The organism is Janibacter anophelis NBRC 107843 (assembly GCF_001570945.1).
Lineage (GTDB): Bacteria > Actinomycetota > Actinomycetes > Actinomycetales > Dermatophilaceae > Janibacter > Janibacter anophelis.
Genome location: NZ_BCSQ01000011.1, coordinates 1 through 54,411 on the forward strand (window position 1 = coordinate 1; position 54,411 = coordinate 54,411).

60 protein-coding genes and 2 pseudogenes (1 of these 62 only partly in view) are annotated in these 54,411 nt (G+C 71.0%); 26 read left to right on the forward strand and 36 right to left on the reverse strand.

All coding sequences use genetic code 11. The features are described from left to right. Positions 1-503, forward strand: a 503-nt coding sequence (locus JAN01S_RS17065; protein WP_169797163.1) for a hypothetical protein, incomplete at its 5' end; no start/stop codon positions are given. 343 nt (positions 504-846) lie between these two features. On the opposite strand, the gene JAN01S_RS04250 is transcribed toward JAN01S_RS17065, so the two are convergent. Beyond that, entirely contained in the window at positions 847-1,428 is a 582-nt protein-coding gene (locus tag JAN01S_RS04250; protein ID WP_068314199.1) for a hypothetical protein, read from the reverse strand. 420 nt (positions 1,429-1,848) lie between these two features. On the opposite strand from JAN01S_RS04250, the pseudogene ligD reads away from it, so the two are divergent. Then, positions 1,849-2,109 (forward strand): annotated as a pseudogene (ligD, locus tag JAN01S_RS04260) (non-homologous end-joining DNA ligase LigD); the annotation flags it as partial. On the opposite strand, the gene JAN01S_RS17355 reads toward ligD, so the two are convergent. Further along, complete coding sequence (locus JAN01S_RS17355) at positions 2,106-2,789, reverse strand: TfoX/Sxy family protein (RefSeq protein WP_217999999.1); 684 nt, start codon at positions 2,787-2,789, stop codon at positions 2,106-2,108. The pseudogene ligD and the gene JAN01S_RS17355 overlap by 4 nt on opposite strands. Further along, on the reverse strand, positions 2,786-3,181 hold the full coding sequence (locus tag JAN01S_RS17360) for an NAD(P)H-binding protein (RefSeq protein WP_218000000.1): 396 nt from the start codon (positions 3,179-3,181) through the stop codon (positions 2,786-2,788). The genes JAN01S_RS17355 and JAN01S_RS17360 overlap by 4 nt, the downstream gene beginning before the upstream one ends. Positions 3,182-3,266: 85 nt before the next feature. Between JAN01S_RS17360 and JAN01S_RS04270 the strand changes: the two genes are divergently transcribed. From JAN01S_RS04270 to JAN01S_RS04285, 4 genes are all read left to right on the forward strand, one after another. Beyond that, positions 3,267-3,935 carry a TetR/AcrR family transcriptional regulator gene (locus JAN01S_RS04270; RefSeq protein ID WP_068314207.1) on the forward strand — a complete coding sequence of 223 codons (669 nt, stop codon included), beginning with the start codon at positions 3,267-3,269 and terminating at the stop codon, positions 3,933-3,935. Continuing rightward, a complete protein-coding gene (locus tag JAN01S_RS04275) occupies positions 3,932-4,756 on the forward strand; it encodes a uracil-DNA glycosylase (RefSeq protein WP_068314210.1) in 825 nt (274 codons plus the stop codon). Before JAN01S_RS04270 ends, JAN01S_RS04275 begins: the two co-directional genes overlap by 4 nt. Positions 4,757-4,795: 39 nt before the next feature. Then, complete coding sequence (locus tag JAN01S_RS04280; RefSeq protein ID WP_068314213.1) at positions 4,796-5,785, forward strand: quinone oxidoreductase family protein; 990 nt, start codon at positions 4,796-4,798, stop codon at positions 5,783-5,785. Between the two features lie 149 nt (positions 5,786-5,934). Then, positions 5,935-6,807 carry a DUF559 domain-containing protein gene (locus tag JAN01S_RS04285; protein ID WP_157075593.1) on the forward strand — a complete coding sequence of 291 codons (873 nt, stop codon included), beginning with the start codon at positions 5,935-5,937 and terminating at the stop codon, positions 6,805-6,807. A 103-nt stretch (positions 6,808-6,910) separates the two neighbouring features. Here the strand turns inward: JAN01S_RS04285 and JAN01S_RS04290 are convergent, their stop codons facing one another. From JAN01S_RS04290 to JAN01S_RS04300, 3 genes are read right to left on the reverse strand one after another with little or no spacing between them, the layout of a single operon-like run. Further along, positions 6,911-7,246 (reverse strand): hypothetical protein, encoded by a 336-nt coding sequence (locus JAN01S_RS04290; protein ID WP_068314219.1) that lies wholly within the window; start codon positions 7,244-7,246, stop codon positions 6,911-6,913. A gap of 34 nt (positions 7,247-7,280) precedes the next feature. After that, positions 7,281-7,949, reverse strand: coding sequence for an NUDIX hydrolase (locus JAN01S_RS04295; RefSeq protein ID WP_068314222.1), 669 nt, complete (start codon positions 7,947-7,949; stop codon positions 7,281-7,283). Beyond that, complete coding sequence (locus JAN01S_RS04300) at positions 7,946-9,025, reverse strand: glycosyltransferase family 4 protein (protein WP_068314225.1); 1,080 nt, start codon at positions 9,023-9,025, stop codon at positions 7,946-7,948. Before JAN01S_RS04300 ends, JAN01S_RS04295 begins: the two co-directional genes overlap by 4 nt. Positions 9,026-9,068: 43 nt before the next feature. On the opposite strand from JAN01S_RS04300, the gene JAN01S_RS04305 reads away from it, so the two are divergent. Beyond that, positions 9,069-9,914: a PIG-L deacetylase family protein gene (locus tag JAN01S_RS04305; RefSeq protein WP_068314228.1), complete on the forward strand. Its 846-nt coding sequence runs from the start codon at positions 9,069-9,071 to the stop codon at positions 9,912-9,914. Next, a complete protein-coding gene (locus JAN01S_RS04310) occupies positions 9,911-10,987 on the forward strand; it encodes a lysylphosphatidylglycerol synthase transmembrane domain-containing protein (protein WP_084360025.1) in 1,077 nt (358 codons plus the stop codon). The genes JAN01S_RS04305 and JAN01S_RS04310 overlap by 4 nt, the downstream gene beginning before the upstream one ends. An 18-nt stretch (positions 10,988-11,005) precedes the next feature. Here JAN01S_RS04310 and JAN01S_RS04315 read toward each other — a convergent pair whose 3' ends face one another. The 3 genes from JAN01S_RS04315 to JAN01S_RS04325 are packed head-to-tail and all read right to left on the reverse strand — an operon-like array spanning position 11,006 to position 13,852. Further along, the gene (locus tag JAN01S_RS04315) at positions 11,006-11,806 is read right to left on the reverse strand and encodes a type 1 glutamine amidotransferase (RefSeq protein ID WP_084360026.1); all 801 of its coding nucleotides are present in this window, start codon (positions 11,804-11,806) and stop codon (positions 11,006-11,008) included. Next, positions 11,806-13,137 carry a Mur ligase family protein gene (locus tag JAN01S_RS04320; protein ID WP_068314231.1) on the reverse strand — a complete coding sequence of 444 codons (1,332 nt, stop codon included), beginning with the start codon at positions 13,135-13,137 and terminating at the stop codon, positions 11,806-11,808. Before JAN01S_RS04320 ends, JAN01S_RS04315 begins: the two co-directional genes overlap by 1 nt. Positions 13,138-13,141: 4 nt before the next feature. Then, complete coding sequence (locus JAN01S_RS04325) at positions 13,142-13,852, reverse strand: lysophospholipid acyltransferase family protein (protein WP_084360031.1); 711 nt, start codon at positions 13,850-13,852, stop codon at positions 13,142-13,144. 68 nt (positions 13,853-13,920) lie between these two features. Between JAN01S_RS04325 and JAN01S_RS04330 the strand changes: the two genes are divergently transcribed. Then, positions 13,921-14,424, forward strand: a complete 504-nt coding sequence (locus JAN01S_RS04330) for a hypothetical protein (RefSeq protein WP_157075594.1) — start codon at positions 13,921-13,923, stop codon at positions 14,422-14,424. Between the two features lie 19 nt (positions 14,425-14,443). Next, on the forward strand, positions 14,444-14,569 hold the full coding sequence (locus JAN01S_RS17635; protein WP_280513172.1) for a hypothetical protein: 126 nt from the start codon (positions 14,444-14,446) through the stop codon (positions 14,567-14,569). Between the two features lie 232 nt (positions 14,570-14,801). On the opposite strand, the gene JAN01S_RS04335 is transcribed toward JAN01S_RS17635, so the two are convergent. Further along, the gene (locus JAN01S_RS04335) at positions 14,802-15,311 is read right to left on the reverse strand and encodes a hypothetical protein (RefSeq protein ID WP_068314238.1); all 510 of its coding nucleotides are present in this window, start codon (positions 15,309-15,311) and stop codon (positions 14,802-14,804) included. Positions 15,312-15,391: 80 nt separating this feature from the next. Here JAN01S_RS04335 and JAN01S_RS04340 point away from each other — a divergent pair, with 80 nt between their 5' ends. Beyond that, entirely contained in the window at positions 15,392-15,799 is a 408-nt protein-coding gene (locus JAN01S_RS04340) for an SRPBCC family protein (RefSeq protein ID WP_157075595.1), read from the forward strand. Positions 15,800-15,813: 14 nt separating this feature from the next. Here JAN01S_RS04340 and guaA read toward each other — a convergent pair whose 3' ends face one another. The 6 genes from guaA to JAN01S_RS04370 all read right to left on the reverse strand — a co-directional run bounded on the left by guaA (position 15,814) and on the right by JAN01S_RS04370 (position 23,336). Then, the gene (gene guaA, locus JAN01S_RS04345; protein ID WP_068314245.1) at positions 15,814-17,418 is read right to left on the reverse strand and encodes a glutamine-hydrolyzing GMP synthase; all 1,605 of its coding nucleotides are present in this window, start codon (positions 17,416-17,418) and stop codon (positions 15,814-15,816) included. Positions 17,419-17,543: 125 nt separating this feature from the next. After that, positions 17,544-17,882 carry a DUF3817 domain-containing protein gene (locus tag JAN01S_RS04350; RefSeq protein ID WP_068314248.1) on the reverse strand — a complete coding sequence of 113 codons (339 nt, stop codon included), beginning with the start codon at positions 17,880-17,882 and terminating at the stop codon, positions 17,544-17,546. Then, positions 17,879-18,631 carry an SURF1 family protein gene (locus JAN01S_RS04355; protein WP_084360027.1) on the reverse strand — a complete coding sequence of 251 codons (753 nt, stop codon included), beginning with the start codon at positions 18,629-18,631 and terminating at the stop codon, positions 17,879-17,881. The genes JAN01S_RS04350 and JAN01S_RS04355 overlap by 4 nt, the downstream gene beginning before the upstream one ends. 30 nt (positions 18,632-18,661) lie before the next feature. Then, positions 18,662-20,470 (reverse strand): FAD-dependent oxidoreductase, encoded by a 1,809-nt coding sequence (locus JAN01S_RS04360; protein ID WP_068314255.1) that lies wholly within the window; start codon positions 20,468-20,470, stop codon positions 18,662-18,664. Continuing rightward, the gene (locus JAN01S_RS04365) at positions 20,467-22,059 is read right to left on the reverse strand and encodes a succinic semialdehyde dehydrogenase (RefSeq protein ID WP_068314258.1); all 1,593 of its coding nucleotides are present in this window, start codon (positions 22,057-22,059) and stop codon (positions 20,467-20,469) included. Before JAN01S_RS04365 ends, JAN01S_RS04360 begins: the two co-directional genes overlap by 4 nt. Before the next feature lie 155 nt (positions 22,060-22,214). Further along, positions 22,215-23,336 carry a GuaB3 family IMP dehydrogenase-related protein gene (locus JAN01S_RS04370; protein WP_068314261.1) on the reverse strand — a complete coding sequence of 374 codons (1,122 nt, stop codon included), beginning with the start codon at positions 23,334-23,336 and terminating at the stop codon, positions 22,215-22,217. 136 nt (positions 23,337-23,472) lie between these two features. On the opposite strand from JAN01S_RS04370, the gene JAN01S_RS04375 reads away from it, so the two are divergent. Continuing rightward, complete coding sequence (locus JAN01S_RS04375) at positions 23,473-25,137, forward strand: DHA2 family efflux MFS transporter permease subunit (RefSeq protein ID WP_068314264.1); 1,665 nt, start codon at positions 23,473-23,475, stop codon at positions 25,135-25,137. A 93-nt stretch (positions 25,138-25,230) separates the two neighbouring features. Then, positions 25,231-25,512, forward strand: a complete 282-nt coding sequence (locus JAN01S_RS04380) for an antitoxin (protein ID WP_068314267.1) — start codon at positions 25,231-25,233, stop codon at positions 25,510-25,512. 1 nt (position 25,513) lies between these two features. Here JAN01S_RS04380 and JAN01S_RS04385 read toward each other — a convergent pair whose 3' ends face one another. Next, positions 25,514-26,533, reverse strand: coding sequence for a dipeptidase (locus tag JAN01S_RS04385; RefSeq protein ID WP_068314270.1), 1,020 nt, complete (start codon positions 26,531-26,533; stop codon positions 25,514-25,516). On the opposite strand from JAN01S_RS04385, the gene JAN01S_RS04390 reads away from it, so the two are divergent. Further along, a complete protein-coding gene (locus tag JAN01S_RS04390) occupies positions 26,514-27,014 on the forward strand; it encodes a hypothetical protein (protein ID WP_157075596.1) in 501 nt (166 codons plus the stop codon). The two genes, JAN01S_RS04385 and JAN01S_RS04390, sit on opposite strands and share 20 nt — an antisense overlap. A gap of 20 nt (positions 27,015-27,034) precedes the next feature. Here the strand turns inward: JAN01S_RS04390 and JAN01S_RS04395 are convergent, their stop codons facing one another. Genes JAN01S_RS04395 through JAN01S_RS04405 form a run of 3 tightly spaced genes read right to left on the reverse strand, consistent with a single transcriptional unit; the run spans position 27,035 to position 29,592 of the window. Beyond that, the gene (locus JAN01S_RS04395; protein WP_068314276.1) at positions 27,035-27,418 is read right to left on the reverse strand and encodes a hypothetical protein; all 384 of its coding nucleotides are present in this window, start codon (positions 27,416-27,418) and stop codon (positions 27,035-27,037) included. A gap of 3 nt (positions 27,419-27,421) precedes the next feature. Next, positions 27,422-28,912 carry a WXG100 family type VII secretion target gene (locus JAN01S_RS04400; RefSeq protein ID WP_157075597.1) on the reverse strand — a complete coding sequence of 497 codons (1,491 nt, stop codon included), beginning with the start codon at positions 28,910-28,912 and terminating at the stop codon, positions 27,422-27,424. Further along, on the reverse strand, positions 28,912-29,592 hold the full coding sequence (locus tag JAN01S_RS04405) for a hypothetical protein (protein ID WP_157075598.1): 681 nt from the start codon (positions 29,590-29,592) through the stop codon (positions 28,912-28,914). Before JAN01S_RS04405 ends, JAN01S_RS04400 begins: the two co-directional genes overlap by 1 nt. A gap of 468 nt (positions 29,593-30,060) precedes the next feature. On the opposite strand from JAN01S_RS04405, the gene JAN01S_RS04410 reads away from it, so the two are divergent. The 4 genes from JAN01S_RS04410 to JAN01S_RS04425 are packed head-to-tail and all read left to right on the forward strand — an operon-like array spanning position 30,061 to position 33,495. After that, entirely contained in the window at positions 30,061-30,684 is a 624-nt protein-coding gene (locus JAN01S_RS04410; protein WP_068314286.1) for a hypothetical protein, read from the forward strand. Beyond that, positions 30,681-31,580 (forward strand): hypothetical protein, encoded by a 900-nt coding sequence (locus tag JAN01S_RS04415; protein WP_157075599.1) that lies wholly within the window; start codon positions 30,681-30,683, stop codon positions 31,578-31,580. The genes JAN01S_RS04410 and JAN01S_RS04415 overlap by 4 nt, the downstream gene beginning before the upstream one ends. Before the next feature lie 17 nt (positions 31,581-31,597). Continuing rightward, the gene (locus JAN01S_RS04420) at positions 31,598-32,989 is read left to right on the forward strand and encodes a DNA/RNA non-specific endonuclease (protein WP_068314293.1); all 1,392 of its coding nucleotides are present in this window, start codon (positions 31,598-31,600) and stop codon (positions 32,987-32,989) included. Between the two features lie 8 nt (positions 32,990-32,997). Next, complete coding sequence (locus JAN01S_RS04425) at positions 32,998-33,495, forward strand: hypothetical protein (RefSeq protein WP_068314296.1); 498 nt, start codon at positions 32,998-33,000, stop codon at positions 33,493-33,495. 177 nt (positions 33,496-33,672) lie between these two features. On the opposite strand, the gene JAN01S_RS04430 is transcribed toward JAN01S_RS04425, so the two are convergent. Next, positions 33,673-34,149, reverse strand: coding sequence for a hypothetical protein (locus tag JAN01S_RS04430; protein ID WP_068314299.1), 477 nt, complete (start codon positions 34,147-34,149; stop codon positions 33,673-33,675). Between the two features lie 335 nt (positions 34,150-34,484). Between JAN01S_RS04430 and JAN01S_RS17750 the strand changes: the two are divergent. The 3 genes and pseudogenes from JAN01S_RS17750 to JAN01S_RS04445 form a co-directional block, all read left to right on the forward strand. Further along, positions 34,485-34,778: pseudogene (locus tag JAN01S_RS17750) on the forward strand (CE1 family esterase); the annotation flags it as partial. A 13-nt stretch (positions 34,779-34,791) separates the two neighbouring features. Beyond that, positions 34,792-35,520 carry an alpha/beta hydrolase family protein gene (locus tag JAN01S_RS17370; RefSeq protein WP_068314305.1) on the forward strand — a complete coding sequence of 243 codons (729 nt, stop codon included), beginning with the start codon at positions 34,792-34,794 and terminating at the stop codon, positions 35,518-35,520. 27 nt (positions 35,521-35,547) lie between these two features. Next, on the forward strand, positions 35,548-36,615 hold the full coding sequence (locus tag JAN01S_RS04445) for a P1 family peptidase (protein ID WP_068314307.1): 1,068 nt from the start codon (positions 35,548-35,550) through the stop codon (positions 36,613-36,615). Here JAN01S_RS04445 and JAN01S_RS04450 read toward each other — a convergent pair. After that, entirely contained in the window at positions 36,599-37,597 is a 999-nt protein-coding gene (locus JAN01S_RS04450; protein WP_068314309.1) for a hypothetical protein, read from the reverse strand. The two genes, JAN01S_RS04445 and JAN01S_RS04450, sit on opposite strands and share 17 nt — an antisense overlap. A gap of 11 nt (positions 37,598-37,608) precedes the next feature. Beyond that, positions 37,609-39,150 carry an IMP dehydrogenase gene (gene guaB / locus JAN01S_RS04455; protein ID WP_068314312.1) on the reverse strand — a complete coding sequence of 514 codons (1,542 nt, stop codon included), beginning with the start codon at positions 39,148-39,150 and terminating at the stop codon, positions 37,609-37,611. Positions 39,151-39,327: 177 nt separating this feature from the next. Here guaB and JAN01S_RS04460 point away from each other — a divergent pair, with 177 nt between their 5' ends. Together JAN01S_RS04460 and JAN01S_RS04465 are read left to right on the forward strand one after the other, a co-directional pair. Beyond that, the gene (locus JAN01S_RS04460) at positions 39,328-39,630 is read left to right on the forward strand and encodes a WhiB family transcriptional regulator (RefSeq protein WP_068314313.1); all 303 of its coding nucleotides are present in this window, start codon (positions 39,328-39,330) and stop codon (positions 39,628-39,630) included. Positions 39,631-39,660: 30 nt separating this feature from the next. Continuing rightward, complete coding sequence (locus JAN01S_RS04465; RefSeq protein ID WP_068314315.1) at positions 39,661-39,906, forward strand: RNA-binding S4 domain-containing protein; 246 nt, start codon at positions 39,661-39,663, stop codon at positions 39,904-39,906. A gap of 1 nt (position 39,907) precedes the next feature. On the opposite strand, the gene JAN01S_RS04470 is transcribed toward JAN01S_RS04465, so the two are convergent. Next, positions 39,908-40,603, reverse strand: a complete 696-nt coding sequence (locus tag JAN01S_RS04470; RefSeq protein WP_068314316.1) for an aspartate/glutamate racemase family protein — start codon at positions 40,601-40,603, stop codon at positions 39,908-39,910. A gap of 119 nt (positions 40,604-40,722) precedes the next feature. On the opposite strand from JAN01S_RS04470, the gene serA reads away from it, so the two are divergent. Continuing rightward, positions 40,723-41,925 (forward strand): phosphoglycerate dehydrogenase, encoded by a 1,203-nt coding sequence (gene serA / locus JAN01S_RS04475; protein ID WP_068314319.1) that lies wholly within the window; start codon positions 40,723-40,725, stop codon positions 41,923-41,925. A gap of 72 nt (positions 41,926-41,997) precedes the next feature. Here serA and JAN01S_RS04480 read toward each other — a convergent pair whose 3' ends face one another. The 6 genes from JAN01S_RS04480 to groES all read right to left on the reverse strand — a co-directional run bounded on the left by JAN01S_RS04480 (position 41,998) and on the right by groES (position 47,610). Continuing rightward, positions 41,998-42,639: a DUF937 domain-containing protein gene (locus JAN01S_RS04480; protein WP_068314322.1), complete on the reverse strand. Its 642-nt coding sequence runs from the start codon at positions 42,637-42,639 to the stop codon at positions 41,998-42,000. An 80-nt stretch (positions 42,640-42,719) separates the two neighbouring features. Then, the gene (locus JAN01S_RS04485; protein WP_068314325.1) at positions 42,720-44,216 is read right to left on the reverse strand and encodes an FtsX-like permease family protein; all 1,497 of its coding nucleotides are present in this window, start codon (positions 44,214-44,216) and stop codon (positions 42,720-42,722) included. Continuing rightward, positions 44,213-44,917, reverse strand: a complete 705-nt coding sequence (locus JAN01S_RS04490; protein WP_068314328.1) for an ABC transporter ATP-binding protein — start codon at positions 44,915-44,917, stop codon at positions 44,213-44,215. The genes JAN01S_RS04485 and JAN01S_RS04490 overlap by 4 nt, the downstream gene beginning before the upstream one ends. Beyond that, entirely contained in the window at positions 44,914-45,450 is a 537-nt protein-coding gene (locus JAN01S_RS04495) for a helix-turn-helix transcriptional regulator (RefSeq protein ID WP_068314330.1), read from the reverse strand. The genes JAN01S_RS04490 and JAN01S_RS04495 overlap by 4 nt, the downstream gene beginning before the upstream one ends. 154 nt (positions 45,451-45,604) lie before the next feature. Continuing rightward, positions 45,605-47,209, reverse strand: coding sequence for a chaperonin GroEL (gene groL, locus JAN01S_RS04500; RefSeq protein ID WP_068314333.1), 1,605 nt, complete (start codon positions 47,207-47,209; stop codon positions 45,605-45,607). A 104-nt stretch (positions 47,210-47,313) separates the two neighbouring features. Then, the gene (gene groES / locus JAN01S_RS04505; RefSeq protein ID WP_068314336.1) at positions 47,314-47,610 is read right to left on the reverse strand and encodes a co-chaperone GroES; all 297 of its coding nucleotides are present in this window, start codon (positions 47,608-47,610) and stop codon (positions 47,314-47,316) included. A gap of 188 nt (positions 47,611-47,798) precedes the next feature. Here groES and JAN01S_RS04510 point away from each other — a divergent pair, with 188 nt between their 5' ends. After that, positions 47,799-49,052 (forward strand): class I SAM-dependent methyltransferase, encoded by a 1,254-nt coding sequence (locus JAN01S_RS04510; RefSeq protein WP_084360033.1) that lies wholly within the window; start codon positions 47,799-47,801, stop codon positions 49,050-49,052. A 126-nt stretch (positions 49,053-49,178) separates the two neighbouring features. Here JAN01S_RS04510 and JAN01S_RS04515 read toward each other — a convergent pair whose 3' ends face one another. Together JAN01S_RS04515 and JAN01S_RS04520 are read right to left on the reverse strand one after the other, a co-directional pair. Further along, positions 49,179-50,702 (reverse strand): DUF11 domain-containing protein, encoded by a 1,524-nt coding sequence (locus tag JAN01S_RS04515; protein WP_084360028.1) that lies wholly within the window; start codon positions 50,700-50,702, stop codon positions 49,179-49,181. Between the two features lie 145 nt (positions 50,703-50,847). After that, positions 50,848-51,102 carry a hypothetical protein gene (locus JAN01S_RS04520; RefSeq protein ID WP_068314345.1) on the reverse strand — a complete coding sequence of 85 codons (255 nt, stop codon included), beginning with the start codon at positions 51,100-51,102 and terminating at the stop codon, positions 50,848-50,850. Between JAN01S_RS04520 and JAN01S_RS04525 the strand changes: the two genes are divergently transcribed. Continuing rightward, entirely contained in the window at positions 51,101-52,114 is a 1,014-nt protein-coding gene (locus JAN01S_RS04525; protein WP_068314347.1) for a glycoside hydrolase family 3 N-terminal domain-containing protein, read from the forward strand. The genes JAN01S_RS04520 and JAN01S_RS04525 overlap by 2 nt on opposite strands. A 3-nt stretch (positions 52,115-52,117) precedes the next feature. On the opposite strand, the gene tsaD is transcribed toward JAN01S_RS04525, so the two are convergent. The 4 genes in view from tsaD to tsaE are tightly spaced (at most 11 nt apart) and all read right to left on the reverse strand, a layout consistent with a single transcriptional unit that may run on beyond the window. After that, positions 52,118-53,197 carry a tRNA (adenosine(37)-N6)-threonylcarbamoyltransferase complex transferase subunit TsaD gene (gene tsaD / locus JAN01S_RS04530; protein WP_068314348.1) on the reverse strand — a complete coding sequence of 360 codons (1,080 nt, stop codon included), beginning with the start codon at positions 53,195-53,197 and terminating at the stop codon, positions 52,118-52,120. After that, on the reverse strand, positions 53,194-53,673 hold the full coding sequence (locus JAN01S_RS04535; RefSeq protein WP_068314350.1) for a GNAT family N-acetyltransferase: 480 nt from the start codon (positions 53,671-53,673) through the stop codon (positions 53,194-53,196). Before JAN01S_RS04535 ends, tsaD begins: the two co-directional genes overlap by 4 nt. Next, positions 53,670-54,332, reverse strand: a complete 663-nt coding sequence (gene tsaB, locus JAN01S_RS04540; protein WP_244884747.1) for a tRNA (adenosine(37)-N6)-threonylcarbamoyltransferase complex dimerization subunit type 1 TsaB — start codon at positions 54,330-54,332, stop codon at positions 53,670-53,672. The genes JAN01S_RS04535 and tsaB overlap by 4 nt, the downstream gene beginning before the upstream one ends. An 11-nt stretch (positions 54,333-54,343) precedes the next feature. Beyond that, positions 54,344-54,411, reverse strand: partial view of a tRNA (adenosine(37)-N6)-threonylcarbamoyltransferase complex ATPase subunit type 1 TsaE gene (gene tsaE / locus JAN01S_RS04545; protein ID WP_068314354.1) — the final stretch only. It continues 415 nt past the right edge of the window; only the last 68 of its 483 coding nucleotides appear in the window; its start codon lies off the right edge, out of view — the gene reads right to left on this strand; the stop codon is at positions 54,344-54,346.

Here is a 54,411-nt window from a genome sequence, read left to right on the forward strand (position 1 = left end):
AGACCTGCCGGGTCGAGGACATCGTCTGCGTCGCGGTACCCGTCTGGTCCCCGCTCCAGGCGATCTCCCACACGTACGACGCGGTCAACGTGTACGTCCCCGGCTACTTCCACCCGTCCTCGAACCCGCAATGGGGCGTGTCCCAGCCATGGACGTCCGGGTCGTACACCGTCCCCGTCCCCTGGCACACCGTGGACTGCCCATCACCGAGCGACCACTTCACCTGCGACACCTTCGCCGTCGCAGAGATCGTGTACGGGCCGGCAGTGGCCGACGCCGACTTCGACGGCAAGCCCTCGTCACCGACCCACAACCACACCGGCACCCCCACCGTGCCCGTGCACCGGCCGGTCGCGGCCAGGCACGGTGAAGCCTCGATGTCCGGCTTCGTCAGCGTGATCTTGTCCACCGCCCGTTCCCGCACCTGCGTGACCGTCACCCGCGGCGCGACCGGACCACCCTCCGGTGCACCCGCAGCAGGAACTGACACGGTCGTCCCCTGACAACCAGCCGTCGCCGAACCGCCGGCGAGACGAACCCCAGCGCAGGCCGTTGCACTCGCCCCGGCCTGCGCCGACTGCCCCGCCGTCAACGGCTCCGAGGCCGACGCGCCAGAGCCAGCCTGCCGCGGAGGCGGCTGGGCCGGTGTCCGGGTCGGGGTCGACGTTGGGGTCGGAGGCGTCTTGCCGGGGCGAGGTGGAGGCTCGGGGCTGGGGTTGTCCAGCGCTGTCACGTCCCACGCCGCGCCGTTGCGCTGTTTCTCGATCCCGGCCCCAGAAGGCTCGCCCGTCGCATCGGCTGCCGGGGCCGCCACGAAGATGAGCATGAGGGAACCCGTGGTGGCGGCTATTCGTCGCACGGTGCTTCCTCCGCGCGATCGCCGTAGAGGTACTGGGACTCGTCGAGCTGCCACGTCTTGCCGTCGTCAGGAGAGGTGAAGCTCAGAAGGTGAACGTTGTCGTGTGGGCCCTTCGGCAGGGGCTCGCTCGGATCCTCCTGTCGCACGGTCACGTCGACGCCGTCCTTGAAGTACCGGATCGTCGAGACACTGCACTGGTACATCGTCAGGTCCCACCCACCGGGGGCATCCGGGCGAGACTCCGCCGGGTGTGTCCCGGTGATCGTGACCTTCCCCTTCTCGACGACCCCCGCGTCGTTCTGGGCCTGAACTTCTTCGTTGTAGCCCTTGATGAAGCTGTCCGTGGCCCACTCGGTGTCCGTGGGCAAGGGCTTGCTGCCGTCATGTGCCTGGAACTTGGCGTCGACCTTCTTCGCCTCCGCGTACGCGTACTCGTCGTCGTACGTCGTGCTCGACGAGGCGCTCGTGGTGGTGTCGGTGCCTTCACTCTCGCCGCCGCAGCCGGCCAATACCATCAGCACAGCAGCGAGGCTCGCGGTCGCGACGGCGGGGCGGGTGTGCAGACGCATGAGTGTGTCCCTCTCGGTCAAAGCGATGGATCGGTCTTCCCCTGGACCAGTGCCAAACTCTCACGGGCAGGCGTGCCTCGCATCTTGACCCGCCCGGTGGTGGTTGTGGATGAGTACTCCCCACCAAGGGTGTGACTGTCAATCGGCCAAGCACACCACCCACCCTCAACGTCCGTGAACGCGGGTGATGTGCTCCTTCAGCCCCAACACGGCGACGAAGCCGTGCTCGCATTCACGGCACCAATGCAGTTCGCGTGCGTTCTCCCAACGGTCGATCGTGGCTTCCCACCACCAGGCGCGGCTGCCCTCGAGGCCGTCGGCTGCCGGCAGCGTGCCCTTGCGTCGGTAGAGGGAGATCGCCGAGGAGCCCGTCGCGGACGACGACCTCGAGGTGCCGGCCGGCGGAGGTGTCATTTGGCTGCGCGCGACCACACGATCGCCGCCGCGTACTCCGTGCGGGGCAATGCAGCCGGCACCGTGTCGACGCCGATCACCTGGGACGAGGTCGAGGACGTCGAGCCGCGCGACTGCACCATCGCGACCGTGCCGGAGCGCTTCGAGCGGCTGGGCGACCTGCACGCCGAGATCGACGACGTGGCCCACGACGTGACGCCGCTGCTCGAGTGGGCCGAGCGCGACGAGGCCGAGGGGGCCGAGCCGCCCGTGGACCCGGAGGGCTAGCGGCGCAGCGCGGCGTCGAGCCAGTGGTCCAACCCGGGCCGGTCCTCGACGGCATCCGGCGAGACGTCGAGCCAGCTGGGTCCCATGTCCTTGTCCCCCATGAGCGCGACTTGGGCGTACCAAGGTCCGGCGTCGCGGAGGAGCTCCTCGCTCTCGTCGGGGTCGACGCGCACGAGCAGCCCGCCGCCGTTGCGCACCCCCACGAGGATCTCGCCGCCGACGAGGAGGATGAGCGAGCCGAACATCCGTCGCTCGGTCCACTCGATGCCCCGGTCGGCGAGCGCGTCCCGGACCCGGTCGGCCAGCACCTCGTCGATCGCCATGGGACCAGCCTGCCAGTCCGCGCATCTGCCCGGGCGGCTGCGCGCTGACGGGTCAGGACGCGACCGGCGCGGGGTGGCCAGCGCGCTCGGGGTGCGGCAGCCGACGATCGCCGGAGCCTGCTGCACCAGGGTGTCGTCCTCGAGGGCGGCGACCATGAAGAGGGCGAAGTCGACCCGGCGGGTCAGGTTGCTCTCCAGCACCGGGTCACCGACGTGCTCGCTCCACCGCGGCAACCCCTGGCTCTCGCCCTCCTCGAGGTCACTGCCGCGCACGAGGGTCCACGCGCGGTCACTGGCGAAGATCCGCCGCGCCGCCTCGTACTGGTCCTCCATCTCGACGAGACGGGTGACCTTCATGAGTCGGCCGAAGGCCACCGCCGCCCGGATCCGCCACGAGTAGCGGTCCAGGCCGTCACGGGTGATGTGCCAGCCGCACGAGAAGACCAGCCGCGCCCCCGGCGCCGCGTGGTCGAGCACGGCCTGGCGGTCCCCGAGGAGTACTGCTGCACGCCCCACGGCGCGAGGACGGTGAGGACGCCGTCGCAGCCGGCGACCGCGCGACGGGCCACCTCCCGGTCGTTGGTCGCACCGGGCACGATCGTCATGCGGTCGGCCAGGTCGTCGAGCTTGTGGACGCTCCGCTCGCGACAGACCCCGACGACCTCGTACCCCCGCCGCAGTGACTCCTCGACCATGTACCGGCCGAGCTTGCCCGACGCCCCGATGATGCACACCCGCTGGATCGACATGACCGCCTCCATTGCTGTCTTACGCTGTAAGTACGAGGCTAGGCTTACGGTGTAAGCACGTCAAGAGGCGAAGGGAGGCACTCCTGTGCCCCGCAAGCGCACCGCGTCCGCGCGGACCCCGTTGTCACGCGACCGCGTCGTCGACGCCGCGGTCGGGCTCGCCGATGCCGACGGGCTACCAGCGGTCTCGATGCGCGCGGTCGCCGCGCGCCTCGGCGTCGAGGCCATGTCCCTGTACAACCACGTCGCAGGGCGGGAGGGCCTGCTCGACGGCATGGTCGACCGGGTGTTCTCGGAGATCGAGCTCCCCGACCCGGCCACGCCGTGGCGCGAGGCGATGCAGGCCCGGGCGCACTCGGCGCGAGCGGTGCTGCGCCGCCACCCGTGGGCGGTCACCCTCATGGACACCCGCAGCCACCCGGGCCGGGCGACCCTGCGACACCACGACGCGGTCCTGGGGTCATTGCGCTGCAACGGCTTTTCGGTCCGGATGGCCGCCCGGGCGATGTCGCTCATCGACAGCTACGTCTACGGATTCGTACTGCAGGACATCGGACTGCCCTTCAGCGACGCAGACGAGCTGGAGGGCGTCGCCGCGGGCATGATGCAGGACATGGACCTCGCCTCACTGCCGTACCTCGTCGAGGTCATGACCGAGCACGCCCTGCAGCCGGGATACGACTACGCCGCCGAGTTCGACCACGGCCTGGACCTGGTGCTGGGAGCCCTCTCCCCCGACGAGGTGACCTCGTGAGCGAGCTGCTGCCGCACCCGGTGACGGGCGCCCCCTTCGCCTCGCCGGTCGTGCCCGGCACCGGGTGGCCCGATGACCTCGCGACCACCGAGACGCCCGTCGCCCGCACGCCCGCGCAGGTGCCGCGGCTGGCGGCCGGCGCCGTCGGGCAGGACGAGCTCGACGCCCGCATCTCCGTCTGCCGCGCCTGCCCGCGCCTCGTCGCGTGGCGCGAGGAGGTCGCGGTGACCAAGCGCGCCGCCTTCGCCGACCAGCCGTACTGGGGTCGGCCGGTGCCCACGCTCGGACCGCCCGACGCCCCGGTGCTCGTCGTGGGCCTGGCACCGGCCGCCCACGGCGCCAACCGGACCGGACGCAACTTCACCGGCGACCGCTCCGGTGACTGGCTCTACGCGGCGCTGCACCGAGCCGGCTACGCCACGCAGCCGCAGTCGTGGGCCGCCGGCGACGGGCTCGAGCTGCGGGGCGTGCGCATCGTCGCCCCCGTGCGGTGCGCACCGCCGCAGAACAAGCCGACGACCGACGAGAGGCGTTGCTGCGCACCGTGGCTCGATGCCGACCTGGCGAGGAGTGCTCCCTTCGTCCGGTCGATCATGTGCCTGGGCTCGATCGGGTGGGACGCGACGATCGCCGGGGTCCGGCACGCGGGGTGGGAGGTGCCGCGCCCCAAACCGAAGTTCGGGCACGCGGCCCGGGCCACCCTGCGCACCCCGGACGGCCGCGAGGTCGCACTCGTCGGTTGCTACCACGTCAGCCAGCAGAACACCTTCACCGGCAAGCTGACCGAGGAGATGCTCGACGCGGTCATCGCCTCCCTGTGACCCTGCCGCAGGGGTGGCCGACCTCCTATGGTGAGGACCATGACCACCACGACAGCGCTCGTCGTCACCCGCACCGGAGGGCCCGAGGTCCTCGCCCTCGAGGAGCGGGAGGTCCCGCCGCCGGGACCGGGTGAGGCGCTCGTCGAGGTCGCCGCGGGTGGGGTCAACTTCATCGACGCCTACAAGCGCGAGGGCATCTACGCCATGGACCCGCCGTACGTGCAGGGCTTCGAGGCGGCAGGGACGGTGCGCGAGGTCGGCGAGGGCGCTGCGGTGTCCGTGGGCGACCGGGTCGCATGGTCGATGGTCGACGGACTGCACGCCGGACTGGTCCTCGCCGACTCCACGCGACTGCTGCCCGTGCCGGACGAGGTCGACCTCGAGACCGCCTGCGCGGCAACCCTGCAGGGCATGACCGCGCAGTTCCTCGTCACCGACTGCTACCGCGTCGAGGAGGGCACCGTCGCCCTCGTCCACGCCGCCGCCGGTGGGGTCGGGCAGCTGCTGACGCAGATGATCACCAGCCGCGGCGGCACGGTCATCGCGACCGCCGGGTCTGAGGGCAAGCTCGAGATCGCTCGCTCGCGTGGAGCCGCCGAGCTCATCGACTACTCGCAGAGCGAGGACCTCGCCGCCGACATCCGCGCCGCAGCCGACCGGCTCGGTGCCCACGAGGGTGTCGACGTGGTCTACGACGGGGTCGGCAAGTCGACCTTCGACGCCTCGCTCTCGTCGTTGCGACGCCGGGGCATGCTCGTGCTCTTCGGCGGCGCGTCCGGCCAGGTGCCCCCCTTCGACCTGCAGCGACTCAACGCCGGCGGATCGCTCTTCGTCACCCGGCCCAGCCTCGCCCACTACATCGTCGAGACCGAGGAGCTGCAGGCCCGGGGTCGTGAGGTCTTCGGGGACATCGCGGCCGGACGGCTCGACATCGCGATCGGCGGGCGCTACTCCTTCGCGGACGCGGCGCAGGCCTACCGGGCACTCGAGGGGCGCGCGACGACGGGCAAGCTGATCCTCATCCCCTGACGGCGTGTCGTGCTGCAGTTGATGTCGCCGAGCGCGGTGGCGTCGCCATCTGCCGGGGTGCGCTCGGACGCACTGACGCGAACTGCAGTACGACAGACCCCTGTGGACAACTTTGACGGACGGATCGACGGACGCGCCACGCTGTGGTGATGTGCATCGTCCCCCTCATCGTGGCCCAGCACGGCGGCGCGGCCACCCGCGCCCAGGTGCTCGAGGTGACGACAGCGGCGACGCTCGCGAGCGCGCTGCGGTCCGGGGCCGTCGCCCGACACCGGCGCGGGGTCTACGGCCTGCCGGAGGACGGTGCACGATCCACGGCCGCACGACTCGGGGTCCACCTGAGCCACCGGACCGCGGCACTGCAGCACGGGTGGGGCGTACTCCACTCGCCGGACCAACCAGAGGCCATCTCCTCACGCACCCGCCACATCCCGCAGCCGGCCGAGCTCGACCTGCGGTTCCGCACCGTCACCGCGGACGAGCTGGGCCTGCGCACGACCCGGCCGCTGCGTACCGTCATCGACTGTGCGCGCGACCTGCCTCTGCCCGAAGCCCTCGCCGTGGCCGACTCGGCCCTGCGGTCGGGCCTGGTGACCGTTGACGAACTCCTCCGGACGGCACTGCCCCGTACCGGGCGGTCGGCAGCGCGGCGGGTGCTGGACCTGGCCTCGGCAGAGTCCGCCAACCCCTTCGAGTCGGGGCTGCGCGCCCTGGCCATCGAAGCCACGGACGTCGGGTGGGTGGCCCAGCAGACGATCACGGTCCGGGACGGCACGGTGCTGCACGCCGACGTCGGGTGCGCCGGGGTGCGCGTGGCACTCGAGGCCGACAGCCACGAGTTCCACAGGACCCGCAAGGACGTGCGCGAGGACTGCTGGCGACTGAACGAGATGACGATCGCCGGGTGGGTCGTGCTCCGCTTCGCGTGGGAGCACGTGATGTTCAACCCCGACTGGGTCCGGGAGGTCATCGCCTGGGTGGTGCGGCAGCGCGTGTCGTACTGCAGTTCACTCAGCGCGTGACGAGGACTCGGGCCGCGAAGTGGCTCGAGGGGACGAACTGCAGTACGACACGCGGTGGCCCGAGGCCGTGGCTCAGGCGCGGGGGGTCAGGGGCGGCCGGGCGTCACCAGAGGAAGGCGATGGCCGCGTTGACGACCGCGAGGCCGGCGGCGGCCCAGGCGAGGGTCGTGCCGTTTTCCCCACGCTTGGCCTTGGCGTTGCCGATCTCGGCGCAGGCGAGGACGGCGATCATCACGACGAGCTTGGTGCCGATCTTGGCGTGGTTGACCGGGTCGTCACCCGCCTCGGCGATGCCCGTGAGCCCCAGGCCCAGCAGCAGCTGGATGCGCGCGCCCCACACCTGGACCAGGTGCCCGCGGCCGGCGATGACGGGACCGACGACGATCGCCAGCATCGCGATCATGTGCAGGATGTAGAGGACGAGGCGCAGGGCTTCCATGCCGCCCAGCGTAGGCGACCGCGACGGGCGTCTCCTACACCGGGTAGGACTCGCCGCCGGGCACGTGGGGCCAGGCCAGTCGGACCATGTCGACGATCGGCAGGCGACCCACCTCGGCGAGCGGGACCCACGCCGCTGCGGCGGTCGAGCCATCGATCTCGACGACCCGCGCGGGGGTCGGATCGGGGCAGGTGGCGAGGTGGATCAGCCGCACGGCGTGGAAGTCCTCGTGCCGCTGCCCCGCCGACACGTCGCCGATCCAGTGCGCGGCCTGGACCTGGACGAGGGCGTCGACGAGCACGTCCTGGCCGGCCTCCTCCTGCACCTCGCGCACCACCCCGTGGAGCGGGGTCTCGCCGGGGTCGACTCCGCCACCGGGCAGGCTCCATCGGCCGCCGGCGCCACCGACCCAGGGCGCGAGCTGCGACATGAGCAGCCGCCCCTCGTCGACGACGACCGCATAGGCCGCCAGCCGCTGCAGCCTGCGCGCGCCCGACGGTCCGGTGGGGACCTCGGCGGGCGCCGCCGGCTCGACCGGGCGCACCGCGTAGCGCACCTCGACCAGGCCGTCGACGAGCCCACTGCCCACCGGGTCACCGGCCCATCCCCGCTCGGCCAGCACGTCCACGGGGTCGTGCCCGTGCGGCAGGGGCCACCGACCGACCACGGTCCCGTCGTGCACCCCCACGACCACGACCGTCATGCGCCCGCTCGCTCGTACTCGGCGACGGCCAGCTCGACGACCCGGTCCCACGTCTGCGCCGGTGGGGTGCTTCGGTTGTGCCGGGCGATCCGCGAGCGCAGGGTCTCGTCGGCGACGAGCCGCACGAGGGCGTCGGCGAGCCCGGCGTCATCGGCGGCGAGCAGCCCCGAGACCCCGTCGGTCACGACCTCGCGCACCCCGGAGTCGCCGCGCGCGATGACCGGCAACCCGGCCGTGCGTGCCTCGAGTGCCGCGATGCCGAAGGCCTCCAGCCGGGTCGGCGACAGGTAGGCATCGGCACTCGCCCACGCCTGCGCGAGCTCGGCTCGGCTCACCCGCCCGGGCAGCCGCACGACGCCAGCCAGGCCGAGGGCAGCGATCCGTGCCTCGAGCCATGGGCGCAGCGGCCCCTCGCCGTAGACGTCGATCGCCATCGCACCGGGGCCGAGCCGCTCGTGCGCCCGGGCCACGACGGACAGGAGCGCACCGACGCGCTTGCGAGGCGCCAACCGGGAGGCCGTCACGACGTGCACGGGTCGACCGGACCCCACCGGGCCCGAGGGCCACGCCGCCGGGTCGATGCCGTTGGGGAGCACGGCGACGAGCTCCCCCTTCGCCGCCCGTCGCACCCCCTCGCCGGCGAACCCGGAGACCGCCGAGAGCACCGCGCCCCGCTCCACCCACCGCCGCACCGCCGGGCCCATCGGGCGCGCGGCCCGGTCGAGCACGCAGTGCCACGTGAGGGCGGTCGGCAGCCCAAGGCCGGTCGCGACCTCCGCCATGTCCCAGGCGAAGGGAGAGACCACCCCCAGGTGCACGTGCGCCACGTCGAAGCCGCCGTCGGCCAGCAGCCGGCGCGCCTCGGGCACCGCCAAGGGGTTGACCGGCAGACCGAGGGCGAGTGGCGTCGACAGCCGGTGGACCCGGACGTCGTCGGCGCCGTCCCCACCAGCGGTCGCGGTGAGCACCTCGACCTCGTGGCCGGCCCGCACGAGCTGCGCCGCGAGGTCACCGACCTGCGACTCGATCCCGCCGGTGCGCGGCGGGTAGCAGTCGGAGAGCAGCGCGACCTTCACGGCTCCAAGGGTGCCACGGGCCGGTGTGGCAGGGTTTCACCCGATGGACTCCGCAGCCCGCACCCTCGTGGTCTTCCACGCCCATCCCGACGACGAGGCACTGCTCACGGCCGGGACGATGGCCCGTGCCGCCGCGGAGGGCCACCGGGTCGTGCTCGTCGTGGCCACCGACGGCGCCCTGGGGCTGACCGACGAGACCGAGTTCGGCGCCGCCGGCGACGCCCTCGCCGCCACCCGCAGTCGCGAGCTCGCCGCCAGCGCAAGGGCGCTCGGCGTCGCGCGCACCGTCGAGCTCGGCCACGCCGACAGCGGCAGCGGGCCCGAGGTGTGGCCCGACCCTCCGGGTGGGCGACGGTTCGTGCGAGTACCGGTCGACGAGGCGGCGAGCGCCCTCGCCGACGTGCTCGTCGAGGAGGGCGCCGACGTCCTGACGACCTATGACCCGAGCGGCGGCTACGGCCACCGCGACCACGTGCGCGTGCACGAGGTCGGCGCCCGAGCCGCCGAGTTGGCCCGCGAGCGCGGGCTGCCCGTGCGCGTGCTGTGGGCCACCGTCCCGCGCGACCTCATCTGCCGCGCGATCGACCTCGTGGCCAGGGTCTACCGCTTCCCGCCGGAGTTCGACCGCAGCAGCTTCGACCGCGCCTTCTCCGCCAAAGCCGACATCACCCACCGCATCCCGGTGCGCCGCTACGCGGGTGCCAAGAGGGCCGCGATGCGCGCCCACGCCAGCCAGGCCTCCGACGGCGGGGGCGGCGACCGCACGCTCGGCATGCTCGTGCGCATCCCCCGCCCGATCTACGACCTCGTCTTCGGCCGCGAGTGGTTCGTCGACCCGGACGCCCCGGCGGGCACCGCCCGCACCGACGTCTTCGAGGGGCTGTCGTGACGGCGGCGCCGACCGAGCCGACCAAGCCGGCCACCCCGACGAGCCGGCGGTCCTCCCCCTTCGTCCGGGGGCTGCAGATCTGCCTCGGCCTCGGGCTCGCGATCGCCATGCTCGGCTGGGGACTGCCGTACTTCGCCAAGACCTCGTGGGCGGAGGTCTTCGACGTGCTCGGCACCGTGCCGGTGTGGAAGGCCGCGCTCTTCATGGCCCTCGTCGTCGCCGGGCTGTACTGCTACACCTTCGTGATGACGGGCGCGATGCAGGGCCTGAGCCATCTGCGCGCCCTCATCCTCAACGTCTGCGGGTCGTCCGTGTCCAACCTGCTGCCCGGCGGCGGCGCCGTGGGGCTCGCGGCGACCTACTCGATCGCCAAGTCCTGGGGCTTCTCCGCCGCCTCCGTCACGACGATGGCCGTGGTGACCGGCGTGTGGAATGTCCTCGCCCGGGTCGCCCTCCCCATCATCGCCGTGCTCGGGCTCGCCTGGGGTGCCACGGACTTGCCGACGGCCATGCGCGAGGCCGCCTGGGCCGCGGTCCTGTCGGGCACGGCGATCGTCGTGGTCTTCGCGCTGGCCGTCGGGACCGACGCGGGAGCCCGCCAGCTCGGCCGCGGCATCGACCGGCTGGTCCGGCTCGTCCGACGCGGCCACGGCGACACCGTCGAGGCGGGCCTGATCGGGCTGCGGTCCCGCACCGCCGAGACCGTGCGCACCGGCTGGCTGTCGATGACCCTGGGGATGGTCGGCTTCTTCGGTCTCTACTACGTGCTCTTCCTGCTGTGCGCGCAGACCACCGGCATCGAGCTGCCCTTCGGCCAGCTCTTCGCGGCCTATGCGATCGGCCGGCTGCTCACCGCCGTCGGCGTCACCCCCGGCGGCCTGGGCGTCACCGAGACGGGCACGGCCGCGGCGCTCGTCGCCTGGGGTGCCGACCCGGCGTCGGCGATGGCCGGGGTGGTGCTCTTCTCGATCTTCACGCACTTCATGGAGATCCCGCTGGGCGCGCTCGGCTGGATCGCCTGGAGCCTCATGCCCCGGGCCAGCGCCCGGGAGCGGGCCGCGACGGAGGCCTGATCGCCCCGCTCACCGGGCTCAGCCGACGAGTCGCCGCACCTGCCGGCTCTGGGCCTGCCGCGCCACCTCGTCGTCGAGCTGCTCCGGCGCAAAGTCCCGCCCGGTCGCCAGCTCGGCCGCCCACCCGATGAGGGTGTCGGCGAGTCGCGGGTTGGCCGGGAGGATCGGGCCGTGCAGGTAGGAGCCGATGACGTGGCCGGTGACGGCGCCCTCGGTGCCGTCGGCGCCGTTGTTGCCCATGCCGTGCCGCACCCGACCGAAGGGGGCCTGGCCCGCCCCGAGCGTCGTCGAGCCCGAGTGGTTTTCGTACCCCACGACGTCACCGTGGTCGGTGGTGAGGACGACCGGCCCGATCATCCTCTTCTCGTTGCCCTGGGTGGTCACGTCGAGGATCCCCAGGCCCGGCAGGCGCTGCCCCTCGACGGTGACGAAGGCATTGCCGAAGAGCTGGTACATGCCGCAGATCATGAGCATCGGGGTCCCGTCGGCGGCCAGCGAGCGCAGCCGCTCGGCGATCCGCTCGAGGTCCTCCTCGACCTTGGCCTGGCCGGAGTCCTGCCCACCGCCGCCCACGACGAGGTGGGCCTGCTCGGGGAAGGGCTGGCCGGGGTGGTGCTGGTGGACCACGGGCACGTAGCCGTGCCGGCGAATGCGTGCGGCCAGGCAGCGGGTGTTGCCCAGGTCGCCGTAGATGCTCATCTCGCGCGGGTACAGGTGCACGAGGTGGATCTCGCCCTTGCCCTCGTGGCCGGGGTCGGCGGGCAGTGCGGACCCGGTCGGCTCACCGAGGATCGGGATGTCGAGGCTGGCGTCACTCATCACTGGGCTCCCTCGGGCGCGTCGACGCCCATCTCCGGCAGGTCGTAGCGCTCACCGAGCATGCGGCGCAGCGCGAGCATCGCCGTGTAGGTGCAGAAGATCCGCTTGGGCTCGTCGCGGTGGTCGGCGAGGAAGCGGTCGAGGGCGGCCGCGAGGTCGACCTCGGTATCGGCGACGGGCACGTCGTCGTACTGCAGCCGCAGGGCCATGTCCCAGCCACGCACGCCGCTGGTGATGGCAACTCCCTTGTCGCGCAAGGACTCGAAGCTCACGTCGTAGAGCCACGAGACGTCGCGACCGTCGGCGTAGTCGTCGTTGATCGCGACCATCGTGGCGACCGGCGTCGAGCCGTAGGTGCCGAGCGCGACGGTGAAGCCGGCGGGGTTCTTGACCAAGACCAGCTCGAGCGGGGTCCCGTCGGCGTCGACGACCTCACCGCGGCCGAAGGGGGGCGCGACCGTCCGCAGCGCCTGCTCGGCGGCGTCGGTGCGGAAGCCGTCGCCGAGGAGGGCGCGGGCGGTGGCCGTCGCGGCCGTGGCGTTGATCATCGCGGCGAGGCCGCGCTGGCGCAGGGAGACGGGGCCGACGCGGCCCCCTTCGCCCTGCTCGCCGAAGAGCACGCTCAGCTCGTGCTCGTCGACCGGCTGCAGGAGTGCGTCGTGCGGGCCGACCGGCGGCGGGGTGTAGGTGTCGTGGCCGCGGGCGTCGTGCTCCTGCAGCTCGCCGAGCCGGTCGGCGATCGTGGCGTCGAGGCCGAACCACGCGATGTCGAGGCCGCTCACCGTCGTCGCGATGCGGTTGACGAAGGGGTCGTCGCGGTTGAGCACGACGCCCTGCGTCGTCATGCCGGCCAGCTGCGTGAGCAGGCCTGCGGTGTGGTCGATCTCGGCGAAGCGGTCGAGCTGGTCGCGCGCGACGTTGAGCAGCAGGGCGTGGGTCGGTGCGACGGCCCGGGCGAAGTGCAGGGCGTGCGCCTCGTCGAGCTCGAGGACGGCGATGTCGGCCTGGAGTCGGCCGCGGTGGAGTCGCTCGGCGAGCAGGGCGGAGATGACGCCACGCGTGAAGTTGCTGCCGGTGGGGTTGGTGAAGACGGTGCGGCCGTGGGCCCGCAGCAGCGCGACGAGCATCTTGGTCGTCGTCGTCTTGCCGTTGGTGCCGGAGACGACGACGATCCCGCCCGGGACGTCGCCGAGGGCGTGGGCGAGGAATCCGGGGTCGATCTTCTCCGCCACGAGGCCCGGCAGCGCCGAGCCGCCGGAGCCTCCTCCGCGGAGGCGGGCGGCGCGACGGGCGGTCTTGCCGGCGAAGGCGGCGACTGCGGTCTTGAGCACCGACTCACCCTAACGGCGCGGAGGCTCCCGGCCGTGCAGCGAAGTCGGCGCTGCGCGTCTGACCGGAGCGCTCGGCGATGGCGTCCATCACCTCGTCGGTGATCGCGCGCAGCAGCTTGCCCTTGACGTGCTGGGCCTCGAGGGCGGCGACGTCGACCGGCGGGGCGAAGCGAACCGTCACGCGGTGCGGGCGGATACCCCGCGCGTCGACGGGCTGTGCCCGGTCGGTGCCGATGAGGGCGCAGGGGACGACCGGTGCGCCGGAGGCCAACGCCAGCCGGCCGACGCCGGTGCGGCCCTTGTGCAGCAGTCCGTCGCGGCTGCGGGTGCCCTCCGGGTAGATGCCGAAGGCCCCGCCGGTCGCGAGGTGCTCCTCGGCGAGCTCGAGCGAGCGCGCTGCGGCGCGGGCGTCGGAGCGGTCGACGGGGATCATCCCGCCGAACTCGCCGAACCACAGCCGGCCGAGCCAGCCCGTGACCCCCGTGCCGGTGACGTACTCGGCCTTGCCGAGGAAGCCGACCTTGCGGCCGGCGGCGAGCGGGATGACCAGCGAGTCGATGAAGCTCAGGTGGTTGCTCGCGATGATCACCGGGCCGGTGGTCGGGACGTGCTCGGCACCCTCGACCCGCAGGCGCACCCACGCCCGCAGCGGTGGCCCCACGACGACCCGCCGCAGGAGCCACTCCAGGACGCGCATCGCCGGGTTGCTGCTCACCCGGCCAGCGTAGGCCAGCGTCACTTCGCCGATTGGCGCGCGTCCGGCCGATGGGCGAGCATGCGCCCATGACGACGCCGCCTCCCCCGCACCCGCCGCAGCAGCCGCACGGCCACCAACCCCAAGGCCAGCCGCCGCACGGTCAGCAAGTGATGCCGGTGTCCGGTCCGCAGGCGAGCACGATGCAGCCCCCGCCGGGGCACGGAGCGCTGCTGCTCACCCTGCAGGGCAATGCCTTCACCACCGGCCTGACGCCGACGGTGCACATCGACGGCTACCCGGTGCCGGCCGCCTTCGGGCCGAACTTCTTCCCCCTTCGTCCCGGGAGGCACCACGTCCACGTGCACGCGCAGTGGATGCGGCAGTACGGCCAGGCCGACCTGGCCCTCGAGGTCCACGCGGGGCAGACGGTGCCGGGCTTCTACGCGGTGCCGTGGCACCAGTTCACGACCGGGTCGATCGGCCACGAGCGGCAGTCGCGCAAGGGCGTGGGCGTGCTGATCGCGGTCATCCTCGCGACCGTGGCGATCATCTGCCTCTGCGGCCTCGGCAGCGTGCTGGCCTCCGCCTGACGAAGGGGGGTCAGCTCGCGTGGTCGTCGGGCTGGGCCACGACCAGTGCTCGGCCCAGCACGTCGGGTCCACCTCGGACGTCGTCACGAAGGCCGGGTCCGCGGCCCACGTCTCCCGCAGCGCGGCCACCGTGGCACCCCGGTAGCGGACCACCGCACCATCGATCTCCCCGGTGACGATGCGGCAGGGCATCGCGCCAGTCCTGTGTGAAGCCCTCCAGGTCATCGCCCGACCGGGTGTCTGCCAAGGTCGCCAGTTGCGCCTGCCCACTCGATCGCACGTCGTCGACGCGCTGCCCGAGCCCCATCATCGTGCGCGCGAACTCGTAGACGCGGACGGGGTCCATCCCCTCTGTCACGCACTCCCCTTCCGGGGGATCAGCTCGCGTCGTCGCCGGCCACGACCGGGGTGGTGAGGAGCTCGGGGTGTGCGTTCAGCCCGTTGTCGGCGTCCGTCGACACCCTGCCGGACTGCGCCTGCCGCCACGCGTCCCAGCGCTCCCTCAAGGTCGCTGGCGTGATGCCGCGGTAGTGGACGCGGCCCGCTGCGAGGTCGCCGACGACGATCCGGGCATCGGAGAGCACGTGGACCATCGACGTCTCGATGGTGCCGTCGGCTGCCGTCGTCGCCAGGTTGCCGATGTAGGCGGTGTCGTCGAGGAAGCGCAGCTGCTGGGTGATCTCGATGCTTGCGGCCTCCAGCTGGGTCTCGGTCAGCGTGATGTCGAGGTCCAACGGCTCGACCGACTCTGCTCTCTCGGGGAGTTGGAATCGCTCGAGGAAGAGGTCACGCTCGGCATCGTCGAGGCGCACCAGGCTCAGTGCGTGGTAGCCCTGCGGCGAGATCCCCTCGCGAAGGTAGAGCGCCCCCCGCACGTGCCGCAGCACGTACCAGGTCTCGCCGAGTAGGCTACGAGTCGGATACCCCGGCAACCATGGGGAGCAATCCCCGACTAACGTGGTCGCCCATGCAACCACCGCCGGGGCCCCAGGGGTACCTTGCTGTCGTCCTCACCCCGACGACGATCCCGCAACCGGTGCGGTGCTGGATCAACGGTCACGAGGTCTTCAGCCACGAGATCCGCGGGGCGACCGTCCCAGTCCCCGCGGGTCGGTACGAGATCACCTGCGAGGCACAGGGCAGAGGCGGCTTCGGCAAGGCCTCGATCACTGCAGACATCGTCCCCGGCCAGACGGTGACCGTCCACTACGCGGCACCACACTCACACATCTCGCGCGGGGCGATCGGCTTTGCCCCGCAGACGCGTCACTGGGGGCTCGACCTGCGTCAGATCGCTGTCAGCCTCGGCGGGGCCGTGGCCCTGATCTGCCTGTGCGGTGGCATCGGCGTGCTCTGGGAGCGCCTCGCCAGCTGACGCAGGGCGCGCCGTCACTCCCACTCGATGGTGCCCGGCGGCTTGCTCGTCACGTCGAGCACGACCCGGTTGACCTCTGCGACCTCGTTGGTGATGCGCGTGGAGATCTGCGCCAGCACGTCACCCGGCACGCGGGTCCAGTCGGCGGTCATCGCGTCCTCCGACGAGACGGGGCGCAGCACGATCGGGTGGCCGTAGGTGCGGCCGTCGCCCTGGACACCCACCGAGCGGACGTCGGCGAGCAGGACGACAGGGCACTGCCAGATCTCCTTGTCGAGGCCGGCGGCGGTCAGCTCCTCGCGGGCGATCGCGTCGGCGCGGCGCAGGATGTCGAGGTTGTGCTCGGTGACCTCGCCGATGATGCGGATGCCCAGCCCCGGCCCGGGGAAGGGCTGGCGGTCGACGATCGGGTCGGGCACACCGAGCTCGCGACCGACCTGACGCACCTCGTCCTTGAAGAGGGCGCGCAGCGGCTCGATGAGCTTGAACTGCAGGTCGTCGGGCAGACCGCCCACGTTGTGGTGCGACTTGATGTTGGCCGCACCCGTGCCGCCGCCGGACTCGACGACGTCGGGATAGAGCGTGCCTTGGACGAGCCACTTGACCGGGTGACCCGACTCGTCGCCCTCGCCGACGACGTCGCGGGCGGCCTGCTCGAAGACGCGGATGAACTCGCGGCCGATGATCTTGCGCTTGTCCTCGGGGTCGGTGACCCCGGCGAGCGCGCCGAGGAAGCGCTCCTTGGCGTCGACGACGACGAGCTTCACCCCGGTCGCGGCGACGAACTCCTCCTCGACCTGCTCGGCCTCGCCCTGCCGCAGCAGGCCGTGGTCGACGAAGACGCAGGTCAGCTGCTCGCCGACGGCGCGCTGCACGAGCGCCGCCGCGACAGAGGAGTCGACCCCGCCGGAGAGGGCGCAGAGCACGCGGTCCTCGCCGACGGTCTCGCGGATGAGCTCGACCTGCTCGTCGATGACATTGTCGGCGGTCCAGTTTGGGCTCAGCCCGGCGCCACGGAGGAGGAAGTTCTCGAGGACGGGCTGGCCGAAGGTCGAGTGCAGCACCTCGGGGTGCCACTGCACCCCGTAGAGGCGCCGCTCGTCGTCCTCGAAGGCCGCGACCGGCGCTCCGGAGGTGCTCGCGGTGACCCGCATGCCCTCGGGCGCCTCGGTGACCGAGTCGCCGTGGCTCATCCACACCGACTGCTCGGCGGGCTGGCCGTTGAAGAGCGTGGACTCGCGGTCGCTCACCTGCGCGCGGGTCGAGCCGTACTCGCGCAGACCGGTCCGCTCGACGGTGCCGCCGAGCGCCTGGACCATCGCCTGGAAGCCGTAGCACATGCCGAAGACCGGGACCCCGGCCTCGAGCAGCGTCACGTCGAGCGAGGGGGCGTCCTCGGCGTAGACCGACGAGGGGCCGCCGGAGAGGATCACCGCGGCCGGCTCCTTGGCGAGGATCTCGGCCACGGGCATCGTGTGCGGCACGACCTCGCTGTAGATCTTCGCCTCACGCACGCGGCGGGCGATGAGCTGGGCGTACTGGGCGCCGTAGTCGACGACGAGGACCGGCGAGGTCTTCAGCGAGTCGACCGGGGAGGTCTGCGAGAGGGATTCCGTCACCCGCACAGGTTACCGGGGCGCAGCCCCTCCCCCTTCGCCCGTCCCGGACCGCGCATCTCCCCGGGGAAATGCAAAGTCTTGACGTCGAGAGGTTGCATTGCCGTAGGGCAATGCAGACACAGGGGTCAGGAGATGAGCGGGGTGACCTCGCGGACGACGCGGCGCTCCTCGACGAAGGCGAGGAAGGGGATGCAGGCGAGCAGGAGGATGAGGATCATCCGGCCGACCGACCAGCCGACCTTGAAGCCGAGGTTGGCCGTGGCGACGGCGAAGACCATGAAGATCAGACCGTGCACCGGCGACCACCAGGCGAGCACGTCGTTGTCCATGCCGTACTTGAGGACCATCTCGACGATGAGGACGAACATCGCCAGACCGGCGATGACGGCGGTGACCCGGAAGAAGGACAACGCGGTCGCGATCGCCCTCGGGTCGGCCGTCCCGGCCCTGGTCTCGTTGCTCACGTGCTCTCCTCCGTGCTCACGGCGGACTCGTCCGCCTCGTCCTTGCGCGCCGCCTGGCGCACCATCTTGGTCCACATCCACAGTGCGAAGGCCGAGAACAGCCACCACTGGAAGGCGTACATCACGTTGCGCCACTGCAGCGAGGTGTCGGGCAGCGGCGGGGGGACCCGCTGGACCCCCTTTGCCCCGGCCTCGCCGTCCTCGGTGACGGCGAAGACGAACCCGTTGTAGATGTCACCGTCCCAGACGTTGACCAGCTGGGCGATGTCGACCGAGGTCAGCTCGCCGTCGGCGCTGCCGCCGGACTCGTCCGGTGCCTCCGGTGGTGCCAACGAGCCGACGAGGTCGATGGTTCCGGACGGAGGCGAAGGGGGGTCCTCCCCCGGCGCGATCCAGCCCCGGACCACGGCCAGGTTGGCCCCGGACTCCGCGACGACGAAGCGGTCGAGGACCCAGGCGACGCGTTGGTCGTCGAAGCGGCGGTTGACCACCAGCAGCGACTCGCCGGTGTACTCACCGCGCGTCGAGACCCGTTGTCCCGAGCCGTCGTCGGGGAAGGACTCGTGCGGTCCGACGACGTCCGCCAGCGGCCGCACCGGCCGCTCCTGGACCTCGCGGACCGCGTCGGCCCGGGCGACGTCGTGCGCCACGGACCACTGCCAGCGGCCGGCGACGATGCCGAGAGCGGCGAGGACGAGTGCCACGACGAGCAGCCCCAGCCAGCGGGGTCGAAGGGCGGTCCTGAGCACCCGCTCAGGCTACGCGAGCCGTCTCGGGCCTCAGGCCACGCCGTGGCGCACGGCCGGCATCGGCAGGGACACCCGCGAGCTGACGTGGGTGAACTCACGCACCGCCGGGCGACGAGCGGGCACGGGCTCCAGACGGCGGTACGCCTCGCCCTGCCCCGGACGCTCGTCGTGCTCACCCGCGTTGGGCCACAACGAGAACGTGCGCTCGGACTGCGCCGTGATCGTCAGCGACGGGTTGACGCCGAGGTTGGCCGAGACGGCCGACCCGTCGACGACGCTGACGCCCGGGTGGCCCCACAACCGCTGGTACGGGTCGATGACACCGGAGGCCGGGGAGTCGCTGATCGGGGCGCCTCCGAGGAAGTGCGCGGTGAGCGGGATGTCGAACGCTTCGCTCCACGTGCCGCCGGGGTGGAAGGGGACGCCGATCCGCTCGGCGAGCTTGCGGGCGAGGACGCGGATCCCGTCGTGACCGGACTCGATGTAGGTGGGGTTCTCCTCGCCGTGGCCCTGCTTCGAGGTGAGTCGACGGCGCCCACCGGGACCCTCGGTCAGGTAGGTCGTCAGCGAGTTGTCGAGACTCTGCATGACCAGCCCGATGACCGTGCTGTCGGCGAAGTGGGTGCCCGGGGGGAACCAGGCGATCAGGGCCGGGATGTTGAGCGGCAGCTGGCCCAGCAGCTTGACGAAGCGCGGCACCGGCCCGGTGCGCGGCGGCGCCAGCAGGGTGGTGAGCATCCCCATCGCGTCCGAGCCCTTGCCGTACCGCACGTTCTCGATGTGGGTCGCGGAGTCGGGGTGGAAGGAGGAGGTGATGGCCACCCCCTTCGTCAGGTCGTACTCACCCTCCGGCGGCGTCGAGGCCAGGGCGCCGACGAGCGCCTCGGAGTTGGTGCGGGTCAGCTCGCCGAGCCGGTCGCTGATGCCCGGCAGCTCGCCGTCGGCCTTCATCGCGTGGAGCAGCTGCTGCGTACCCCACGTGCCGGCCGCGACGACGACCTTGCGCGCAGTGGTGATGCGAGCGCTCTTGTCCCCCAACGCATCCGTGGCCTCGTGCCGCACGCGGTAGACCTCGTCCGGGCCCTCGGTCCCGGGCACGACACCCACGCGGGTCACGGTGCGCATGGGCACGACCTGCGCGCCGAGGCCTTCGGCGAGCGCGAGGTAGTTCTTCATCAGGGTGTTCTTGGCGCCCACCCGGCAGCCGACCATGCAGTTGCCGCACTCGGTGCACGTCGTGCGGCTCGGCCCCACCCCGCCGAAGTACGGGTCCGCCACCTGCTTGCCCTGCTCCTGCGGCGAGTCGTCGTCACCGAAGAGCACGCCGACCGGCGTCTTGCGGAAGGTCTCGGGGACTCCCATCTCCTCGGCTGCGGCCCGCATCGCGTCCTCGACGACTCCCTCGCAGGGGTTGGTCACGACACCGAGCATCGAGCTGGCCATGTCGTAGTGCGGCAGCAGCTCGTCCTGCCAGTCGGTGATGTGGCCCCACTGCCGGTCCTTGAAGAAGACCTCCGGCGGGACGTAGAGCGTGTTGGCGTAGTTGAGCGACCCGCCGCCGACGCCCGCTCCCGCGAGGATCATCACGTCCTTGAGCATGTGGATGCGCTGGATGCCGTAGCAGCCGAGCTTCGGCGCCCACAGGAAGTTCTTCAGGTCCCAACTCGTCTCGGCGAAGTCGGTGTCGGCGAAGCGACGGCCGGCCTCGAGGACGGTGACGCGATACCCCTTCTCCGACAGGCGAAGGGCGGCAACCGAGCCTCCGAATCCGGAGCCGATGACCAGGACGTCGGTGTCGACGCCGACGGTGGAGGCGGTGCTGGTGTCGCGGTCGGTCACTTCATACCCATCATCTTCATGGCCCGCAGGCCGAGCGTCATCACCTTGGAGTGGGTGCGGTCGCTCATGCCGAAGGCCGGCGCGATCGGCACGAGGTACTGGGCGGCGACGGTCTGCGCCTCGGTGTACTTGAGGATGCCCTCGGCGCCGTGACGGCGACCCATACCGGAGTCCTTCATGCCGCCCATGGGTGCGCCCATCGAGCCCCACGCCGCGGCGTAGGCCTCGTTGATGTTTACGGTGCCGGTCTGGATGCGGGCGGCGACCTGTCGGCCGCGTCGCACGTCGCGGGTCCAGACCGAGGAGTTCAGGCCGTACTCGGTGTCGTTGACCAGGGCGATCGCGGCCGCGTCGTCCGGGACGCGGTAGATCGACACGAGCGGACCGAAGGTCTCCTCGTCGCGGCACGTCATCGCGGAGGTGACGCCCTCGAGCACGGTGGGCTCGTAGACGTAGGGGCCGAGGTCGGGCCGGTGCCGACCGCCCGTGAGGATCTTCGCCCCCTTCGCCGTGGCGTCCTGGACGTGGGCGGTGACGGTGTCGAGCTGGTCCTGGCTGACCAAGGAGCCCATGTCGTAGCCGTACTCGAGCGCCGTGCCGATCGTCATCGCGTCGACGGCGGCGACGAAGCGCGGGATGAACTCGTCGGCGATCGCCTCGTGCACGACGACCCGCTCGGTCGAGATGCACAGCTGGCCCGCGCTGGAGAAGCACGCACGCACGGCGCCCTCGACGGCCCGGTCGAGGTCGGCGTCGTCGGCGATGTAGACGGAGTTCTTGCCGCCGAGCTCCATGCTGAAGGAGACGAGGCGGGCGGCCGCGGACTGCGCGACGCGGCGCCCGGTCGGGGTCGAGCCGGTGTAGCAGACGTAGTCGGTGAGATCGACGACCGCCTGTCCGGCCTCGGAGCCGCGACCGAGCACGACCTGGAAGACCCCCTCGGGCAGCCCGGCCTCGCGCAGCAGCTCGATCCCGGCGAGCGCGGTGACCGAGCCCTGCTGATCCGGACGCAGGACGACGGCGTTGCCGGCCATGAGAGCGGGCAGGGCGTCGGTGATCGCCAGGCTCAGCGGGTAGTTCCACGGCGAGACGATGCCGACGACACCCTTGGGGTGGTGGAGCACCTGCGTCTGGGTGAGGACGGGGAAGGCGCCGGCGACCCGCTGCGGCTTGAGGTGCGCCTCGGCGGTGCGACCGTAGTAGCGCGCGGCCAGCGCGGTGTCGAGGACCTCCTCGAAGGCCTGCTTGCGCACCTTGCCCGACTCGATCTGGATGAGGTCGAGCAGCTCGACCTGCTTGGCGAGGACGAGGTCGTGGAAGCGCAGCATGATGCGGCGACGCTCGTCGAAGGAGGTGGCCGCCCACCGGGTCTGCGCGGCGCGGGCCGCGGCGACGGCGCGCCGGACGTCCTCGGTGGTCGACAGCGGCAGGGCCGCGATGGGACCCCCGGTCAGGGGCGAGGTCCGGGTGAAGGTCTGCGCGGTCGGCGACGCGACGACCCGGGCGGCATACCGCCGGGCGCGCCCGGGGTCGACGGCGTAGGTGGCCGTGGGGTCCAGCTCAGGGTCAGCGATGATCTCCGAGGTCATTACCCAAAAGTAACCTTGAGCGCATCCGTTGGCCATGGGTCAACCCGCCAATGAGACGAGCAGCACCCGGCGCGCATGTCCCCGGGCGGATGCAAAGTCTCGAGGTCAAGAGGTTGCATTTCCCCGGGCGGATGCGCGGGAGGGCGAAGGGAGGGTCAGCTCGGCTGGTGCGGCGCGACGACGACCTCGATGCGCTGCAGCTCCTTGACCTCGGTGTAGCCCGTGGTCGCCATGGCCCGGCGCAGCGCGCCGACGAGGTTGGTCGTGCCGTCGGCGACCTTGCTCGGGCCGAAGAGCACCTCCTGCAGCGGGGCGACCGAGCCGACCTCGACGCGCGCGCCGCGCGGCAGCTCGGGGTGGTGCGCCTCGGCGCCCCAGTGGTAGCCGCGCCCGGGGGCGTCGGCGGCGCGGGCGAGCGCTGCGCCGAGCATGACGGCGTCGGCGCCGCACGCGATCGCCTTGACGATGTCACCGCTCGTCCCCAGGCCACCGTCGGCGATGACGTGGACGTATCGGCCGCCCGACTCGTCGAGGTAGTCGCGGCGGGCCGCGGCGACATCGGCGACGGCGCTGGCCATCGGGGCGTGGATGCCCAGGGCCTGCCGGGTCGTGTGCGCCGCTCCTCCGCCGAATCCGACGAGGACACCGGCGGCACCGGTGCGCATGAGGTGCAGGGCGGCGGTGTAACTCGCGGCACCACCGACGATCACGGGCACGTCGAGCTCGTAGATGAAGCGCTTGAGGTTGAGCGGCTCCGTGCGGCTGCTCACGTGCTCGGCGGAGACGGTCGTGCCGCGGATGACGAAGAGGTCGACCCCCGCGTCGACGACGGCCTTCCAGTGCTGCTGGGTGTTCTGCGGGCTCAGTGCGCCCGCGACGGTCACCCCGGCGGCACGCAGCTCGCGCAGCCGCTCGGTGATCAGCTCCGGCTGGATCGGTGCCGCGTAGATCTCCTGCATGCGCGCCGTGGCCAGCACCGGGTCGAGCGAGGCGATCTCGGCGAGCAGCGGCTCGGGGTCGGAGTAGCGGGTCCACAGGCCCTCGAGGTCGAGCACGGGCAGACCGCCCGCCTCGCCGAAGGCGATCGCCGTCGCCGGCGACATCACCGAGTCCATCGGCGCCGCGATGACCGGCATCTCGAAGTGGTAGGCGTCGATCTGCCAGTCGAGGGAGACCTCCTCGGGGTCGCGCGTGCGCCGACTCGGCAGCACCGCGATGTCGTCGAAGGAGTAGGCCCTGCGGCCGCGCTTGCCTCGGCCGATCTCGATCTCGTTCACCCGCCCAGCCTAAAGGGCTTGGCCCTCGGGGCCGGAGGGAGCATACTTGCTTGGCCGATGCATGCATCTATCTCGTCGGCCCGGGTGGCGACGAGGCCGCCGCCATCCCCCCTTCGCTCTACCTCAGGAGACCCCTGTGTCCGCACCCGCGCACGACCCCTCCTTGCCACAGGAGTACCCGGACAAGATCGACGCAGCCGTCCTCAAGGTCGCCGCCGTCGTCGTCCTCGGCGCGATCATGTCGATCCTCGACATCACGGTCGTCAACGTCGCCCTCCCCCACTTCCAGACCGACCTGGCCACCGGTCCCGAGCCGCTGCAGTACTCCACGGTCGCGTGGACGGTCACGGCCTACACGCTCGCCCTCGCGACGGTCATCCCGCTCACCGGCTGGGCCGCGGACCGCTTCGGCACCAAGCGCCTCTACCTGGCGGCGATCGCCTTCTTCGTCGCCGGCTCGATCCTGTGCGCCTTCGCGCCGACGATCGAGATGCTCATCGGCGCCCGCGTCGTCCAGGGCCTCGGCGGCGGCATGCTCATGCCGCTCGGCATGACGATCATGACGCGCGCGGCCGGCCCGGACCGCATCGGCCGACTCATGGCCATCCTCGGCATCCCGATGCTCCTCGGCCCCATCGGCGGCCCGATCCTCGGCGGCTGGCTCATCGACAACGCGCACTGGCTCGGCCGCCCGAGCTGGACGTGGATCTTCCTCATCAACCTGCCGATCGGCATCATCGCCCTGGTCTACGCCGCGGTCGTCCTGCCCAAGGACCACACCGAGCCCACCGAGTCGCTCGACATCGTCGGCCTGCTGCTCATGTCGCCCGGCCTCGCGCTCTTCCTCTACGGCGTCTCCTCGATCCCGGAGGAGGGAACCGTCAACTCGCCCAAGGTCTACCTGACGGCGCTCGCCGGGCTCGCGCTCATCCTCGCCTTCGGCTGGTGGTCGATGCGCCCAAAGCACCCGTTGCTCGACCTGCGTCTGCTCGCCAACCGTCAGTTCTCCATCGCTGCCCTGACGATGTTCCTCTTCGCCGCGGCCTTCTTCGGCGGCCTGCTGCTCATGCCCACCTACTTCCAGCAGGTGCGCGGTGAGACGACGACCATGGCCGGCATCCTGATGATCCCCCAGGGCCTGGGCGCCCTCGTCACCATGCCGATCGCCGGCGCGCTCGTCGACAAGTACCCGGTCGGCCGGATCGTGCCCGTCGGCATCGCCCTGATCACCGGTGGCATGTTCGCCTTCACCCAGCTGTCCGCGGACTCGAGCTACTGGGGCTTCGTCATCCCGGCGCTCTTCGTCATGGGCCTGGGCATGGGCGCGACGATGATGCCGCTCATGACGAGCTCGCTCAAGGCGCTCACCGCCCACCAGGTGGCCCGCGGCTCGACGCTGCTCAACATCACCCAGCAGGTCGCCAGCTCCTTCGGCGTCGCGATCGCCTCGGTCGTACTGACCCGCGGCTTCGAGAACCGGCCGCTCATCGGGCAGGCGCAGCAGTTCGCCGAGCAGAGCGAGGGCACCACGGACCCGAACGCGATCCAGCAGCTGCTCGCGAAGTTCCCCGAGGTCGCCCAGATCCTCGGCCAGTACGCGACCGACCCGGCGGCCGGTGCCCAGGCCCTCATGCAGGCGGTACGCGTCGACATGGCCGAGGCCTTCGCCGCGACCTACTGGGTCTCCGCCTTCATGTGCCTCGCGACCCTCGTCGTCGCGGCCTTCCTCCCGCGCAAGCGTGAGGAGAGCCACCTGCTCGACGAGGAGCCCGGCGAGAGCGCCCCGGTGCTCGTGCACTGACCCGACGACGGGCGAAGGGGGAGCGCGCAGGAATCCTGCGCGCTCCCTCTTCGTTGACACTGGCAGTACGGATCCCCACCGCTAGGAGACCCCATGGCCAAGTTCACCAAGGCCGCGGCGATGTTCACCGCCGCCGAGACCGCCCGCCAGTGGGCGCGCAAGAACCCGCAGCAGGCGTCGGACTACATCGACAAGGCCACCGGCTTCGTCGACAAGCGCACCCACGGCAAGTACCACGACCGGATCGCCGGGCTGTCGCGGAGCGTGAAGAAGAACCTCACCGGGCACGACACCGTCGACGGCGCCCCGCTCTCGGGTCAGGCCCCGCCCCCGCCGAGCGGCCCGAAGAAGCCCTTCCCCGACCTGCGCGCCTGAGTCACACCTGCGTCGCCTCGAGGACCCGCAGCACGTTGCCGTGCGCGAGGGCCTCGAGGTCGGCGCGGGACCAGCCGCGCTCCCCCAGCGCGGCCAGCAGCCGCGGGTAGCTCGCGACGTCCTCGAGCCCGACCGGGGTCTCGTCGACGCCGTCGTAGTCGGCGCCGATGCCGACGTGCTCGATGCCGACGACCTCGCGCAGGTGCTCGAAGTGCGCGACGACGTGCTCGATCGTCGCGACCGGGTCGGGCACGACGTCGGTGCGGCCGAGCACAGCGTCGGCGCGGGCCTGGTTGACGAACTTCGGCACGACATTGGCCATGACGATCCCGCCGTTGCCGGGGACGCGCTCGAGGACGTCGTCCGGCACGTTGCGCGGGTGGTCGCAGACGGCGCGCGCACCCGAGTGGCTGAACATCACCGGCACCCGCGTCGCGTCGAGCGCGTCGTGCATCGTCTCGGCGCTCACGTGCGAGAGGTCCACGACGACGCCGAGGGCGTTCATCCGCGCCACGACCTGACGACCGAAGTCGGTCAACCCACCGTGGACCCGCTCGTCGGTCGCGGAGTCTGCCCACCCGGTGTTGTCGTTGTGCGTCAGGGTCATGTACCGCGCGCCACGGTCGGCGAACTCGGCCAGGTGATCGAGCGAGTCGTTGATCGAGTGCCCGCCCTCCATCCCGATGAGGGCCGCGTGCCGCCCGTCGGCCCACGCCGCGTGCACGTCCGCTGCGGTGCGCGCCGGGACCATCTCCTCGTAGCGGCGGCACAGGCTCTCGACGAAGTCGATCTGCTCGTGCGTCGCGGCCACCGCCGCCTCGCCCTGCATCGAGCAGGGCACCCACACCGACCACAGCTGGGCCGCGAGACCCCCTTCGCGCATGCGGGGCAGGTCGGTGTGCAGGTGGGGCTGCGGCTGCGCGATGTCGCACGCGTCGAGGTCGTAGCCGGCCACGTCCCGGTGGCGCCAGGGCAGGTCGTTGTGGCCGTCGAGGACGCGGATGCGATCAGTCGTCGTCATCGCTCCAGTCAACCACCGGGTGTCGCCGGACCACACGTGCACCGCGGCCGTGGTGGCGCTGGCGCTGGACGGGTGGGTGGATCCGGGCGCTGCGTCTGGTCCCGATGCCGGTGCGGTGGTGGAGGCGCACCGGCGCTGGCGGGCTGGTGCGCGCGTGCGCGAGATCGCGCAGATTCTGGGGGTCACGCCCTCGTCCTTGCGTGACCAGTTGCGCACGGGCGAGATGGTGCTCTTACCCGAGCGTGTAGGTTCCGCCGGTCTGTGCGTGCAGTTCGGGTGGACGCGCTCCGCGCAGTCGTTGTACCGGCGCAAGGGTGTCCTCCCACCGCCAGATGGCCAGGACGGGCGCGCCTTGTGGTGGTGGCAGGAGACGATCGACTCGTGGGTGGAGGCGACCGAGTTGTACTGGTGCCCGGACTGTCACCACGCCTTCGTCGCCGCCGCTGGTGCGAGGGAGCACTGGACACGGGTGCACGGATAGCCGGTCGGGCCGTCAGGTCGTCAGCTGAAGTGTTCCTTCAGACCGTTGGTGTCGGAGGGCAGGCCGAGGGCTTCCGGGCCGATCGCGCCGGACGAGCTCACTCCGGTCACGTACACGTGGACATTGGCCCCCGAACGCACATCGACGCCGGCGATGGCCTGCAGGCAGTTGCGGAAAGTGCTCATTGCCTGGGCCTCGTCGTCCGGCAGACCGACCTCGCCGCGGATGGCCCAGCCGGTGAGGCCGCCGCCCTCCTCCATCTTCAGATCTGCGTGAGTCACACCGTCGACCTGGGTGACCGCGCGGTTGAGCTCGTCAGCGTCCATGGGGGCGCGGCTGCAGGCCGTCAGGGCCACCAGGACGGTCGGTGCGATCAGCAGGACTGCCCGCCGGCTGGTGCTCATTCGCTACTTCCTTCGAATCTCGACATCGACGCCCGTCACCTTAGAGCCGTCGTGTGGCTGCACGATGAATTCATCGAGGTCGTTCTCGAACGAGGTGATCTTCGGCTGTTTCGAGGCGGCGACGGAGTCAGCGTATGCGTCATGAGAGTGCGCGCCCGTGATCTCGGTGTAGGGGTCCTTGCCTGGCCAGACGAAAGGTTGGCCAAGCCCATGGTTCTTCACCGGCTCCGTCTCCCAGACGCCCGGCGGGTTGTCCAGTGTGACGACGTCGCTGCTGTCCCGAAGCAGACTCTGCTCGGGGGTGTTGCCGAGGTCGACTCGGGGCACGATGTCCCCCTCGTGCTGTAGGTGGAGCTGGCGAGCACCAGAGGTGTCCGGTATGGATTCGACCGGCGATCCGTACGTCATGGCGTGGGTGACGTTGAACCTCTCCATGAATCGCGGGTCGGACATGAGCGTCTGGTTGATCATTCCCCCTTGCGAGTGGCCGGCCATCAAGATGGGCGCGCCCGGCGGGATGCCGGCCTTTTCCATCGCGTCCCAGACTGCCTCGGTCGAGGCAGATGACCCTCCGTGCACCGTCGCGAAATTGCCCATGGAGTCCAGCGGATTGGAACCTGTACCGGGCGTGAAGGTCTGCGTCCCCGGGGTTTGCACGATGTAGGCCTTGGATCCATCTGCGTGGGTGATGGTCGTGATCCGGACGTTGGAGTCATTCGCGTAAGCGCTGGAGGTGCCGCGCATGATCTCCTCCAGTGAAGTGGGCTCTGACACCGCTGGATGCCAGTTGCCGTGACTGTCCCGGACCTGGTTGGTGGTGTCGAGGTCGACGACAGCTACCGCCTCCCCATGACCGTCGCGGAAGAACGGGGTCGTCTCCAGCAGGATCCCGAGGCCACCGCCGACGCGGCCGGCCGTTCCGGTGAGCAGCAGATCAGTCACGGACGCTGTGAGTCGCTCGGCCTTGTCCTGGCCCCAGTCACCGGCATCTTCGGCGCGGTCGCCGAGCCAGTCCACGCCCTCGTTGACGCGGTCGACACCTTCCTCGATACCGTCGCGGGTGTGGTCGGCGATCTTCTTGGCGGTGTCGATCATCTTGTCGTCGGGGACGAGCAGGTTGCGGCTGTAGTCGGTCAGTCCGTCCCAGGGGGAGCTGCCGCCCGGACGTGCCGCCGGAGCCGGAGCCACGCCTGCTGTGGTGCCTGCGGCCGCGCCCCGGCCGGACTGGCCCGAGGCGTCGAGCTGTGCGCGCGCCTGTTCGTGCAGCTCGCGGGCAGCGGCCCGCAGGGACGCGGCCATGGCGTGGATCTGGGGGGCGCTGTGGTGCCACGTGTCGTGGAAGTGCGTCAGGTCCGGCCCGGCCCAGGACTCCACGAGGGTGCCCATCATCGCGGTACCGGTGGAGTGGATCTGCGTCAGTCGCTCTCCCTCGGTGGCCAGTCGATCGGCCACGGCGGCGACGCGCTCGGGGTCGAGACCTTGCTGCACGGCCATCACAGCACCGTGCTCTCGAGGTGGGTCGCGGCGGCCGAGTACGCACCGGTGACCAGGTACACCAGCTCGTGCGCGATCGCGCCCGGCTGCACGGCCACCACCTCGGGGTCGGTGCCGCGGACCTCGTAGAGGTCGTCGCCGTCGAGGACCCAGCGGTGCAGCCCGAAGGGGGCGGTGCCCTGCGGTGTGTGGATGGAGACCAGCAGGGAGACCTGCGCGTCGCCGCCGGCGAGCACACCCTCGCGGGCGACCTCGTCGGCTCCGAGGGTCCGGCGCTGGCTGGGCGGCGTCGGGCGTGGGTCCGCGCGGACGGTCTCTTCCGGGGGCAGCACCCGGCGCACCGCCTGCCAGACCTGCTCGGGCGAGAAGGCCACAAGCTCGACAACCGGTTCGTGCAGGGTCTCGGATGGCTCGTCGCCGACGAGGGAGCGCTGCGTGACGGTCAGGCCCAGTCCCCGCAGCAGGGCCACGTCTGTGTCGAAGACCATCCGGTCGTGCCGTGCGGCGACGGTGATGGTGACGGGAGCGCTGGTCGCTCCTGCCAGGGCTCGGGCCCACTCAGGGGTGAGGTGTCCGTCGCGTGCCAGGCCGGACTCCTCGAGCTCCGCCCAGGCGTCGACCTCACCAGTCGCGCTGCTGGTGCCCGTGAGTCCGGACGGCTCGGCGCGGGCGCTGCTCACGGCTGTGTTGTAGGCCAGCAAGCTCAGCCTGCGGACGTTGATCGGTCCGTTGTCCATCCTCGTGTGCCCCCCGGTCGTGTGTGGCTGTGCGCGTTGACTCCACCACATCAGCGGCGATGGCGCACATGGGGAGTACTACCCATGTGCCAGCTCGGCTCGCCTCGTACGGTCATGGACGAAGGAAAGAGACGTGAGGCACACGGACTACGCCTCGAGATGCGCGAGTGGGTCACCCGTGGTGAGGTGGAGTGGGGACCACTTTCGCGACATCTGTCGCAGCCGACCGAGAGGACATCCATGCGCCCGACGCTGACCGCGCCCAGCGAGGCCGCGACCGAGACGTTCTTCGTGGCGCAGAGCCGCGATGCGGCGCATCGGTGACCTGGCCCAACAGCACCCGAATGATCAGCCACAGCCATCACGACCTAGTTCACGTCGACACGGTCATCGCACATGCATAGGAGCCCCATGCGCATCCACGCCCGAACCACCACCGCAATCACCGCTCTCGCTCTCACGGTGGTGCTGGGCGGCTGCAACGGCGGCGAGGCAGAGCCCACCGACTCCACCTCGGCCGCGAGCAGCTCGTCCACCACTAGCAGCAACGAGGACGAGCAGCTCGCCAAGGCCGCCGAGGACACGTACCAGCAGATCTGGGACCTGCAGGCGACTCGCTCTCTCTCGCAGGGACCCACTGAGAAGGAGAGGCACCTGTACACGGAGGAGGCGTACGCGGCTGGGGTCGAGTTCGCCAAGACTGCACCGCCGACCAAGGCGGTCGGCCGGGACAAGCTCCTCTCCATGCAAACCACGACGAAGTCGTCGGCTGCCGGCCCGATCGCCACCATCGAGGTCTGCTACGAGGTGCACCAGAAGTCCGTCCTGACGAAGGACATCCAGGGGGCTGACGGCAAGATCATCAAGAAGGGCACCGACATCCGCACCGACCCGGACGACAAGCCGATCAAGGCCGGTACCGAGATGGTCAACCTCGTGACGATGAAGCGCGGCAAGCAGGACGACGACCAGTGGAAGCTGGAGAGCGTCAAGCCTGACATCAAGCCGGAATGCGACAAGGGGGAATCATCATGAGGAGACCGCTGGTGGTGCTGTTGACGCTGCTGATCATCTCGGCTGGCGCACCTGCGTGGGCGGGACAGTCTGCAGTTTCCAAGAGGTGCAACCAGCTCACTGGTCAGTGCAAATCGACGGTCACCGAGACGACTCGCACGAAGGTGACGAAGACCCGGACGACAAAAGAGCCGGGGACGACGGGCGCACCGGAGTCGAACCCGCAGCAGGGTCGCTCGCAGCAGGTGAACGCTCCGTCGCGGGCGTTGACGGAGGCCGAGAAGTTGGCGATCCGGCAGGAAGAGTTCCGTCAGGAAGTTCTCGGCATGCCGCCCCCGCGCGCGTGTGGTCAGGTCCCGATGGCACCGTGCCCACCCGCCCAGGCGACGCCAGCGCAGGCTGCCGTTCCGGACGCGCCGGGGCGGACGGTGACCACGACGACAGTGACCGTCCACGAGGTCGTCGAGCAGGCCAAAGCCAAGATCAAGCTCCCCAAGCCCAAGATCGGGTCCGCGCCGTGCACCGACGTTGGCTGCAAGGGCACTGTCGGGGTTCCCACGTGGTTCTGGCTCGACGATGACGAGTGGCGGACTCGCACCGACAGCGCGTCAGCAGGGGGCACCTCCGTGACGGTCACGGCCAAGCCGTCGAAGGTTGTGTGGAGTCTGGGGGATGGGCAGTCGGTCACGTGCACGGGTCCCGGTACCGAGTACGTGGAGAGCATGGGCTGGGCGACCAGCCCTGACTGCGGTATTGCGACTGGCTACAAAGAGGCGGGTACGTACACGATCACCGCTGAGTTGACGTACGAGGTGACCGTCAGTGGCGACGCCACTGAGACCGAGACGCTCACCAGGTCCTCGAGCCAGGACGTCACGGTGGGCGAACTGCAGAGCGTCGTCGTCTCGTCGGGCTGAGGCGAGGTGTCAGGGGGATGAGCACGGGGGTTACGCACGGGGCGGACACCGATCGTTTGCGCGCGGTGGCGCAGGACCTGTCGGGGTCGGCGCGCACCTTGCTGCAGGTGCAGCACGCGGGGGCGTCGTCGATGGGTGTGCTGGTCGAGGCGTGGGCGGGTGCGGACACGGAGGTCTTCGCGGCTGATTGGCAGCGGTCGGAGCCGCTGTTGGCGGCTGCTGCGGAGCGGTTGTCGACGTTGGCGAGATTGTTGGTCGAGCAGGCCGAGGAGCAGGACCAAGCATCCAGAGAAGGGTCCAGGAGTGGCGCGCCAGGGACGGTGGATAGGCCCCTGGACATGCAGGACGCTCTGCGTGCTCTCGGTTTCCCGCTGACCTCACCGCGAGCGCCATGGGTGAACGCATCGACGGCTCTGCCGCCCTCGATGCCGTTCGCGGACAACCCGGTCAGCAGGTGGGTCGCGGATGTGCGGAAGAAGTTCGGTCGGGTCGGGATCCCGATGCCGCCTCCACCTGGAGAGGTCCTCGACGGCGCGAACGACTGGTGGCAACGCGAGGTGATCTTCACCGACAAGGGTGCGGACGCGTTGGACGCGCTCGACGGTGCCGCAGACTTCGTTGACTCCGTGCCCGACCGGCTGGGGTACTTCCAGTACCTGCCGCCGATCCTGCCGGCTACGCAGTGGGGGTATCCGGCCTTGGCGGAGGAGATGCGCTCCTGGGGCGACATGGCCCAAGACCCGAAGGGGTATTGGACCAAGGAGCTGTCCAACCCGGTGGGACAGGCCACGGCGGGGGCGACGCTTCTCATGGGCCCGCTCGGGCGTCTGGCGGGACGGCATCTTGATGAGTTGGTCGATCGGCTGCCCAATCCGTACCGGCATCCGGACAAGATCAACCAGATCGGCTCCTACGAGATCCCCCGGGATGCCATACGAGTGGACAGCGGGAAGAAGTTCAACTGGAACAAGGAGCTGAACAACCCTCAGCCGGACAGCACGTATGTGGTGGACAACCGCTTCGTGTACGTCACTGACGAGCACGGTCGGGTCAAGGAGGCGCACGGGGTCCTGACGGACGAACCGGGCCACCGCAACGGTTATCAACAACGCAAGGCGGGCGGGGATGACCGGCTGCCTGGTGACCAGGGCGGGCACATCTACGGCAAGGGTGTGGGCGGGCCGGGCGAGGGAATCAACCTGCTGGCGATGTCGAAGCAGGCCAACCAGGGAGACTACGCACGCATTGAGCGTCAGTGGCGAACGCTGCTGAAGGAGCACCCTCCACCGGTGATCGAGTCCAAAATCATCCCGGTCTACTCGGGAGACTCCAAACGTCCCGACCGCTTCATGGTCGAATGGACCAAGAACGGTGAGATGCAGCCCCGGGAACTGATCAAGAACAAGTAGGTGGACCAATGAACGTCGATAAGGTGCGCGACCTCCAGGAGGTGATCGCGCGTGACATGGCTGCAGAAGCCCCCACCGGATGGACCCGGGCGATTGCGTCCGTGACGACCATCAACGGCCATACGTGGTTGGACTTCCTTGCCCAGGTTCCCGGCGAGGATGAGGCTGTCCGGTACTTCCCGGACCAGGCCACCTTCGCCGCAGGGGACCTCGACGAAGCCATGTACGAGCCAGGGAAGGGCACGTGGTTCTCGATGGAGTGCTGGGTCCTGCCTTCTGGGGAGTATCACTTCACGTTCAATTACGACCAGCCAGCCACATTCGGTGACCGTGAGCCCGTCGAGGAGTCGTGGATCAACGACCTGCGGCGACACCCCCGCGACTGGGACAAGATCCCCGACTGGCATCTGGTGAAGCAGCGCTATACCGAGGACGAGTGGCTGGCCAGTGTCCAGAGGTACCGGGACTGGCTCGCCAGCGATGACGAGAGCCCGTTCAAGGGCTGAGAGGTCGCTGGGTGGAGGCGCGGGGAGGCGCGCGGACCGAGCCACTGGGCTGCGAGGTGCCGCGCAATCCCAGACTGGTCGACGAGCCAGACGTCGCGAGCTCCGGGCAGCTTCCGACTAGGCCATGGTCGGCGCTGGCCGCTGACTCCGACGACGACCCAGGTCAAGAGGCCGTGACTAGTCCCGGTACTCGGGTGCGATGTACTTCTGTGCTCGGTCCCCTCGATGCCGCCAGGCGACTGCCTGGTTGATGCCGCCGATGTGTCGGTAGACGAGATAGACGTTCTGCTGAGCTCCATCCAACAGTTCGAGGCTCGATTCTCCCCGCAGCAACCCGAAGGCAAGGCCGCAATAATGCGTCGCAGGCCTTGACAACTCGAGTGGACACTCGAGGAGCACCCGGTTGTAGGCGTGATCGAGCTTCGCCTCCAGCTCGGACACCGACTCCGGCGATGCGGTGCTACCCCCAGCAAGACTCCACCGCTCCACAGCCGACACAGCGTCGAACAGCTTGCCTAGAACGATTCCCCACTTGGCCTGCACTGCAACGTATCTGGCCCGCCGGGATGCACTTCCTGTGACGAGGGCCTGAACAAGAGCGCCGGCCAGGGTCCCGCCGATCCCGACCAACGCGACCATGACTTCTGTCTGCATAGCCGAAGGATGGCATGCGCCCTTGTCTTCCAGGCCCTCTGCTAATGGCTCTTATCGCGGCATGGATGCCGGTGGGTGTCGCGTGAGCCGGAAGCACGACGAAGCGACCGTTCTACCGACCGATCCACATCGAGAACGGGAGCCGCCAGCGGGTGCACGGCGGGCTCCACGGTGCCACTGTGGAGACACCTGTCATGCAGATCGAAGGGGGATGGGCATGTCGGACAACGACCCGCAGTGCTCGGGAGCCAGTTGCCAGAGCGCCATCGCGCACACGCCGTGCGCCTGCTCGTGCGCAGGCTCCCGGCACGGCATGCGTCGGATCGCTTGGGCTGATGCCGTCTCGGACAAGCGACGTCGCGCTGCACGGCTGCACGCAGTCCGCGCAGGCCTACCACTCCGGCTCGGGCTGGTCGCAGCTCGCCGACGAGTACGGCTTCGCCGTCGTCTACCCGCAGCAGTCGTCGGGCAACAACTCCAGCTCGTGCTTCAACTTCTTCGAGAAGGGGGACACCACCCGCGGGCAGGGCGAGGTCGCCTCGATCGCCCAGATGCTCCAGCATGCGCGGTCCGCGCACGACCTCGGCAGCGACAACAGCTTCGTCACCGGGCTCTCGGCCGGCGGTGGCATGACCGCCGCGGGTGCTCGCGACCTATCCCGACCTCTTCGCCGGCGGTTCGGTCGTGGCGGGTCTGCCCTACCACTGCGCGACGTCCATGGTCGACGCCTTCGGGTGCATGAACAACCCGCCGCACAAGACACCCCAGCAGTGGGGCGACCTCGCCCGAGCCGGCCACCCGGGGTACACCGGTCCGGCCCCACGGGTCGCGATCTGGCACGGCACCGCCGACTCGACCGTCGTGCCCGCCAACGCGACCGAGCTCGTCGACCAGTTCACCGACCTCGCCGGGGTGAGCACGACGCCGACCGGCACCACGAGCCTGCCGGCCGGGACGACCCGCACGAGCTACGGCGACGACGCCGTCGTGCGCTACTCGGTCCAGGGCATGGGCCACGGCACGCCCGTCGCCCCGGGCACCGGGCCCGTGCAGTGCGGCCAGGCGGGTGCCTACATGCTCGACACGATCTGCTCGGCGCGGCACGACGCGGCCTTCTTCGGCCTGACCGACGCGGTGGATCCGGGCGACCCCACGGACCCGGGCGACCCCGGTGACCCGGGCGACCCCGAGCCGGAGCCCGGCGAGTGCGTCACCGCGAGCAACTACGCCCACACCACCGCCGGACGCGCCTACCAGTCGGGCGGGATGACCTACGCCACCGGCTCCGGCGACGCCCTGGGGCTGTGGAACATGTACGTCACGACCGAGCTCGAGGAGACCTCGCCGGGGTACTGGGAGCTCGGCTGCTGAACCCGCTCCGGGGTGCATGCTGGTGACATGCGCCCCGGAGCCCACAACGCCATCACTGACGTCCCGGGAGTCCGGGTCGGCCACGCCACTCGAGACGAGAGCGGGTGGCTGACCGGCACGACCGTCGTCGTCCCCCCGGTGGGCTCCACCGGGGGCGTCGACGTGCGCGGGGGCGGGCCAGGCACCCGCGAGACCGACCTGCTCGACCCCCGCAACCTCGTCACCGCGGTGGACGCGGTCGTGCTGTCGGGGGGCAGCGCCTTCGGCCTGTCGGCGGCCGATGGCGTGATGGCGGAGCTGGCGGACGAAGGGCGGGGCTGGCCCGTCGGCGGTCCCGGCCAGATCGTGCCGATCGTGCCCTCGGCGATCCTCTTCGACCTCGGTCGTGGCGGCGCCTGGCGGCACCACCCGGGCCCGGACGAGGGTCGTGCGGCCTACGCCGCGGCGAGTGACGGGCCGGTGGCCGAAGGGGGTGTCGGCGCCGGCACGGGCGCGCGAGCCGGAGGCCTGCGCGGAGGCGTCGGCTCGGCGAGCCTCGTCCTGGACAACGGCGCCACGGTCGGTGCGCTCGTCGTCGTCAACGCCGTGGGGTCACCGCTGACGCCCGATGGCCGCCTGCTCGGAGAGCGCCTGCTCGTGCCCGGCGAGGCCGCGGTGCCGGAGCCGGATCCCGCTGCGGTGCAGGCCCACTGGGAGCGACAGGCTGCGGAGGCCGAGGCCCTGCGGGCCGGCACGGCGACGACGCTGGCCGTCGTCGCGACCGACGCGACGCTCGACAAGGCGGGCTGCGCCACGCTCGCAGGGGTGAGCCACGACGGCTTCGCCCGGGCCCTGTCACCGGTGCACACGGCCTTCGACGGCGACACGGTCTTCGCCCTGGCGACGGGTGGCGCCCCGACCCCTTCCCCCTTCGAGGCTCCTGCGTCGCACCTCAGGACGACGCCCTTCGACCTCGTGGCCCTGCAGACGGCAGCCGCTGACTGCGTCACGCGGGCGATCGTGCGGGCGGTGCTCGCGGCGGAGTCGGTCGACCGCTCCGGTGACGGCGGGGCACTGCTGCCCTCCTACCGGGAGGCCGTCAGTCGAGTGAGCTGATCTCGGGGACCGAGTAGTCCCCGCCGCCGCCGGAGGCGCTCGGGAGGGCGTGGCGCATCTCGCGCCGGCCCAGCCAGATGCACAGCACCGTCAGCGGGGTGCCGATGAGGAAGATCCCGAATGCTTCCTCGCGCATGATCAGCCCGGTGAAGGCGACGAGCCCGCACAGGAAGGCCGTGATGATCCACGCCATCCCTTGGAACCCCGCGAGGTCGCTGCGGCTGTGGCGGGTGCCGACGACGCGGTGCCGCAGGAACAGGTGGAGCCACTTGAGCAGCAGGCCCAGGGGCAGCGGGATGAGGGTCAGCAGGATGGGCCACCGTGGCAGGTCCCACGACGTCCACTCCTCCGATGCCCCGATCACGAGGGCCCCGACGATGATGAGGGGCAGCCACAGGGCCAGGCAGACCAGAGCCACGCGATCGAGCAGGCGAAGGGGGCGCGCCCAGCGCCCCTCGTCGGCGGCGGCCTCGGCCGGGTCGGGGATGCCCGGCCCGGTCTCCCTGCGGCGCAACGCCTCTCGGCGCAGCTCCTCGTCCGTGGGGTCAGGACGGACCGGCTCGGCGACGGACTCCGGCTCGGGCTCCGGGCGGCTCTCCCGCATCCGCTCGCGTCCCCGCAGGTCGGCGGCGACCCGCTCGGCGAACCGCTCCCGCTCGTGCGAGGCCGACCACCGGTCGATGCGCAGCTCGTTGCCGAAGCTGTCGACGTGCACCCGCTCGTCCTTGAGCTCGCGCCAGGACCCCCGGGTGAGCGGCACGACGATGAGCAGGACGCACACGACGAACCACACGATGATCGTGGGCAGGTGGGGGTCCGGCTCCGTCGTCCCCTCGACGACCATCCGGGTGAGCATCGACAGGGCGAACGCCAGGACCGCCGTGAGCACCAGGTTGAAGGCGAACCCGGCGCCCTGCATCAACCACCAGACCGGACCGATCTCCCGGGGAGGAGCTGCCGGCCCGGTCTGCTCGCGGGTCACCTCGACCTCGCTCAGCCGAGGCTGTAGTTGGGCGCCTCGACGATGCCCTGGATGTCGTGCGGGTGGCTCTCCTTGAGCGAGGCGGACGTGATCCGGACGAACTTCCCCTTCGCCTGCAGCTCCGGGACCGTACCGGCGCCGACGTAGAACATCGACTGGCGCAGGCCACCGACCATCTGGTGCGCGACCTGGGCGAGGGTGCCGCGGTAGGCGACCCGGCCCTCGATGCCCTCGGGCACGAGCTGGTCGTCGCTGGTGACCTCGGCCTGGAAGTAGCGGTCCTTGGAGAACGACTTCTTGCCGCGGCTGCTCATGGCGCCGAGGCTGCCCATGCCGCGGTAGGCCTTGAACTGCTTGCCGTTGATGAAGATCAGCTCGCCGGGGCTCTCCTCGCAGCCGGCCAGCAGGGAGCCGACCATGACGGAGTCGGCGCCCGCGACGAGGGCCTTGGCGATGTCACCGGAGTACTGCAGGCCGCCGTCGGCGATGACCGGAACGCCCGCCGGGCGAGCGGCCAGGGATGCGTCGTGGACCGCGGTGATCTGCGGTGCGCCGACGCCGGTGACGATGCGCGTCGTGCAGATCGAGCCCGGGCCGACCCCGACCTTGATGGCGTCGACGCCGGTGTCGATGAAGGCCTGCGCGCCCTCGCGGGTCGCGACGTTGCCGCCGATGACCTGCACGTGACGGGTGGCGGGGTCCTGCTTCAGCCGCTCGCACATCTCGAGCAGCAGCTTGACGTGGCCGTGCGCGGTGTCGGCGACGAGGACGTCGACCCCGGCGTCGATGAGGGTCGTCGCGCGCTCCCACGCGTCACCGAAGTAGCCGATGGCCGCACCGACGAGCAGGCGACCCTGGCCGTCCTTGCTCGCGTGGGGGAACTGCTCGCTCTTGACGAAGTCCTTGACCGTGATCAGACCGGCCAGACGGCCCCCGTCGTCGACGATCGGGAGCCGCTCGCGCTTGTGCTGGCGCAGCAGGAGGGTCGCGTCCTCGTGGGAGATGCCGACCGGCGCGGTGATGAGGGGCATCGGGGTCATGACATCGCGCACGAGGGTCGTGGCCCACTCGGCGACCGGGGTGAAGCGCAGGTCGCGGTTGGTGATGATGCCGATGAGCACGTTGTCGCCATCGACGACCGGCAGGCCCGAGACGCGGTACTCGCCGCAGCGCTGGTCGAGCTCGTCGAGGGTCGCGTCGGGGCCGATGACGACCGGGTTGGTGATCATGCCGGTCTGGGTCCGCTTGACGAGGTCGACCTGGTAGGCCTGGTCCTCGATCGAGAGGTTGCGGTGCAGCACGCCGATGCCGCCCTGCCGGGCCATGGCGATCGCCATCCGCGACTCGGTCACGGTGTCCATGGCCGCCGAGATGAGCGGCGTCTTGATGTTGATCTCCCGCGTCAGGCGCGTCGTCGTGTCGAGGTCCCCGGGTGCCAGCTCGCTGTAGCCGGGCAGGAGGAGGACGTCGTCGTAGGTCAGGCCGACCTTGGCGAAGGGGTTCGGGCCCTGGGCCCCGGTGTCGTCACGGTCCGTCGGGTTACCGAAATCCATCTCCCTATCGTAGGCCACCGTGAGAGCGCCTCCTGACCTGACCATTCCCTGACCAAACCCCGGTTTTTCGGGGCCAATCCATACTTTTTGGACGACCTGCGTTGGTGTCGATCTCCTTAGGTTGGCCCTCAGGAAGGTGGGGGAGCACGGACCCGCCGAGAGGCTCGGAGGAAGATCATGGGACACGTCACGAGCGCACCCGGTCCGGTCGCGGACCTGTGGGAGTGGCAGTTCGAGGGGGCCTGCCGCGAGACCGGCAGCGAGTCGTTCTACCACCCCGACGGCGAGCGCGGTGCTGCCCGTCGCCTCCGTGACGCCGCCGCCAAGGAGATCTGCGCGGCCTGCCCCGTCATCGCCGCCTGCCGCGAGCACGCCCTGGCCATCCGCGAGCCCTTCGGCGTCTGGGGCGGCCTCACCGAGGACGAGCGCCAGGTCATCCTCGCCGACCGCGACATCGCCGCCGCGGGCCTCGCCGGCTGAGGTCCCCCCTTCGCGTCCTAGGCTGGTCGGGTGAGCTCCCCCGAACCGGTCCACATCCGCGACGAGTCCATCCGCCTCGGCCAGCTGCTCAAGCTCGCCGGGCTCGTGGAGGACGGGGCCACGGCCCGCGAGGTCATCGCCGCCGGACAGGTGAGCGTCGACGGCGAGGTCGAGTCCCGCCGCGGCGCGCAGATCCGCGCCGGCAGCATCGTCGAGCTCGCCGGTCAGGCGATCGAGGTCGTCACGGGAGAGCCGGAGATCGACGTCCCCTGGTGACTCACCCCTCGGAGAGCATCCAGTCGAGGGCCTGGTCGACGTGGATCGCCGTCGTGTCGTGCAACGGGACGGGGCAGTCGTCCTCCTCGATGAGCAGACCGATCTCTGTGCCGGCCAGGACGACGCACTCGGCCCCGCGGTCGGCCATCCCCTGCATGACGGTCCGCAGCTCGCGGCGCGAGGTGTCCTTGATGACCCCGTGGACGAGCTCCTCGTAGATGATCCGGTCGACCTCGGGTCGCTGGCCCTCCTCGGGCAGGATCACCTCGATCCCCCGCTGCTCGAAGGGGGTCGTGTAGAAGTCCCCCGCCATCGTCGTCGCGGTGGCGACGAGCCCGACCTTGCGCTGGCGGGCGGCCTCGACGCGGCGGGCGGTCGCCTCGGCGATGTGGAGGAAGGGGACGTCGACGGCCTCGACGATGCGGTCGGCGACGGCGTGCATCGTGTTGGCGGCGAGCAGGATGCCCTCCGCTCCCCCGGCCTGCAGGCTCTGGGCGGCGTCGACGAGCGTGCGCGCCATGGCGTCCCAGTCACCGGCATTTTCCGCATCGTCGATGGGCTGGAAGTCGACGCTGTGGATGAGCACGCGCGCGCTGTGCAGGCCCCCGAGGCGGGCGTCGACCCCTTCGTTGAGACGGCGGTAGTACTCCGCCGTCGCCGACCAGCCCATACCGCCGAGGACACCCAAGAGATGCATGGCCCACACCTTAGCCAGCGGCGTTGCGCCCGTGGGGTTTCGGTTCCGCCCAGCGGGTCCGGGTCCCGGATGGCGGGCGCGTGCGAGGTCACATCGGGGCCGGGCATACCCTGCAGGGCGTGAAGGTGCTGCTGCTCGAAAACATCCACGACACCGCCCGCGAGGCCCTGACCGACGCCGGCTACGAGGTCGAGACGCGCTCCGGTGCCCTCGACGAGGCCGAGCTCATCGCCGCCCTGGAGGGCGTCGACATGCTCGGTATCCGCTCCAAGACCCACGTCACCCGCGCGGTCCTCGAGGCGCGGCCGGAGCTGAAGGTCATCGGCGCCTTCTGCATCGGCACCAACCAGATCGACCTCGACGCCGCCGCCCAGGCCGGCACGGTCGTCTTCAACGCCCCCTTCTCCAACACGCGCAGCGTCGTCGAGCTCGCCCTCGGCGAGATCATCTCGCTCGCCCGCCACCTGACGGACAAGAACGCTGCGCTGCACGCCGGCGTCTGGGACAAGTCGGCGAAGGGCGCGCACGAGGTGCGCGGCCGCACGCTCGGCATCATCGGCTACGGCAACATCGGCGCCCAGCTGTCGGTCGTCGCCGAGGCCTTCGGCATGCACGTCTCCTTCTACGACCTCGAGGACAAGCTCCCGCTGGGCAACGCCAAGAAGTGCGAGACCCTCGACGAGCTGCTCGAGACCTGCGAGACGATCACGCTGCACGTCGACGGTCGCGCGGGCAATGCCGGCAACTTCGGGGCCGAGCAGTTCGCCAAGATGCGTCCCCGCAGCCTCTTCCTCAACCTCTCCCGCGGCTTCGTCGTCGACCTCGAGGCGCTGCGCGACAACCTGCTCTCCGGGCACATCGCGGGGGCGGCGGTCGACGTCTTCCCGACGGAGCCGAAGAAGGCGGGCGACCCCTTCGAGAACTGCCTGCAGGGCATCCCCAACGTCATCCTCACCCCGCACGTCGGCGGGTCCACCGAGGAGGCGCAGCTCGACATCGGCCGCTACGTCTCAGGCAAGCTGCGTGACTGGGCGACCAGCGGCGCCACGACGATGTCGGTCAACGTGCCGGCCGTCGCCGCCCCCGTCGCCCAGGGCGGCACGCGCATCCTCCACCTGCACCAGAACGTCCCTGGCGTCCTCGCGCGGGTCAACACGATCCTGTCCGAGGGCGACGTCAACATCGACAGCCAACAGCTGAGCACCAAGGGCGAGTACGGCTACGCCGTCACCGACCTGGCCGGCCACCTGCCGGCGGACACCGAGCAGCGCCTGCGCGACCTGCCCGAGACCGTCGAGGTCCGGGTCATCGTCACGGACTGATCCGCCCTCTCCGCGTCGAGGTGCCCGGGACCTGGTCCCGGGCACCTCGACGCGTTGTGAGGGTGCGGCGCGTCAGCGGCGCCCGCCGCCGAGCAGCCCTCCGAGGATGTCGATGATGCTGCCGCCGCTCTGCGGGGGCGCCTGCTGCTGGGTCGTGCCGCCGCCGACGGCGGAGCCGAGGACGTCGCGCAGGATCGAGTCCAGTGCGCCCCCACCCGCCGGCCCGGCCTGGGCCGTACCCCGCCCCGGCAGGGCTCCCTCGCCGCCGGACGGCACTCCCCCACCGCCGGGCGCGGCACCGGCCGTGGTGCCGCCGCCGGCACCCCCGAGCACCTTCTTCGAGATGTAGGACAGGACGATCGGGGCGAGGATCGGGATGAGGCGCTTGACGAGCGCACCGCCCGCACCGCCTCCGAGCGCCGAGTACACCTGCGGCTCGTTGGAGCCGAAGATGTTGGACGCGATCTTTTCCCCGTCGTTGGTGTCGATGCGGCGCAGGTCCACGCCACCTGCCACCAAGTCGTCCTGGTGGTCGCCGAGCGCGTGGATGATCGAGTCCGCGCCGGCCGGGTCCTGTGCATTGGCCTGCAGGCCACCCAGCAGCGCGGGCAGCGCCTGCTGCACGGCCTGCTCGACCTCCTGGGGCTGGGCGCCCACCTGCTGGGCGAGCTGGTCGATCGGCAGGTTGCGGAGGATGTCGTCAACTGCAGCCATCTGGTGCCACCTCTCATGGGTCGGGTGGCCTCGTCGCCCCCCGTTGCCGATCAATGTAGCGACGACGGAGGCGAAGGGGGTCACTCCCGATCGCGGATGCGCTGCGGTTCGGCAGCGCTCGGCAGGGCGAACCCGCCGAGCCAGCTCGCTGCGACCGCTGCCCCGACGAGGAGCACCCACAGCCCGGCCAGCCGCCCCCACAGAACCCTGTCGAGCAGCTCGGCGTTGCCGGTCAACGTCACCGAGAGGACGGGGACGGCCGCGCCGGCGACCAGGGCCAGGGTCGCCATGATGGCGACCGGCGACGCGGCCTCGACGAGGAGTGCCCGCCGCACCACAGCTCTGGGTACGCCGACCGCCACCTGCCGTGCGAGGTCACGGCCGCGCAGGCCGACCTGCTCGGACACGGCGACGACCAGCCCCACTGCGCCGAGCACGGCGGCGATCGCGGCGAGTGCCTGCACCGCCATGACGGGGACGGTGTAGTAGAGCAGGTCGGACGACGGCACCCCCTCAGGGGAGATCGTGGGACCACGTCCGGGCGCGCCCATCCTCAGGAACTCCGACTCGAGCACGCCCTGCAGGGGAACCGCTACGCCCCCGACGAGTCCAACGAGCACGAGCGAGACGGCCGAGCGGGCGGCGAGTCGAGGGTGCGCCTGCATCATCCGCCCGGCGAGGACCGACGCTGGACGACCGCTGCGCGCAAACGCCGCACCGAGCCGCGCGGCGACACCCGAGGCGGAGACGGCCAGCAGGCACACGGCCATGCCGCAGGTGGCAAGGAACAGGGGGATGACGAGAGCAGACACGACCCGCCCGGCCGCAGACCCCCCGTCCACCGGGACGAAGATCATCGCGAGGACGCACGTGCCGGCCACCATCGTGCTCCCCAGCAGGCCCAGAGCGAGTGTCGGGCTCATCTCTCGGTCATCCCGCACTACCCGACTGGCACCCACCGCGACCCACCGCGCGGTGAGCGGCACGACGAGTGCGGCCACGAGCGGGACGACGAGCGCTGCGGCCACGACGGTGATCGGGTGCGGCCAGACGTCGAGGGCGATGACCGGACGGGTCCCGGAGGCGACATCCGCCCCGTACGCCCCGATGTCCTCGCCGTGGTCCTCGTACCGGACGGTCAGGACATGGGGGGCGGCCCACAGGAAGGCGTAGAAGCCAGCCACTCCGAGAACCGTTCCGAGGACACCGCACGCGAGTGCCTCCATCCGCACGACCTGGCGGATTTCTCCCCGGGTCGCTCCCGCCATGCGCATCGCCGAGAGGCGACGCTCCCGCGCCGGGGCCCCGACACGGACCGCCTGGCTCATCAGGTGAAGGACGGGGACGGCCAACACCGCGAGCGCCACGAGTACCCCGACGGCCGTCTGCGTGTCCTGCAGGAGGGGACCGAGCACCGAGGCACTCCAGACCTCACCTATCTGCGACGGGATCGTCGCCGCTGCTGCCACCAGCATCGTGGCGAGTGCGGCGCAGCCGGTCATGAGCCAACGCCGCAGACGGTCGTCGGGTCCCCCCTTCGCCGTCAACCGGGTCGCCTCGACCCACGACAGGCTCACCCTACGACCGCCGTCTCGTCGGCATCGACAAGGCCATCCCTCAGGACGACCTCGCGGTCGGCGTAGGCCGCGATCCGCGCGTCGTGGGTGACGAGCACGACCGTCATCCCCTCCTCCGCGGCCAGGTCGGTGATCAGGTCCATCGCGTCGCTACCGGCCCGGGAGTCGAGCGCGCCCGTCGGCTCGTCGGCGAAGAGCACCCCGGGGTTGGTCACGAGGGCGCGGGCGAGCGCCGCGCGCTGCGCCTGGCCTCCGCTCACCTGCCCCGGGAGCTCGTCGGCGAGGTCGCCGACCCCGACCCGCGTCAGCCACGCACGGGCTGTCTCCATCGCCTCGGCGCGCTTGCGCCGCTCGAGCAGGAGGGGCAGGGCGACGTTGTCGGCCAGGGTCAGCTCGTCGATGAGCTGGCCGAACTGGAAGAGCACCCCCACCCGCGTGCGCCGCAGCCGCGAGCGCGCGTCCTCGGACATCGTGGTGACCACCTCGTCGCCGAGACGGACCTCCCCTTCGTCCGGCCGAAGGACCCCCGAGAGCGCGTGGAGCAGGGTCGACTTGCCGGAGCCGCTGGGGCCGGTGACGGCCACCATCTCCCCCGCGGCGACGGACAGGTCGACCCCGCGCAACGCGGGGCGCCGGCCGTAGTCGTGGGCGACGCCGGTCGCGTGGACGGCCAGGGCGTGCCCTGGCGGGTGGGTGGTCATCGTCTCGTGTCCCCTTCGAGGTCGTGGACGCGCTCGAGCGCGTCCTCCATCCACCGGACGTCCGCATCCAGGTGGCCCAGTGCGTAGTCCGCGGCGAGGACCCGGTGCAGGTCCCCCTTCGCTTCCCGCTTGTCGCGGGTCAGCTCGCGCATACGCTCGAGGTGGGCGGCCCGCTGGCGCCGCAGGAAGGCCCGCGCCGCGTCCTGCCCCCCGACGAGCAGCGCGACCGCGACCTTGGTGGCGAGCGGGTTGGCGATGTGCTCGGTGGGCCCCTCGGCCTCGGCCGCCCAGCGATCGACCTCGTCGCGGCCGGTGTCCGTCAGCTCGTAGACGGTGCGCTCCGGCCCACCGGCCCGCTCGGTCGCCGCCTCGCTCACGAAGCCCTTGCCGGCGAGCCGCCCCAGCGCCGCGTACACCTGCCCGAAGGCCATGGGCCGGGCCGCCGGGAGCAGCTCGTCGTGGTGACGCTTCAGGTCGTACCCGTGCTGCGGCCCCCTGCTCAGCAGCCCCATGAGTACGTGCCCCGTCGTCATGCGAACGACTATTCACTGTGTGAGTAGTGACTGTCAAGAGGGTTTCGAGCACGACGAAGGGGGCGCCGCACCGGATCGGTGCGACGCCCCCTTCGAGGCCCGCCTGCTGCGCAGACTCGCGCCTCAGGACACCGCCCTCGAGGCGGTCAGGAGATCAGTGGGAGTGACCGTGGCCGGCAGCCTCGGGCTCCTCCTTCTTCTCCACGACGAGGGTGTCGGTGGTGAGGACCATCGACGCGATCGACGCGGCGTTGACGAGCGCGGAGCGGGTGACCTTGACCGGGTCGATGACGCCCTGGCCGACGAGGTCGCCGTACTCACCCGTCGCGGCGTTCAGGCCCTGACCGGGGGTCAGCTCCTGGACCTTGGCGACGGCGACGTAGCCCTCGAGGCCAGCGTTCTCGGCGATCCAGCGCAGCGGCTCGACGGCGGCCGAGCGCACGATGTTGGCGCCGACCTGCTCGTCGCCCTCGAGCGAGAGACCGTCGAGGACGGCGACCGCGTGGGCGAGCGAGGAGCCACCGCCGGCGACGATGCCCTCCTCGATGGCCGCGCGGGTCGCGGAGATCGCGTCCTCGATGCGGTGCTTCTTCTCCTTGAGCTCGACCTCGGTGTGGGCACCGACCTGGATGACGCAGACGCCACCGGCGAGCTTGGCGAGGCGCTCCTGGAGCTTCTCGCGGTCCCAGTCGGAGTCGGTGCGCTCGATCTCGGCCTTGATCTGGCCAACGCGACCGTTGACGTCGTCGGCGTTGCCCTGACCGTCGATGATCGTCGTGTTGTCCTTCGTGACGACGACGCGACGGGCCTGGCCGAGGTCCTCGAGGGAGACCTGGTCGAGCTTGAGGCCGACCTCCTCGGCGATGACCTGACCACCGGTGAGGATGGCCATGTCCTGCAGCATCGCCTTGCGGCGGTCGCCGAAGCCGGGGGCCTTGACGGCCGCGACGTTGAAGACACCCTTGAGCTTGTTGACGACAAGCGTCGAGAGGGCCTCACCGTCGATGTCCTCGGCGATGATCAGCAGCGGCTTGCCGGACTGCACGACCTTTTCCAGCACCGGCAGGATGTCCTGGATCGTGGAGATCTTGCCCTGGTTGATCAGGACGTAGGCGTCCTCGAGGACGCCCTCCATGCGCTCCGGGTCGGTGACGAAGTAGGGGCTGATGAAGCCCTTGTCGAACTGCATGCCCTCGGTGAAGTCGAGCGCGGTCTCGGCGGTCGAGGACTCCTCGACGGTGATGACGCCGTCCTTGCCGACCTTGTCGAAGGCGTCGGCGATGATCCCGCCGATGCCCTGGTCCTGCGCGGACAGGGACGCGACCTGGGCGATCTCATCCTTGCCCTCGACGTCGCGGGCGATCTCGAGGAGGCGACCGGAGACCGCCTCGACGGCCTTGTCGATGCCGCGCTTGAGGCCGGACGGGGCAGCGCCCGCCGCGACATTGCGCAGACCCTCGCGGACCATCGCCTGGGCGAGGACGGTCGCGGTCGTCGTGCCGTCACCGGCGACGTCGTTGGTCTTGGTCGCGACCTCCTTGGCGAGCTGGGCGCCGAGGTTCTCGTACGGGTCCTCGAGCTCGACCTCGCGGGCGATCGTCACACCGTCGTTGGTGATGGTCGGCGCGCCCCACGCCTTGTCGATGACGACGTTGCGGCCCTTGGGGCCGAGCGTCACCTTGACGGCGTTGGCGAGCTGGTCGACGCCGCGCTGGAGGGCGTCACGGGCGGAGTCGTTGAACTCCAGTTCCTTGGCCATGTCTGTCCTTTGGTTCTACGAAGGGGGGAAGCGCGACACCCCGGGAGGACCCGGGTGGGCCCGCCCGGGGCGTCAGCTGCGTACTGCTGTGAGCGTCAGATCGTTCAGGAAACGATCGCGAGCACGTCGCGCGCGGAGAGGATCAGGTACTCCTGGCCACCGTGCTTGATCTCGGTGCCGCCGTACTTGGAGTAGATGACGCGGTCGCCGACGGCGATGTCCATGGGGATGCGCTCGTCGCCGTCCTCGTTGAAGCGGCCGGGGCCGATCGCGACGACCTCACCCTCCTGCGGCTTCTCCTTGGCGGTGTCCGGGATGACGAGGCCGGACGCAGTGGTCTGCTCGGCCTCGACGGACTGGACCACGATGCGGTCCTCGAGCGGCTTGATGGAAACCGACACGCTGACTCCTTTGTGTGAGGGTCGTGAGTTGAGTTCTGGGGCGTGCGTGACGGGTCGCCGTCGCGGGGGTCGACCTGCCGTGCATCTGGCACTCGCCATCGGTGAGTGCCAATGCCAAATCTAGGCAGTGATCTGGCACTCGGTCAACCCGAGTGCCAATCACTCTCACGTACGTGACAATGGGCGGCGTGGATCTGACGACCGTGCGCTGGCTCGCCTCCCCCGAGGGGCATGCCGCACTCCACGATCTGCCCGAGTACTCCGAGTCCGACGCCGTCGGTCAGGCCTCGCGACTGCGCGCCTCCGGACTGTCCCCCGAGCAGGTCGCCGCCCTCCTGACCCAGAAGCGGCTGCGCGCCCGCGCGCAGGACAAGTTCGGCGAGTTCGCCGAGGGGATGCTCTTCACCGCCGACGGTCTCGAGCAGGCCAGCCGACTCGAGGTCGCTGCCACCCACGCGGGCCGGTACGCGTCGGCAAGCCTGGCCACGGTCCACGACCTCGGCTGCGGCATCGGCTCGGACGCCATGGCGATGAGCGCGCTGGGCGTCACGGTGCACGGCGTGGACGCCGACCCGCTCACCGCCGCCCTGGCCGACGTCAACCTGCGGCCGTGGCCCGACAGTCGGGCCCGCACGGGCGTGGCCGAGGACTTCGAGCCGCCGCTGGACCCCCTTCACTCCCGCACGGGCGTGTGGTTGGACCCCGCACGCCGCACCCCCGGGGTCACCGACCGCTCCGGGCGCACCCGGCGGGTCTTCCGGCTCGACGAGATCTCGCCGTCGTGGGACTTCGTCGTCTCCGTTGCACGCGACGTCCCGGCGACCGGGGCCAAGCTCAGCCCGTCACTCCCCCACGACATCCCGCCGCTCGGCACCGAGGCCCAGTGGACGTCGTGGCAGGGCACGGTCCTCGAGTGCACCGTCTGGTGGGGTCCCCTCGTCAAGGAGGCCGGCCGCAGCGCCCGCGTGCTGAGGAAGGGGGCGCCGCCCGTCGAGGTCGACCAGCGCACCTGCGAGGACGACCCGGCAGCGGCCGGTTCCCTCACCGACATCGGTGCGTGGCTCTACGAGGCGGACCGCGCGGTCAACCGCGCCGGGCTCATCGGCACCGTCACCGGGGCGGTCTCCGGGATGGAGCTCGAGGCGGGCCTCGGGTACGTCACGAGCGACCTGGCCGTCGACCTCGGCCACGCCCGCCGGTTCGAGGTGCTCGAGGCGATGCCGTTCTCCGTCAAGGGCCTGCGAGCGTGGTTGCGTGAGCGCGGCATCACCGGCCTGACGGTCAAGAAGCGCGGCATCCGCCTCGACGAGGACCAACTGCGCCGCCAGCTGAAGATCGGCCGCGACGCCGGCAGCGGCGAGAGCGCGACGATCGTGCTCACCCGCGTCGCCGGGGCCCAGGTCGTCCTCGTGGTCCGACCCGTCGACCCCGCGGGCGACTGAGCGCCCGGGCCGGCGAGGCCCACCGCCCCCAACCCGCGCATCTCCCCGGGGAAGTGCGCGCCAAGGAACGACCAGAGCGCGCATCCCCCGGGGAGATGCGCGCTCTGGGTCAGTCAGGACCGCCGGTCAGTGGCGCCGGTCCGGCCGGATGGCCGCCCACCGCATGGCGAGCAGCAGGCCCAGTCCAGCGATCCCGGCCAGGAGCAGCAACGCACCCTGGGGGGCGGACCCCATCGGACCACCGTCGGTCTGGACGACGCTCGGCGTCTCCGGGCCATCCGTGGAGACCGTCGCCGTGGGCTCGCTCGTCGTGGTCGACGTCGGCTCGGTGGTGGTCGTCGCGGTCGGGTCCGTCGTCGACGTCGAGCTCGTCGAGGACGTGCTGCTCGACGAGGTGCTGGACGAGGACGAGGTCGACGTGCTCGAGGACGAGCTCGAGGTCGTCGAGGTGGCGGCCGTGACGGTCACCGGGGCGGTGTCGTCGGCGGAGACGACGGTGACGCCCTCACCCGTCGCGCTCGCCGAGTTGGTGTACGTCCCGGGGACGTCGGAGGCCGTGGCCCGGAAGCTCAGCGAGACCGAGCCCAGGTCGTCCCCGGTCGCCGCCGGCACCTCGATGTCACCCGTCCAGGTGAGGTCGGTGGTGCCGCTCGGGTCGCTCGTCGTCGCACCGGTCGTCGAACCCGGCACGTAGGTGAAGCCCTCGGGCAGGCTGTCGGTCACCGAGCTCAGGACCTGGGCCGTCGCGCCGGGGTTGGACACCGTGATCGTGTAGGTCACCTCGGACCCCGCACTGACCTGCGCCTGGTCCACCGTCTTGGTCACGGTCACGGGCGTCGCCCCGACGGGGGAGAAGAAGGTCAGGCTCGACAGCGTCACCGTCGCGCCCTGGGTCAGCTCACGCGCCCACGAGATCGCGATGCCGTTGTCGATCTCCTCCTCGCACCGGCAGGTGTTGGGCAGCATCGCCCCGGAGCCGATCGCGCGCCACACCTGGCCGAAGCTGGCCTCGATGTACGCCGCGCCGCTGCTCAGCGGGCGGAAGCCCTCGACCCGCTCGGGGTTCTCCGAGTCGGGCTGCGCCTTGCAGACGGGCGAGACGCCGTCGTAGACGTCGCCGAGACCCACGTCGCTGTCCTGGAGGTAGCAGTCGCCACCACGGAAGATCACGGCGTCACCGGTGGTCGCCCCGCCCGTGATCCGGATGTCCGTCCGGTAGGCCGTCGCGCCACTGACGTAGGAGTCGACCTGCGTCAGGGTCGCGCCCGTGTCGCCGAGACCGACGGTGGTGGTGATGGAGAACGGATCGGCACTCGTCCCGGTACCGGTCGGGCCGCTCTGGGAGATGGCGGTGAAGGGCTCGTACTCCGCGACGCCGGTCGCGCCGCTGCCCGCCGGCAGGTCGTCAGGACCGTAGAGGCTTCCGTCGAAGGCGACGAAGGTGCCACAGGCGATGTCGTCGTACCACTCGCCCTGCAGGTCGCCCGCGTAGCGGACATCGCAGTTGAGCAGCGGCGAGATGTTGATCGAGGTGAGCGGACCACCCGACTCGATCTCGGCGGCGGACGCCGACGGCGCCACCGCGAACCCGGTGAACATGGCCAAGACGGTGGCGAGGAACCACCGGAACATCGACGTACGTGTACGCATCGCGCCTCCCCAGACGTGTGTTGTCGCAGGTCACAGTAGCGGCGAACTCCGGCTCCGTACAGCACCGGCGACGCGTCACCGGTCGTTCGCCGAATGTTGCCCACAGGACTCCCGGGTAACCTGCGGCCATGCCGTCCCGCCCTCGTCAGCTGACCCGTGCCGCCGCCGGCCTCGCCGTCCTCGCCCTCGTGGGCTGCGGCGCCGATTCCGAGGGCTCGTCGAGCAGCTCCGCCGCGAGCACCTCGACCTCCGCCACGTCGTCGTCCGCGACCTCGTCCGCGTCCGCGACCTCGTCCTCGTCCTCGAGCAGCCGCAGCGCCTCCAGCAGCACGTCCGGCACCTCGACGAGCGCTGCAGCCCCGGCCGCGAGCTCGTGCGTCAGCAGCGTCCGCGACGCCATGACCCCGACCCAGCAGGCGGGCCAGCTCATCATGGCCGCCATGCAGCCCGGGCCGGTGACCAGCCTCGACCCCGCGATCAGCCAGCAGGGCCTGGGCTCGATGCTCTACCTCGGCGGCTGGCAGGGGTCCTCGACCGTGGCCGCCGCGAGCAGCCACCTGCAGGAGGTCTCCCCCACCGTCGACGGCACCAAGGTCGGCATGCTCGTCGCCGCCGACCAAGAGGGCGGTGAGGTCCAGCAGCTCACGGGCGAGGGCTTCACCGAGCTGCCCTCCGGGCTCGAGCAGGCCCAGGACCCGGACCTGCGCTCCTCCGCCAAGGCCTGGGGCGCGGAGCTGGAGCGGGCCGGCGTCAACGTCAACCTCGCCCCGGTCGCCGACACCGTCCCGGCCGAGATCGGGCGTGCCAACGAGCCGATCGGCAAGTGGGGCCGCCAGTACGGCTCCACCCCTCAGGCCGCCGGTAAGGGGGCGCTCGCCTTCGCCCGGGGCATGCAGGACGCGGGCGTCGAGCCGACCGTCAAGCACTTCCCCGGCATCGGCCGGATCACCGGCAACACCGACCTGACCGCCACCGGCATCAGCGACACGACGGCGACGACCAAGGACCCCTACCTCGCCCCCTTCGCCCAGAACATCGAGGGCGGGACCCGGATCGTCATGGTCGGCTCCGCCCACTACCCGAAGATCGACGGCGAGACCCCGGCACTGTTCTCCGAGAAGATCGTCACGGGGATGCTGCGCGAGGACCTCGGCTTCGACGGGGTCGCGATCACCGATGACGTGGGTGCGGCCAAGGCTGTCGCGGCGACGCCCGTGGGCGAGCGGGCGACGAAGTTCATCGCCGCCGGCGGCGACATCGTCCTGACCGCCGACCCCGCGCAGGTCCCGACGATGGTCACGGCGATCCAGGACGAGGCGAAGGGGGATCCCGCCTTCGCGCAGCAGGTCACCGCCTCCGTCACCCGGGTCCTCACGCTCAAGGAGGACATGGGTCTGCTGCGCTGCGGCTGACCCTCAGTGCGCGTGGTCGTGGTCGACGTGCACCGGGAGCCCGGTGCGCACGTCGGTCACCGGCAGCGAGCTGTCGGCGGGCAGGGACAGGTCGCTGGCCGGGCGGCCCTTCATCATCATCTGGGCGCCGAGGCTCGCGACCATCGCGCCGTTGTCGGTGCACAGCCCGGGGCGCGGCACGCGCAGCTGGATGCCGGCGTCGTCGCAGCGCTGCTGGGCCATCGCCCGCAGCCGTGAGTTCGCGGCGACGCCGCCACCGACCTGGAGCGCGGCGACGTCGTGCTCGGTGCAGGCGAGCACCGCCTTGCGGGTGAGGATGTCGACGACGGCCTCCTGGAAGGACGCGGCGACGTCGGCGACGGGCACGTCACGCCCGGCGGCCTGCTCGGCCTGCACCCAGCGGGTCACCGCCGTCTTGAGCCCGGAGAAGGAGAAGTCGAAGCGGTGCCGCTCCATGTCCTTGCGGCTGGAGAGGCCCCGCGGGAAGTCGATGGTGATCTGCCCGTCGGTCGCCGCGCGGTCGATGTGCGGCCCGCCGGGGAAGGGCAGCCCGAGCACGCGCGCGACCTTGTCGAAGGCCTCGCCCGCGGCGTCGTCGATCGTCGACCCGAGGCTGCGGATGTCGTGGGTGACGTCGGGCACGAGGAGCAGCGAGGAGTGCCCGCCGCTGACGAGCATGGCCATCGTCGGCTCCGGCAGCGGCCCGTGCTCGACGATGTCGACGGCCACGTGGCTGGCGAGGTGGTTGACGCCGTAGAGCGGCACGCCGAGCGCGACCGCGAGCGCCTTGGCCGACGCGACGCCCACCATGAGCGCACCCGCCAGGCCGGGCCCGGCGGTCACCGAGATGCCGTCGAGGTCCGAGAGGGCCACCCCGGCCTCACGACAGGCGCGCTCGATCGTCGGGACCATCGCCTCGAGGTGGGCCCGGGAGGCCACTTCGGGGACGACACCACCGAACCGGGCGTGCTCGTCGACGCTCGAGGCGATCGCGTCGAAGAGCAGGTCGGTGCCGTGCACGATGCCGACACCGGTCTCGTCGCAGGAGGTCTCGATGCCCAGGACCAGGGGGGCGTCCTTCATGTCGGGTCCTCCGTCGTCAGGTCGAGGGCGAGGACGAGCGCGTCGACCCCACCCGGGTAGTAGCCACGCCGGGTCTGCAGCAGCTCGAAGCCACGCTGCGCGTACAACCCGCGCGCCGCCGTGTTGTCCTCACGGACCTCGAGCAGCAGGCGCGCGGCACCTGCGGCCCGCGAGCGGGCGACGAGCGCCTCGAGCAGGTGCCGGCCCAGCCCGGTGCGGCGGGCCCGCGGCAGCGTCGCGATCGTCATGACATCGCTGACGTCACCGCCGTGGTCGAGGCCGGCGTACCCGACGATGCCGTCGGCGTCCTCGGCCACCAGGTACTCGCGGCGCGGTCGGCCGGCGAGCTCACCCCACCACGACTCGAGTGACCACGCCTCGCTGCCGAAGAGCTCGACCTCGTGCGCGGCGAGCTCGGCGAGGTCCTGCCAGCGCACCTCCCGCAGGACGAAGGGCGGCGACGTCACCGCGGTCATCGGGCCACCTTGGGCGCGCCCGGCGCGACGGCGTCGGGACGGCGCAGGTAGAGCGGCTCGACGGGCATCGCTTCTCCCGCGTCGATGCGGGCGGCGGCCACGGCTGCGAGGACGCCCGCGTCGACGTCGAGCAGGTCGGTGCCCGACGGGTCGAGCGGGTGGGCCAGCAGCTCGGGGTAGATCAACGGCCCGCGCCCGACGGTGGGCAGCGAGCGCACCTCCTCGGGCAGGTCGGCCGGCTTGGTCACGGTCGGCTCGTCGAGGGGGGTCACTCCACCGTCGGCGCAGCGGTAGCGCGCCCAGTAGACCTCCTTGCGCCGGGCGTCCGTCGCGACGAGCAGGTCGCCCTCGTGCCCCTGCCCGGCGGCTGCGGCGGCGAGCGCGTCGAGCGAGCAGACCCCGTGGACGCCGATGCCGCGGGCGTGGGCGAAGGTCTGCGCAGTCACCAGCCCGACCCGCAGCCCGGTGAAGGGCCCCGGCCCAGTCCCGACCGCGACGTGCGTGACCTCCTCGACGCCGGTCCCGGCGGCCGTCAGCGTCTCGACGAGCATCGGCGCGAGCAGCTCGGTGTGCCGGCGGGCGTCGACGGCCGCGCGGCTCGTGAGCACGCGCTGGCCGTCGTGCACGGCGACGGTGATGGCCGAGGTCGCGGTGTCCATCGCGAGGATCCTCATGGTGTGCCCCCATCGCCTCGCAGGTGGGCCTCGACGTCGGTGCCCGCCCAGCGCGACCCGACCC

Bases quoted from the DNA above. Each gene is read 5' to 3' on its own strand.
- JAN01S_RS04250 (WP_068314199.1), bottom strand. From the start codon at position 1,428: ATGCGTCTGCACACCCGCCCCGCCGTCGCGACCGCGAGCCTCGCTGCT.
- JAN01S_RS04400 (WP_157075597.1), bottom strand. From the start codon at position 28,912: ATGGCCGTGCAGCAAGGTCTCGACCCCGAGCGCGTCGCCGCCGTGGCC.
- JAN01S_RS04380 (WP_068314267.1), top strand. From the start codon at position 25,231: ATGGCCAAGTTCACCAAGGCCGCGGCGATGTTCACCGCCGCCGAGACC.
- guaB (WP_068314312.1), bottom strand. From the start codon at position 39,150: ATGGATTTCGGTAACCCGACGGACCGTGACGACACCGGGGCCCAGGGC.
- JAN01S_RS04480 (WP_068314322.1), bottom strand. From the start codon at position 42,639: ATGGCTGCAGTTGACGACATCCTCCGCAACCTGCCGATCGACCAGCTC.
- JAN01S_RS04430 (WP_068314299.1), bottom strand. From the start codon at position 34,149: ATGCAGACAGAAGTCATGGTCGCGTTGGTCGGGATCGGCGGGACCCTG.
- JAN01S_RS04385 (WP_068314270.1), bottom strand. From the start codon at position 26,533: ATGACGACGACTGATCGCATCCGCGTCCTCGACGGCCACAACGACCTG.
- JAN01S_RS04295 (WP_068314222.1), bottom strand. From the start codon at position 7,949: ATGACGGTCGTGGTCGTGGGGGTGCACGACGGGACCGTGGTCGGTCGG.
- JAN01S_RS04425 (WP_068314296.1), top strand. From the start codon at position 32,998: ATGAACGTCGATAAGGTGCGCGACCTCCAGGAGGTGATCGCGCGTGAC.
- groL (WP_068314333.1), bottom strand. From the start codon at position 47,209: ATGGCCAAGGAACTGGAGTTCAACGACTCCGCCCGTGACGCCCTCCAG.
- JAN01S_RS04285 (WP_157075593.1), top strand. From the start codon at position 5,935: ATGTGCATCGTCCCCCTCATCGTGGCCCAGCACGGCGGCGCGGCCACC.
- JAN01S_RS04460 (WP_068314313.1), top strand. From the start codon at position 39,328: ATGGGACACGTCACGAGCGCACCCGGTCCGGTCGCGGACCTGTGGGAG.
- JAN01S_RS04415 (WP_157075599.1), top strand. From the start codon at position 30,681: ATGAGGAGACCGCTGGTGGTGCTGTTGACGCTGCTGATCATCTCGGCT.
- JAN01S_RS04290 (WP_068314219.1), bottom strand. From the start codon at position 7,246: ATGGAAGCCCTGCGCCTCGTCCTCTACATCCTGCACATGATCGCGATG.
- tsaB (WP_244884747.1), bottom strand. From the start codon at position 54,332: ATGGACACCGCGACCTCGGCCATCACCGTCGCCGTGCACGACGGCCAG.
- JAN01S_RS04445 (WP_068314307.1), top strand. From the start codon at position 35,548: ATGCGCCCCGGAGCCCACAACGCCATCACTGACGTCCCGGGAGTCCGG.
- JAN01S_RS04420 (WP_068314293.1), top strand. From the start codon at position 31,598: ATGAGCACGGGGGTTACGCACGGGGCGGACACCGATCGTTTGCGCGCG.
- JAN01S_RS04410 (WP_068314286.1), top strand. From the start codon at position 30,061: ATGCGCATCCACGCCCGAACCACCACCGCAATCACCGCTCTCGCTCTC.
- JAN01S_RS04515 (WP_084360028.1), bottom strand. From the start codon at position 50,702: ATGCGTACACGTACGTCGATGTTCCGGTGGTTCCTCGCCACCGTCTTG.
- JAN01S_RS17355 (WP_217999999.1), bottom strand. From the start codon at position 2,789: ATGAAGGTCACCCGTCTCGTCGAGATGGAGGACCAGTACGAGGCGGCG.
- JAN01S_RS04365 (WP_068314258.1), bottom strand. From the start codon at position 22,059: ATGACCTCGGAGATCATCGCTGACCCTGAGCTGGACCCCACGGCCACC.
- tsaD (WP_068314348.1), bottom strand. From the start codon at position 53,197: ATGAAGGACGCCCCCCTGGTCCTGGGCATCGAGACCTCCTGCGACGAG.
- JAN01S_RS04395 (WP_068314276.1), bottom strand. From the start codon at position 27,418: ATGAGCACCAGCCGGCGGGCAGTCCTGCTGATCGCACCGACCGTCCTG.
- JAN01S_RS04525 (WP_068314347.1), top strand. From the start codon at position 51,101: ATGACCCCGACCCAGCAGGCGGGCCAGCTCATCATGGCCGCCATGCAG.
- JAN01S_RS04280 (WP_068314213.1), top strand. From the start codon at position 4,796: ATGACCACCACGACAGCGCTCGTCGTCACCCGCACCGGAGGGCCCGAG.
- JAN01S_RS04490 (WP_068314328.1), bottom strand. From the start codon at position 44,917: ATGACCACCCACCCGCCAGGGCACGCCCTGGCCGTCCACGCGACCGGC.
- JAN01S_RS04520 (WP_068314345.1), bottom strand. From the start codon at position 51,102: ATGGCGTCGCGGACGCTGCTGACGCACGAGCTCGCGGCCGGGGCTGCA.
- JAN01S_RS04535 (WP_068314350.1), bottom strand. From the start codon at position 53,673: ATGACCGCGGTGACGTCGCCGCCCTTCGTCCTGCGGGAGGTGCGCTGG.
- JAN01S_RS04470 (WP_068314316.1), bottom strand. From the start codon at position 40,603: ATGCATCTCTTGGGTGTCCTCGGCGGTATGGGCTGGTCGGCGACGGCG.
- JAN01S_RS04390 (WP_157075596.1), top strand. From the start codon at position 26,514: ATGCGATCAGTCGTCGTCATCGCTCCAGTCAACCACCGGGTGTCGCCG.
- JAN01S_RS04315 (WP_084360026.1), bottom strand. From the start codon at position 11,806: ATGAGTGACGCCAGCCTCGACATCCCGATCCTCGGTGAGCCGACCGGG.
- JAN01S_RS04305 (WP_068314228.1), top strand. From the start codon at position 9,069: ATGGACTCCGCAGCCCGCACCCTCGTGGTCTTCCACGCCCATCCCGAC.
- JAN01S_RS04495 (WP_068314330.1), bottom strand. From the start codon at position 45,450: ATGACGACGGGGCACGTACTCATGGGGCTGCTGAGCAGGGGGCCGCAG.
- JAN01S_RS04330 (WP_157075594.1), top strand. From the start codon at position 13,921: ATGACGACGCCGCCTCCCCCGCACCCGCCGCAGCAGCCGCACGGCCAC.
- JAN01S_RS04340 (WP_157075595.1), top strand. From the start codon at position 15,392: ATGCAACCACCGCCGGGGCCCCAGGGGTACCTTGCTGTCGTCCTCACC.
- JAN01S_RS17360 (WP_218000000.1), bottom strand. From the start codon at position 3,181: ATGTCGATCCAGCGGGTGTGCATCATCGGGGCGTCGGGCAAGCTCGGC.